The sequence below is a fragment of the Rhodanobacter spathiphylli B39 genome, assembly GCF_000264295.1.
GTDB lineage: Bacteria > Pseudomonadota > Gammaproteobacteria > Xanthomonadales > Rhodanobacteraceae > Rhodanobacter > Rhodanobacter spathiphylli.
In genome coordinates this window covers 1-55,550 of sequence record NZ_AJXT01000033.1, presented here as the reverse complement: position 1 = coordinate 55,550, position 55,550 = coordinate 1, and the positions used below count along the sequence as shown (strand labels likewise).

The window sequence follows — 55,550 nt, the reverse complement described above, 5'->3', positions numbered from 1 at the left end:
TGTCGATGGATACGCGGCCATCGGCATGCAGCTCCACGCCCACCGTGCCCACCGGCGTGTCCAGCGCGTGCCGGCCGGGGCCGATCCGGCCCAGGTGCAGCAGGGTGCGGATCACGCCGATGCTGCCGTGGCCGCACATGCCGAGGTAGCCGACGTTGTTGAAGAAGATCACGCCGGTGCAGGAGCCCGGCCGGCTTGGCGGTCGCAGCAGCGCGCCGACCATCGTGTCCGAGCCGCGCGGCTCGCAGGCGATCGCGCTGCGCCAGCGATCGTGGTGCTGCTGGAAGCGCTGGCGCTGTTCGGCCAGTGAGCCGCCGCCGAGGTCGGGCATGCCGCCGATGACGACGCGGGTCGGCTCGCCGCCGGTGTGTGAGTCGATGACGTGGATGGTGTGCATCGGATCATGGTCGTGGCGGATGCCCGGAGGCGTCTAGGCGAGCCTGTGATGCTTCGATGCGGAAATCGGCACAGTGTCCCCACGAGGCCTTGCGGCTTGCTACTGTCCAGCCCGGTTGTTCCGTTGCATCAGGGAGCCGGGGAGAATCCGATGGACATGAAGATTTCGGCATGTCAGCTGCAAGGCCTGTTCGATGCCTTGCCGGATGTGGTGTTCTTCGTCAAAGACTGTTCGGGACGTTATACCCACGCCAACCTGACCCTGGTCAGGCGGCTGGGCATGAAGCGTCGCGAAGAGGTGGTGGGGCGCCATGTCGCCGACGTGTTCCCGCGCACGCTGGGCGTGTCCTATGCCTCGCAGGATCGGCGGGCGCTGACCGGCGAGACCATCGAGAACCAGCTCGAAGTGCACATCCTGCCCAACCGCGCACCGGGATGGTGCCTCACCTGCAAGTATCCGCTGCGGCAACGCGGCGACATATGCGGGGTGATCGGCATATCGCGCGACTTGCGCAAGCCCGACGGTCGCCATCCGACCTACCCGCGGCTGATCCGGGTGATCGAATACATGCAGGCGCATTTCGCCGAAAGCCTGCGCGTGCACACGCTCGCCGCGCTGGCCGAGCTTTCGGTGGCGCAACTCGAACGGCATTTTCGCCACGTGTTCCAGCTCAGCCCGCAACAGGTGCTGACGAAGTTGCGCATCGAGTCGGCGATGCGGCTGCTGCAGGGAGCCGGCAGCGTTGCCGACATCGGACTGGCCTGCGGCTTCACCGACCAGAGCGCGTTCGCCCGCCAGTTCAAGGCCACCGTGGGCATGACGCCACGGGATTTCCGCAGCCTGCAGGTCAGCGCCGCGCCCTGACATCACCTGGGACACGCAGCGGCGCCGCATGCCTAGCGCTGTGCGGATTTCCGCGCCGGCGTCGCGGTGAATCCACAAGACGCCTGCCGGCGATCTCCCCCACGCTCTGTTCCGTTGTGCGACACGAGTCGCCGCGTGCGGGGACGGCGCGTCAGCGAACGTGGGCGAGCACGACGGCGTGCAGCGGGCCGATCGGGGCAGGTCCATGCAACGCGATGGCGGCGCCAGCACTTCCTCCCCGGCCATGCCGCGCTCGCCGATGCATGCACGACGCGGCTCGATCCGATCCGAATCGCTTCTGGAGAGAACCATCCATGAACAGTCTTTCCCCCGTGCGGGGCGCGCAACTTCGTCGGAACATGCTCGTGCTCGCCCTTGCATCGGGCCTCGGCCTGGTCGGCGCGGCCCACGGTCAGGCCACCACGGGCAGCATCTTCGGCCAGGTGCCGAATGCCGTCGGCGCCACCGTGGTGGCAAGCAGTGCATCCGGCGTGACGCGCCAGGCCACGGTCGATGCGCAGGGTCGCTATGCACTCAACTCGCTGCCACTGGGCACCTACACGGTCAACCTGGTGCGTGACGGCCAGGTGCTGGACTCGCGCACCCAGGTGAGCCTGCGTATCGGCTCGGGTACCGAGGTGTCGTTTGCGCCGGCCGCTGGCGGGAAGGCCAGGGACCTGGCGGCGGTGTCGGTCACCGCCAGCGCACTGCCGGCGATCGACGTCACCTCGGTCGACTCCCGCACCGTGATCACTTCCGAACAGCTGGCGCGCCTGCCGCTGGCCCGCAGCGCCGAGGCGATTGCCCTGCTGGCACCCGGAGTGGTGGCCGGCAGCAGCTACTTCGGTGGTCCGACCGGCAACCCGCTGGTCTCCTTCGGTGGCTCGTCGGTGACCGAGAACGCGTATTACATCAACGGATTCAACACCACCGATCCGCTCAGCGGCTTTGGCGGGTTTGCGTTGCCGTACGGCTCGATCGACCAGCAGGAAATCCTCAGCGGCGGCTACAGCGCTGCCTACGGGCGCTCCGACGGCGGGGTGATCAACCAGGTGGGCAAGCGCGGCACGGACGCGTGGCATTTCGGTGCGCAGCTGTCGTGGACGCCGGCGTTCTCGCGTGGCGAGCAACGCGACATCGACTACGTCAGCGGCCCGGACAAGGGCACGCTGTACAACCGCAACGCCGACGAGAAATCGTGGACGACCGTGGGCAGCGTGTATGCCGGCGGACCGCTGGTCAGGGACAGGCTGTTCCTGTTCGCGTCGGTCGAGGCCGAACGTCGCCAGGGCAACAGCACCAGCTCCACCGATTCAAACCTCAGCACGCGCTACCGCAACGACTATCCGAAGTGGTACGCCAAGCTGGACTGGAACATCAACGACAGCAACATCCTGGAAATTGCCGGCGCCTCGACCAGGCAGGCGTATGCCGCCGACGTCTACAACTACGACTATGCCAGCGGCAAGACCGTCAGCTTCAACAGCCACGCCGTGTCCAGCAAGGTCGGCGCGGACCTGTACACGGGCAAGTTCACCAGCTACATCACCGACGACCTGACGCTTGCGGCGTTGTACGGGCGCATGGATGGCACCTACTACAACGAGATCATCGGCTACGATCCGACCTATCCGCGCCTGTATTCCCCGTACAACCAGAACCCGGCGCTCAATGGCGGCACCGTCATCGCCAGCCCGGGCACTATCGGCGCGGTGAACGACCCGGCACACACGACGCAGAACACCAACCTGCGCATAGACCTCAGCTACCACCTGGGCGACCACACGCTCACCGGCGGCATCGACAACCAGTCGGTCAAGGACCTGCACGACGGCAACAAGATGGCCGGCCAGGGCTTTGCGTGGGAATACGACAAGGGCGCACCGGGCAATCCGATCATCGGGGCGCCGGGCGACGATCCCTATGTCGCCGCGCCGAACGGCTATGCCGGTGGCGAGACGGGTTACTACGTGGCGAAATACAAGCGCTACGGCGGCGGCTCGGTGCGCGTGGAGCAGCGCGCCCAGTACCTCGAAGACGCCTGGCAGATTGACGACCGCTGGCTGGTCAAGCTGGGTATCCGCAATGACCAGTTCACCAACTACAACCCCAACGGCGTGGCCTACCTGCGCCTGACCAAGCCGCAATGGGCGCCCCGCGTCGGCTTCAGCTGGGACGTGCTGGGCGACTCCAGTTTCAAGGTGTACGGCAACGCCGGCCGCTACTTCCTGGCGATGCCGGCCACGGTGGCGATGCGCCAGGCCGGTGCGCCGCTGTATACCCGCGAATACTTCACCTATACCGGCATCGATGCCCATGGCCAGCCGACCGGGCTGACCCCGATCGACACCAGCCGCGGGCCCGGCGCGCCGATCTCGGCCAACCGCGAATACGGCCAGTCGAAGGACCCGAACACGGTCGCGGCCACCAACCTGAAGTCCGAGTACCAGGACGAATTCATCGCCGGCTTCGACAGGAAGCTGGGCGATGCCTGGGTCTACGGTGCGAAAGCCACCTATCGCAACCTGCGCACGGCGATCGACGACTACAGCGATTCGGCATCGGTGGCGGCGAAGATGGATCGCATGGGCATCGACCCGGGGACCTACGATGCCAGCCGGATTTCCGGCGCCTACCTGTTCAACCCGGGCCGCACCAACATCCTGAAGGTCGCCAGGCTGGACGGCAGTGGCTACTACGCGGTGCCGATGACCACCGCCGACTTCGGCTTCGCTTCCGGCATCAAGCGCCATTACTACGGCATGGACGTCTATCTGGAGCATCCCTTCGACGGCAAGTGGTTCGGCAGGATCGACTACCTGTTCTCGCGCAGCTACGGCAACAGCGAAGGCCAGGTGCGCACCGACATCGGCCAGACCGACGTGTCGGCCACGGTCGACTGGGACTTTGCCTCGCTGATGGAATACTCCAACGGCGAGCTGTCGAACAGTCGTCGCCACCAGCTCAAGGCGTATGGCTCCTACCAGCTGGCGGCGGAGTGGCTGGTGTCGGGCAACCTGGCGGTCATCTCCGGCGCGCCGCGCAGCTGCCTCGGCAAGTTCGGTCCCGCGGAAACCAACCCGACCGGCTACGGCGACTACTACCACTGGTGCGGTGGCGTGGCGTCGCGCCCGGGTGATGCGGGACACAACCCGTGGCAGATCACGCTGAGCCTGAGCACGGAATATCGCCCGGCGTGGGCGGACAAGCAGCTGGCCTTCAACGTGATGGTCTACAACGTGCTGGACAACCGCGTCACCACCCAGACCTCGCCGTTCTATGGCGAAACTGGTGCGCTCGATCCCACCTACGGCATGGCGGTATCCCAGTCGCAGCCGCGCTATGTGCGGTTTGGCCTCACCTACGACTTCTGACGTGCACGGGCGGCGGCAACCCGGCGACGGGTTGCTGCGCCCGCCAGATCCGGACCCGTTTCCCCGCTTGAGCCGCCGGCGTCGCCGACGGCTCCCTTTTCGCTGGCACCATCACGGAGGGTCCGCGCCGACGCCGGCGTTTCGGGCAAGGATCGCCGGGCCCACGGGATTTCAGCCGTCCAGCAACCGGTCGGCCAGCTGACGTGCCTGCTGGCGGATTTCCGGCATCGCGGTGGATTCCCACAGGGTGCCGCGCAACAGGCTGCCGATCGCGAACAGATGGGGCCAGGGCTGGCCTGCGTGATGCAGGTGGCCGTTGCGGTCGGCGATCACGCCCAGGCCCAGCGGATCGGCCTCGATGTGGGCGTTGGTGAGCAACTGGCTGATCAGTCGATGATCGCTGCGTCGCAGGTCCGTCTCCAGCCCGACCGTCTGGATCACCAGGTCGGCGTCCAGCGTCTCGACGACGCCGGCGTGGGCCAGGGTCAGTCGCAGCGAGGCGCCATCGACCTCCACCGCGCGCAGCCGCCCGCATCGACGCTGCAGCCGGCCGCTGCGCTCCAGGGCATCAACCGCGTCGTGGACTGCCGGCGCCATGCGATGACGCGCGCGCTCCCACGCCCACCGGGCGTGCCGCATGAAACGCGAGCGCTGCTCCAGCGGAAGTTCGGCCCACAGGCCGGAGAGGTGCGGGCGCAGGCTGTCCACCACGGCCCGCCATTCGATGCCGGGCTGGCCGATGGCCTCGCGCAGCAGGCGTGTCCACTGGCGGATTTCCGGCGCATCGCGCATCGCCTCGACCAGCCCGGCACCATCGTCGACGGGCAATGCCGCGTTGCGCAGGTGAGCTTCGGGAAAGCGGCCGTGCCGGGACAGGCCGACGAACCCGGCCTGCGGCCAGCGCGCGGACAGTTCCAGCACCACATCGACGGCGGTCAGCCCCAGTCCCACCAGCACCACCTTGCGCGGCGGCTGTATCTGCTCGGCGGCGGCCAGCAGGCGCCATGGATCGACGACGTAGCGCCCGCTGGCCAGCGCCGCTTCGCCCACCACGCCCAGCGGCTGCGGCGGCAGCGCGCCAATGGCCAGCACGGCCGCGTCGACGTGATGGCTTTCCTCGCCATGGATCACGGTGACGCCATCGGTTTCCGGCACCAGCGCATCCACCGCGATGGGAATCAGGTTGACGTGATGGCCGCGTGCCCGGCCCTGCTTCAGCGCCCTCGCCACCTCGGCCTCGAGGTAGTCACCGTACAGTCGGCGCGGCAGGAAGTCGGTGCCGTTGACGGCCGGATCGCTGCGCTGCACGAAGTCGAGGAAACCGCGCGGCTTGCCGGCGAACATGCTCATCGATGCCGCCCGCACGTTCAGCAGGTGCTGCTCGGACGTGGTGGCGTACGCCACGCCGCGGGCGGGATGGCCACCGCCGGTGAACCAGTCCAGTTGCAAGGGCGGGGTGGCGTCGCGTTCCAGCAGTTCGCTGAGCAAACTGGCGGCCGCGGCACCACCGCCGATGATGGCAAGGCGTCGAAACATGGCGCTTCTTTCGTCGGGTTGCAGATCAGCCGTGCATGCGGCTGGCGGTGATGCGGCGTGGCGCGACCATCAGCTGCCCGGCCGGCCCGACCCGCCCGGCCGTGGCGTAGTCGGCCATGTCATCGCCGTAGACGTGTAGCGAAAGGGCTGTCTCGTAGCGCGACAGGTTGCGGCAGCGGCGCAGCTGGCGGGCCTCGCCGTCGAACCAGGCGCCGTCACCCGGGCCAAGCCATTGGCGATCCTGCACCGTCAGTTCGTTCGAGGCGGCTTCGCGCCGGCAGGATTGCACTTCCAGTGCGCCGACCAGGGCCATCTCCAGCCCCCACGCGCCATGTTCGCGCAGCGGGGAAACGTGGTTCGCCGGCCAGGCGACGATCCACAGGCTCAGTGGCGGCTTGTTGCGCCGGGTCAGCAGGATCTGCTCGAAGCCGCGCTGCCGCCGCCGCAGCGAGGCCAGCCGGGTGGCGATGGACGAGGCGTCCTGGTGCACCACGCGGCCCAGTTCGCGGGCCATCGAGGCAAGGTCGGGTTGGGCGGAGCCGGCGTGTTCGATCGCGATGCTGCGCAGGGTTTTCAGGAGGTGTCGATGCGTGCCCATGCGTGGAACCTGGCAGGGTGAATGGACGCAAGTGGATCATGCGCATCGTTAACAGGTTGTTGAGCTGGACAGCCGTGACGACGGCGCCCGGCGTGCCGCCGGAACGGCCCGGGCGCCGTGTCGCGGCGCCCTTCATTCGCGCAGATTGAACGTCACCGGCACCCGCGCCAGCGCACGCACCGCCCGTCCGTCGACCATGGCGGGCTGGAAGCGCCAGCCGTCCAGCACCTGCTGGATGGCGCTGCGATCCAGCAGCAGGTAACCACTGCCGCGCTCCACCGTCACCTGCACCGGTTTGCCGGTCTCATCCACCAGCACGCGCAGCAGCACGGTGCCGTGCATGCGTTGCTGCAACGCGCGGGTGGGGAAGTGCAGCGGGGCCGAACGATAGGCCAGGCTGGCTTCGACCGGTGCGGTGTCCACCGCGGGTCCGGTGGTCGTGCCCGCCGGCAGCAGGGTGGGCGTGGTGACCGGCGCCACCGGCACGTTGCCGTCGGCGACGGGTGTCGCCACCGGCGGGCTGATCGGCGTCAGGTGGTGGACCACCGGTGGCGCCACGGGTGGATGCGGCAGCGGCAGCACCTCGACCGGTGGTGGCGGTATCACCGGCTCCGGTGGCGGAATGAAGCTGATCGTGGGTATCGGGTTGAGCCGCTGGATCGCGTGGAAGAACGCCGGGCCCGAAGGCCTCGTCGCGATCATGATCACCGCCAGGTTGAGTGCGATGGCGGCGCTGATGGCCGCGATGCGCGCGGGGTCGGGATGGGTACGGTGAGCAACAGCCAGGCTTGCGGGAGACATGGTCAACCTCCTGACATCGGTGGGGATGTTGCGGCGGTCACGCTGCGTGAGCAGGGGGATCGTGCTGCCGCGACCCGAGCCTATGCCGCCAAACCGCACTTGCGCAACAGGACGTCTGGATGGCCAAATGCGGGTTTGCCGGGTGCGGTCGTCCGCCGGGGATTTTTTCTGCGGCTGCGCCCCCGACCATCAGTCCCCGCCGCCGTGCGGACACTGGCGCTCGCGAAGCGCGCAGCTGTCCTGCAACAATCAGGCGACGGCAACCGGCCGGCAGGCGACGAGGCAACAGGATGAACGTGATCAAATGGGCGGGCGTGGTCGTGCTGGCGTGCAGCGGACTGATGCTGGGTGCGCCGGCGCGGGCGGGCGACATTTCGTGCAAGATGACTTTCCAGCTGTCCGGCTGGTCGGTGTTCTACAAGACCGCCAAGGGCACCGGCACGGTCCGCTGCAGCAACGGCCAGAGCCTCAACGTGAAGCTGCGGGCCAAGGGCGGTGGCCTGACCTTCGGCAAGACGAAGATCAGCAACGGCATCGGCAAGTTCAGCGGCGTGACCGGCGTGCGCGACGTGCTGGGCAGCTATGCCGATGCCGAGGCACATGCGGGCGCGTCGAAATCCGCCGCTGCGCAGGTGCTGACCAAGGGCAGCGTCTCGCTGGCGCTCAGCGGCAAGGGCGAGGGCTGGAACCTGGGCGTGGCCTTCGGTGCCTTCATCATCGAATAGTGTGACGGCGCGACCATGCGCCGCGGTATGCACAAGGCGGGCGCGCGGTTAAGGTAGAGCTGCGCGTCCCCGCGTTCCCCGGAGAAACCCATGACCGCCTTGTCCGGCACCGCCATGCCGAGCTACAGCTTCGGCGACGAACTTGCCAGCAGCATCATCCACGGCCTGGGCATCGTGCTGAGCATCGCCGGCCTGGCGACCCTGGTGGCCTTCGCGGCCCTGCATGGCAATGCGTTGACGGTGGTGGCCTGCGCGGTGTTCGGCACCTCGCTGGTGCTGCTCTACACCGCCTCCACGCTGTATCACTCGATCCCCCTGGTCGCCGCCAAGCCGACGCTGCGCGCGCTCGATCACATCGCGATCTATGTGCTGATCGCCGGCACCTACACCCCGTTCACCCTGATCGCGCTGCCCGGGGTGTGGGGCTGGAGCCTGTTTGCCGCGGTGTGGACGCTGGCCCTGGCGGGCAGCGCGCTCGAGCTCGGCTTGCTCAAGCGCTACCACAAGCTGGCGGTGTTGCTGTACGTGGGGATGGGCTGGATCGGCATGGTGGCTTTCGAGCCGCTCAGCAAGCACCTGCAGGGCGGCGGCACCGCGCTGCTGCTGGCCGGCGGCCTGGCCTATACCCTGGGCGTGCCGTTCTACCTGTGGCGACGACTGCCGTATCACCACGCGCTGTGGCATGTGTTCGTGCTGGCCGGCAGCGTGCTGCACTTCCTCGCCGTGCTGCTGTACGTGATTCCCGACGGGCCCGTGTGAGTCCGCCGCGTCGCCGAGCGGTTCAGCCGAACAGCATCGCCAGGCCGAACAGGCCCACCATCAGGAACGACAGCACCAGCTTGAACAGGGTGCCCAGCAACAGTCCAAGCCACGTCGCCGCACCCACGTGCGCCGAACGCAGCACGCTGGTGCCGGAGGCGAGCTCGCCGACCAGCGCGCCCGCGAACGGCCCGAGCAGCAGGCCCGGGATGCCGAAGAACATGCCGACAAAGGTGCCGATGGTGGCGCCCCACAACGCGCGTTGGCTGGCGCCGACCCGTTTGGCGCCCAGCGTGCCGGCGATGAAGTCGACGATGACGCCGAGCGTGCCCAGCGCCCCGATGATCAGCAGCCACCACAGGCCCAGGTGCCGGTAATCGTCCACGGCGGCGACCAGCCAGATCCCGCCGAAAACCATCGGGATGCCCGGCAGGGCCGGCAGCACCGACCCGGCGAGGCCGCCGACGATCAGCAGGGCGGCGAGCACGTACAGGGCGATATCCATCGGCTGGTGTTTCCCGCGTGGCGATGCCTGCATTGAAGCAGAAACAAGGCGGCGCGGCGGGAACACCACCGCTCGCCCGCCCGGCTACTTCTCCACGAAGGCCCGCTCGATCACGTAGTCGCCCGGCGCACGGGTGCGCGGCGAGGCCTGGAAGCCGCGGCCGTCGAGCAGGGCGCACAGGTCGTCCAGCATCGCCGGACTGCCGCACAGCATCACGCGGTCGGTGACCGGGTTCAGCGGCGGCAGGCCGACCGCCTCGCTCATCACGCCATCGACGATCGCGTCGGTGATGCGGCCGCGGTGACGGAACGGTTCGCGGGTCACGGTGGGGTAGTAGATCAGTTTCTCGCGCACCAGCTCGCCCAGGTATTCGTGCTGCGGCAGCTCGTGTTCGAGATAGTGCGCGTAGGCAAGGTCCTCGATCCGGCGCACGCCGTGGGCCAGCACGATCCGGTCGAAGCGCTCATAGGTGTCGGGGTCGCGGATGATGCTCATGAACGGCGCCAGCCCGGTGCCGGTGCCCAGCAGGTACAGGTTCTTCCCGGGCTTGAGGTCGGTCAGCACCAGGGTGCCGGTGGGTTTGCGCGTGACGATCAGCGGATCGCCGGGCTTCAGGTGCTGCAGGCGCGAGGTCAGTGGGCCGTCGGCGACCTTGATCGAGAAGAACTCCAGGTGCTCCTCCCAGCTGGCGCTGGCGATCGAGTACGCGCGCATCAGCGGACGGCCGTCCGTTTCCAGGCCGATCATCACGAACTGGCCGCTGTCGAAGCGGAAGCCGGGATCGCGCGTGGTGCGGAACGAGAACAGGCTGTCGTTCCAGTGCTGCACGTCGATCACGTGCTCGGTTGCCATTGCCACCATGTCGGTTGTCTCGCGTCGTCGCTGGTTCGGGGAGTCGCGCGCCGGGCCCTCCGGCGAGGCGGAGCTGGGGACTCGCGGGGAGGGTGCCAGTGTGGCCACGGTGCCTTGCGAGCGCCGGAATGAGCGCGGCGACGTGGCTGCCAAGGATACGCGATCCACCGCCTGCCTGTCGCAGACCCGCGCGGTGATCTGCGGCATCATGCGGCATTCGGCCACAGGCGAACGAAGGGGAAGGAGACGATGGATCATCGCGTCACGCAGGCGGTTTCGGATCATCACGTCGGCCAGCGTCACCTGGACCGACTGGTCATGCTTTCCGATGGCGTGTTCGCCATCGCCATCACGCTGTCGGCGATCGAGATCAAGCCCGAGGCGTTGCCGGGTAGAACGCTGTGGGAGGCCTGGGCGACGCCCCTGCTGATCTATTTCCTGAGCTTCTTCCTGATCGGCACGGTGTGGGCCTTCCATCGGCGCATCGTGGCCCATCTGCGCGACATCGACCCGGTGGGCACGGCGATCAACCTGCTGCTGCTCAGCCTGGTGGCGCTGATGCCGGTGGTGATCCGCTTCGTGTTCGAGGGCTTTCAGCAGGGCCAGGGCCTGCTGGTCTACGGGATAGCGCTGGGCGCTACCTACGCCTGCATGGCGGTGCTGTGGCTGCATGTCGCATTCCTTGCCGGGCTGGCGCCCGATCTGCCCCGGCAGAAGGCACGCCAGTGGCTGCTGGAACTGTTCGCCGGGGCGCTGATTTTCGCTGCGCTTGCCCTGCACGAGGCACATCTGCGCTGGGCGTCGGTGGTGGTGACCCTGCTGGCGCTGGCGCTGCTGTCGGCCAAGCGGTTGCGGGTTTTGCGTGGGCGCGATCGGAGCTGACGCCGGCCGCGCTGAACACCCGACACGGCAAGGACAGCGGCGGTTTGCCGGGGCCAGGCCGGAACAAGGCGATGTACTACAGCGTCCAGGGCGCAGGTACTACAGACAACGGCCTCCCGGGACGGCAGCGGCAACGGCCCGCTTGTCGCATCGTCGCCGCTGGTCGTGGGCCAGGGCCGGACCATGATGGATACCAGGGGGATTTCGCGGCATGCCGGCATGGCGTGCCAGGGTTCTTTTGGGTGAATGCGGGGGCGGGTGATGCCGGTGATGCTCGGCCAATCCATGGCAATCCAGGCCGTGCGGGCGCAGCTGCAGCGTTACGCCGGCTGCGACGTGCAGGTGTTGATCGAGGGCGAGACCGGCACCGGCAAGGAGCTGGCGGCTCGTGAAATCCACTATGCCGGTGCCCGCCGCGACCACCCCTTCGTGCCGGTCAACTGCGGCGCGATCCCCGACAGCCTGATCGAGAACGAACTGTTCGGGCATGGTCGCGGCGCTTTCACCGACGCCAAGCAGGCCCAGCCCGGGCTGGTCGATCACGCGCGTGGCGGCACCCTGTTCCTGGACGAGGTCGACGCGCTGTCGGACAAGGGCCAGGTGACCCTGCTGCGCTTCCTGCAGGACAACGAATACCGTCCGGTCGGCGGTGGCGCGGCGCGCGTCTCCGATGCGCGCATCATCGCCGCCACCAACGCCAGCCTGGAACGGCAGGTGGCAGCCGGACGCTTCCGCCGCGACCTGCATTACCGGCTCAACGCGCTGTACCTGCGGCTGCCTCCCCTGCGCGAGCGTGGCGACGATGTCGCCCTGCTGGCCCGGCATTTCCTCGACGCCGTGGCGCGGCGGCTGCAGGGCCCGGCCAGGCGCTGGGGCGACGACGCCATCGAGGCAATGATGGCGCATGCGTGGCCGGGCAATGTGCGCGAACTGGACCACGTGGCGCTGCGAGCCTACCTGGGCAGCGAAGAGGCGGTCATCGGACTGGCCCGGTTGCGCGCGGTCGAACCGGCATTCGCGGGTATCGCGGCCGCCCCGCGCCGGCGTGCCCATGAACCGGACCTGGCATTCGCCGCGGCCAAGCTGCATGCCATCCGCCAGTTCGAACTGGACTACCTCACCCGGTTGATGCAGCAGGCCTGCGGCAACATCAGTGCCGCCGCCCGCCTGTCCGGCACCGAGCGTCGCCAGCTCGGCAAGCTGCTGCTGAAGAACGGCATCGAGACCAGGCAGTTCCGCCCGGACTGAGCGGCACGCGCGGCGCGCACCTTCGCATTCCTGCCCGGGTCAAGTTTTCCCCAGGTGCGTTGTCGAAACGGGTTCATCCCGACCCGGTCGTCCCGGCACGACGGCTCCGATCCGTTGCGGCAGCCCGTTTGGCGACCTCCTGCCATTGGCATGTTCGTTGCGTAGCTTCCCCTCGAGCACGGAACCGGCGGCGAAACAGCCGGTGTTCCGACGCGAACCTGCCATCCGGAACGAAAGGAGATCGTCATGGCCACCCCCGCCACCCCGTTGACCAAGTACAAGGACATTCCCTGCTGCCCGAACCTCGACACCCAGCCGGTGTGCGACGTGATGGACATGCGTCGTCGCCTGCTGTTTCCCACCACGATACGCACGCGCAGCGGCCAGCAGGTCAACGTCGAAGTCATCCTGCATACGCGCTTCAAGCGCTGTTCCGGGCCCATGGCCCTGGGCGATGTCGTCTACACCACCACCTTGCTCCCGGGCGAGAAGGTAAGGCTGGCCACCACCGACCGGCGCAGTCGCTTCAGCTTCGACAGCGAGTCGAACCTCAGCTACCGCAGCGAGCAGATGTCGGAGGAGCAATACCGCATGTCTTCGCTGCGCTCGTTCATGTCGGACCAGAACAGCCAGGACAATGGTTCGACGCGCAACACCGACCAGGGATCGTGGGATTTCCACGGCGACGCCAGCGGCTCGATCGGCTTCATGTCCGCCAGCGCCGATGCCAACGCCCACGGCAGCCACAACGCCGAATCGACCTTCGAATATCTCCAGCAGCATTCGGCGCAGGCCCGCATGGCCGACAACCTGTCGGTGGAATCCACGCGCAAGGCGCACTCGATGTCCGTGGGCGAGGTGTCCACGCGCGCCCATCAGCAGGGCGAGACGGAGGACCAGTACGAGGCCTCGTCGCGCGAGTTCGCCAATCCCAATGCCTGCCACGCGCTGACCTTCCTGTTCTACCGCATCAACAAGATCGAGACGCTGTCGTTCGAGCTGGTGGCGATCGAGCGTCGGGTGCTTGATCCGGTGGCGCCGGCGCCGTTGCTGGCCAACCCCATCCGCGCCAGGGGTGCGGTGGCGGTGATGCCGCAGGAAGTGCCGGCGATGAATGCCAAGCGACTCGATATCGAGAGCCGCGGGCTGCAAAGCGAGGCGTTGCAAGCGCAGGCCGGCGCTGCCCCGGCGACGCTGCAGTCGCGCTTCAACCTGGTGGCACTTTCGGTGCCGGTGAATGTGCAGACCCCCTTGCCGGACGATGTGCGCAAGGCCGCGCTGGCCGAGGTGGACAAGCAACTGGTCGAACGCAAGCTGCTCGATCCCAGGACCGGCGGGTTCGCCGCCGATGCGCGCACGCAGTTCGAGTACACGCGTGACACCTCGTTGCCGACCGCCGGCGTCATCGTCAAGGGCTGCTTCGACGACTGCAACATCTGCGAGCCCGAGCTGCAGAAGAAGACCCAGCTCGAAATCGTCCGGCTCGACCTGCAGAACCAGTTGCTCCAGCGGCAGATCGAGTTGCTGGACAAGGCGCAGGAATACCGCTGCTGTCCGGTTGCCGAAAGCGGCACCGCGTAATCACGAAACGGTTCTTCGGGCCAGCTTCCAACGCCCGCTGTCGCAACGGACAACCACCCCAGTCGCAACACGCACCCCGCCGGCATCCGCTTGCATGGCAGCCGGGCGTGCGTGCCGGAGCGGTGGTTCGTCGCGGATATCGACCATCAAGCCACCCCTCAATTCAGGAGTCTTGCCATGAAATCAGAAAAGTCCGCCCGCCTGCAGATCAAGGTCGAATTCAGCGACCAGGGCGAAGTGCCCGCGCTGCAGGCCTATGCCTTCAACCGCCAGGGAGTCGCGCTGGGCCAGGCGCCGTTGAACGATGGCGCTGCCGTGATTGAGCTGCCCGCCGCAATGGACGGCCAGATGGTCGAGCTGATCCTCGGTCCACCCACGGAGAAAGGCCAGCCGGTGCCGACCGCGGCGGCCCTGAAGCGGATGGGCGGTTACGCCAAGGCCACGCGCCTGCTGCTGGACAAGCCGGTGCTGCAGCTGAAGCTGCCGACCTACATCTTTCCGCACTGGTGCCTGTGCTACGTGCGGGGCCGGCTGGTCAAGCGCTTCAACCTGCCCGACGGCAGCGCCAGGGAATTGCCGGTCTGTCACGCGCGCGTGCATGTCTGCGAGGTCGATCGCATCCGGCTGGTGATCGAGAAGCTGCCCGACCTGGACATCCTGCGCCTGCGCGACGACCTGCTGCACAAGCTGCAGTTGCGACCGCTGCCGTTTCCGCCGATCCCCGATCCCGGCCCGCTGGCCGGGCCGATCATGACGCGCAGTGCCATGTTGCCCGCCGCCGCGGAATCGCCGCTGCCGCAGGCGCCGGCATCGACCGGCGCGGAGACCCTGGCCCTGCACGCGGCGGCACTGACCGCAGCACAGTCGGCCGGACAGGCCCGCCGTCAGCTGCTCGGGCTGGCCAGCATCATCGCCATCCACCTGTGCGACCTCACCTACCTGTGGGGCTACTTCCGGGTCGATGCGCTGACCACGATCGATGCCGACAGCGACGGGCGCTTTGCGGCGCTGATCTTCCACGACTGTGCCGACCAGCCCGACCTGTACTTCTGGGTCGAGCAGTTCCAGGGCGGTGTCTGGACCACGGTGTACCGCCCGTCGATCGGTTGCGGCACGCACTGGAATTATCCCTGCGGCTCGGAAGTCGTGATCAACCTGCCGGGCGCCGTGGCCTGCGAGGAACCGCCGTATGACGTTCCACCCGGGGTCACCCTGTTCATGCTGCCGTACGCGATCGCCAACGCGCCGATCTGGGGCATTCCGCCCGGCGCGCCGCCGGCGCCGGCCGGATGGGTGCGGCCCGACGGCATGCTCGACTACCAGACCGGGACCTCGCTGGGCTGGCTCTACAACGCTCCGTTCGGCGGCACGCTGAACTTCATCCACGACGACTCGTACTTCATTCCGTCCAGCGGGATCAGGTACTACCGCTATTCGTGGCGTCACCTCGGTGCCTCGCCAAACACCGGTGCGGACGATCCGAGCTGGACGCCGATCAGCGCACCGCTGGCGCGCGGCTACCGGATGGAATATTCGGACCGGCTGCCGACCTACGAAAGCTATCCCGTCGGTCCGGTGACGGTGGGCAGTCACAGCGGCCTGTTCGAGTTCAAGCCGCAGACGCCGCCGGCGCGCGGCACCGATCCGGCCACCGTGCTGGTGCGCGAATGGACCGAGGGCAACCTGGGCGAGGTGGGGGCGGGGTGGAACACGATGCTGGCCGCGCCGCCGTTGTCCCCGGACAACCTCACCGACGATGCCGGTGTCTTCGAGGTGAAGATCGAGGTGTTCGATCCCGCCGGCCATCAGGTCATGCCGGGCGCGGGCAGCTTCCGCTTCCTGGCGCGCAATGCCGACGGCAGCACGACCCGCCTGTCCACGGCCGCCGAGGAAGCCGGCGGCGCCTATGTCATGCGCGTGCATGTGGACAACAACCGGGTGCAGGCGGATCTGCCGCAGCCGAGCATCGGCGGCGTGTCGGCCAGCGACGACTGCGGTTTCCTGCGCTATCACCCCGGTGACCTGGTGCGCCTGCGCTATCTCGCGGCGCATCCCAACCAGCATGCGGTGTTCGACTTCGACGTCACGCGTGGATCGCACGTACTGCCGGAGGGCTCCACGCTGACGCCGTACGTCGAGGTGGCGGCATCCAGCGCGGCGACGGTTTCCGCGCCCTATGTGAAGGTGGCCGGCTACTACCAGCGGGACTTCACGCCCGCGAGTCTGGTCGGCAGTTGCGTCAATGCGGCCTTCGCCGGATCGCTGCGGGTCTATGGCAAGGCCACCGACGGCTACCAGCGCCTGGGCATCGACGACAGCCGGCTGATCGCCTTTGCGCTCGCCGAGCGTGGCGTCGTGCACCCGTGATCCGCCGGTTCCCGGTGAGCCGGTCGGCCACCGGGATGCGGCTGGCGAATGAATCGCGACGCGGATGCGTCGGCAACCACTGAAAGGAGAGGGACATGGCCACGTCAAGAACTTCCACAGCGAAAACATCGAGCCCGAAATCGTCGGCGCCGAAACCGGCGGCCGCGAAGGACGCCGCATCACGGGCAGCTGCGTCGACGGGAGCGCAGGGCCAGAACTGCGCGGTGATCAATCCGTATGCGCTGGCCGACCTGGTTTCCGGCCAGCCGATTCCTTGGAATGCCGTACCCGACCCCGCCAGCGTGCTGGAGCAGGTGCTGGCCACGCCGTACGAGGAGCTGTTCGATCCCAAGTACGGCGGCCCGCTCTACGTGGGCGTGGCGTTGGACAAGCAGCTCAACCTGGTGCGCGAGCGCTCGCCGCTGCTCGATGTGCAGCTGCCCCGGGACGGCAGCGACGCCGAGGCGGGCGGGCTGGCCAGCCTCGACCAGTACACGACCCTGGCCGAGATGGCGCGGGTGCCCGAGCTCAAGTCCATCCTCGACTGGCCGATCCTGTGCGGCGACCTGTCACGCTATTCGCGCCTGCGCGTTTCGCTGAGCCTGCCGCCGGCAATGCGCGCGCTGGTGCTGGGACGCTCCCTGTCGGCGGACGTCGTCCGCTCGATCACCTTCGATCCGAAAATCGTGCTCAACGCGATCCAGGGCTGGACGCCACCGGGTGCGCACTGGGCCACCTCGGGCGAGTTCTTCCACGAGACCGCCGAGTTCTTCGACCCGGTCCAGGGTGCGGTGGCCAACTGCTATTACATCGCGGCGCTTTCGGCGATCGCCTGGGCAACGCCGTTCCGGATCGCGCACCTGACCCGGGCAACCGGAACCAGCCAGACCCAGTTCAATGACCAGATCAACTTCTGCAAGCCCGACTCGGGCGGTGCGCCGGACAAGTCGATCGAGGTCACCGAGGCGGTGCCGCTGACCGCGTCCGGCTACCCGATCTACTGCCGTTCCAGGGAAGCGGGCGAGTCATGGCCGGCCGTCTACGAGAAGGCCTACGCCAAGCTGAAGACGGGGACCTCCAGCGACATGCCCGACATCACGCAGACCGCCTGGGGCGACTGCGTGTGGGCCACCGCCCAGCTCAATGGCGGCGCCCGCCATTACTACGACACGGCCAGCCGCAGCGCCGACGACCTGTGGCACCTGCTGCGCTCCAACTGCCTGTCGTATCGCACCTTCAATCCGATGACGGCGTGGACCTACTCGACCGGCGATGCCGCCCCCGACCACGTGGACTATTCCAGCGCGCACATCGTCGGCTCGCACTGCTACACGGTGCTGGGCTGGGCCTATCGCGACTGCCGGCGCTGGATCGTGCTGCGCAATCCCTGGGGCAATACCGAGGCGACCAGCAGCGTGCTGGACGCCACGATTTCCATGTACGACGTGAGCTGGTGGCGACCGATCACGCTGAAGGACAACGACGGCGTGTTCGCGATGGAGATCGGGGCGTTCAAGAAATACTTCGCCGGTTTCGGCACGGCACATTGAACGGCGATGCCGGACGATGCCGAGGTGAGGCGCGAGGTACTCGCCTACCTGCGTTCACACCCGCAGGCGGCGGATACCCTGCGCGGCATCGTCAGCTGGTGGCTGCCGCGGCAACGGCTGGAAACCGGCCACCAGCGCATCGGGCAGGTGCTCGATGCGCTGGTGAGCGAGGGACTGCTGCGCCGCGATCCCCTGCCCGACGGCGAGGCGCTGTACGGCCTCGAACGACGGGCCGGTACTTCGCGCCAGCGCTGACGCCAGGCAGGCGACGTGCCGGCCACGCCGGGCCGGCCGTCGCCAGCACGTACACTAGGCGCATGAATGACCCTGCTTTTGCCCTGCCATGGCGCCTCTGCGTGGCGCCGATGATGGACTGGACCGATCGGCACTGCCGCTATTTCCACCGGCTGCTGTCGCCGCGTTCGCGGCTGTATACCGAGATGGTGACCAGCGCGGCGCTGGTCCGTGGCCGCCAGTTGCGCCTGCTGGAGCACAGCCAGCAGGAGCACCCGGTGGCCCTGCAGCTGGGTGGCAGCGATCCCGGGGAGCTGGCGCAGGCCGCCCGCTTCGGCGCCGAGGCGGGCTACGACGAGATCAACCTCAACGTCGGTTGTCCCTCGGACCGGGTGCAGTCCGGCCGCTTCGGCGCCTGTCTGATGTACGAACCGGCGCTGGTCGCCGATTGCGTCAGGGCGATGCGTGATGCGGTCGGCATTCCGGTGACGGTGAAGTGCCGCATCGGGGTGGACGACCAGGACGACTACGCCGGCCTGCAGCACTTCACCGAACAGATGCTGGGCGCCGGCGTCGAGGTGCTGGTGGTGCATGCGCGCAAGGCCTGGCTGAAAGGCCTGTCGCCGAAGGAAAACCGCGAGATACCGCCGCTGGACTACGAGCGGGTGTATCGGCTCAAGCGCGAGTTCCCCCAGCTGGTGGTGGTGATCAACGGCGGCATCACCAGCGTGGCGCAGGTGCGCGGACACCTGGCGCAGCTGGACGGGGTGATGCTGGGCCGGGCTGCCTATCACGACCCCTACCTGCTGGCGCAGATCGAGCACGAGCTGCACGGCGAGCCCTTGCCCAGCCGCGAGAGCGTGCTGGAGCACCTGCGTCCCTACGTCGAGGCCGAGCTGGCCCGGGGCACCGCGTTGAAGCACATCAGCCGGCACCTGCTCGGCCTGTATCAGGGGGAGCCTGGCGCGCGCGCGTTCCGTCGCACGATCAGCGAAGGCGCCCATCTGCCGGGTGCGGGCTGGGAACTGCTGGAGCGCGCTGCGCTGCCGTGTGCGGCGGCGTGACAGTCGCCGTCCATCCGGTCAGTATTCAGCCCTGATTGCCTAGTCTGGGCGTCCAGGCAGCAACCAGACGGGAATTTCGCGCATGACGGGGCACAAAAACTTCATCATCGCTCTGCTGATATCGCTGTGCGTGGGTGCGGCCGGTGTGGCTGCGGCCCAGTCGGCGGCGGTGACGCTGGATCAGGCGGTGCTCAAGGTGCAACAGGATACGGGTGGCAAGATCCTGTCGGCCGAGCAGCGCGGGGTCGGGCGTCGTCAGGAGTACCGGATCAAGGTGCTCACGCCGCAGGGACACGTCAAGGTGGTGGTGGTCTCGTCCGAATCGGGCAAGAATCCCCCATCGGCCCAGTCAATCAAGAATCCGCCCGCCAAGAATGCGGGTCGCAAGGAGAAACGCTGATATGCGCATCCTGTTGGTAGAGGACGAGGCGCCGTTGCGCGAAACGCTGGCGGCACGCCTGAAGCGGGACGGTTTTGCCGTCGATGCGGCGCAGGATGGCGAGGAGGGCATCTACCTCGGCCGCGAGGTGCCGTTTGATCTGGCGATCATCGACCTGGGCCTGCCCAAGATGTCCGGCATGGACCTGGTCAAGGCGCTGCGCGAACACGGCCAGCGCTATCCGATCCTGATCCTGACCGCGCGGGGCAGCTGGCAGGACAAGGTCGAGGGGCTCAAGCACGGTGCCGACGATTACCTGGTCAAGCCGTTCCACGTCGAGGAGCTGCTGGCGCGCATCAACGCGCTGGTGCGTCGTGCCAGCGGCTGGTCCAAGCCGATCCTGGCCTGCGGCATGATCAAGCTGGACACCACCGCGCAGACGGTAACCGTGGAAGGCAAGCTGGTCGACCTCACCAGCTACGAATACAAGGTGCTGGAATATCTGATGCTGCATGCAGGCGAGCTGGTCTCCAAGGCCGACCTCACCGAGCACATCTACCAGCAGGACTTCGACCGCGACTCCAACGTGCTCGAAGTGTTCATCGGCCGGCTGCGGCGCAAGCTCGATCCGGAAGGCACCCTCAAACCCATCGAGACGGTACGTGGACGCGGATACCGCTTTGCCATCCCGCGCACCGACGGCGACGACGAATGAGCGTGGGTCGTCGCACGGGCCGCTGTCACTGGCAGCACGTGCGGCGATCGCCACCAGTTTCGTGCTGGCCGGCTTCCTCGGTCTGGTCGGGCTGACCCTGACCCAGACCACTAAGGCGCGCGCGCTGCGTGGCCTGCAGGATCGGCTCGAGAATTTCGCGATTGCCTACATCACCAATACCGACGTCAACCGGTACGGCAAGCTGTTGCCGCCGGAAACCGCACCCAATCCCAATTTCTCCCGGCCGGGTTCGGGACTGTATGCGGTGGCGCTGGGCGACAACGGCTACCACTGGGAATCCTCCTCGGCGATCGGACGGGACTTCAACTTCCTGAAGCCGCTGGAGCCCGGGCAGAGCGTGTTCGTCGGTCCGATCGATACCCGCATGGGGCGGCTGTATTACTACAGCTACGGCGTGGCATTCGACACGCTGGACAAGAAATCGGTGCGGCTCACCGTGATGGTGGCGCAGACCGAAGACCAGCTGGAAGGCGAGAACGCGGTGTTCCGCCACACCCTGGTGATCTGGCTGTCGATCCTGGGCGTGATGCTGATCGTGCTGCAGTTGCTGCTGCTGCGCTGGAGCCTCACCCCGCTGCGCAAGGTGGCCAGCGACATGAGCCGGGTCGAGCGCGGCGACAGCGAGCAGCTGGACAGCCAGTACCCGCTGGAGCTGACCGGCCTGACCGAGCGCATCAACGCGTTCATCACCAACGAGCGCGAACAGCGCACGCGCTATCGCCACACCTTGGCCGACCTGGCGCACAGCCTGAAGACGCCGCTGGCGGTGATCCGATCGCAACTGGAATCGGCCAACGGCGAGGACGATGCGGCACGGCGCAACAGCGTGCTCGACCAGGTGCGGCGGATGAACGAGCTGGTCGCCTACCAGCTGTCGCGCGCGGCCACCTCGGGCCGGCAGACCTTCGCCAGTGCGGTGCCGATCGCCGGCCACGCCGAGGATCTGGTGCAGGGTCTGGAGAAGGTCTACGCAGCGAAAAATGTCCTGTGCGAATTCGACATCGAGGACGGAGCGGTGTTCTACGGCGAGCAGGGCGACCTGCTGGAGCTGATGGGCAACCTGCTGGAAAACGCATTCAAGTGGGCCGGCCATCGCGTGTTGCTGGTGGTCAGGATGCGCCACGAGGCGGGACGGCAGCGCTCGGGCCTGCTGCTCAGCGTGGAAGACGACGGTCCCGGCATCGCCGCGGACAACATCGAGAAGGTGCTCCAGCGCGGCGTGCGGGGCGACGAACGGGTGCAGGGCCACGGTATCGGCTTGTCCATCGTGCAGGACATCGTCCATGCCTATCAGGGCGAGCTGGTGGTCGATCGTTCGCCGGAGTTCGGCGGTGCCCGTTTCAGCGTGAGCCTGGCCGCGACCTGAGCGGCCCGGTTCAGCGTCCGCTGCCTTCGGCGGGCGAGCGGCCGTAGTAGGCCTGCAGCAGTTCGGCGATCGCGGGTTCGGCTTCGCGCAGCAGGGCCGGGCGCGAGTAGTGCATCTCGCTGACCACGGCGAAATATTCGGCGACGCTTTCGGTTGCGTAGTGGTCGATCGGGCTGTCGCAACTGTCCGGCGGCATGGCGACCAGGCGATCGTAGGCCAGCTGGAATTGCTGGATCCAGCGCCGCCGGGGAATCTCCACCAGCGGGGGGACGCCATCGGGCGGCCCGTCCAGCATGTCCAGCTTGTGCGCCATCTCGTGCACGACGACGTTGTAGCCGTCCCAGGGTTGCTCCAGGTCCAGCTGCACGTCGGCCAGCGACAGCACCAGCGGGCCACGTTCCCAAGCTTCGCCGGCATGGGCCTCGCCGCCGTTGCCGGCGATCCCGTTGCGATCGTCGTGGTGATTCCGGCGCACCTTGAACTCGCCGGGATAGATCAGCACTTCGCGCCAGCCGCGCAGGCTGCCTGTTCCCTGCTGCAGGGCAGGCAGGCAAGCCTGCATGGCAATCAGCAGGCGCCAGTAATCGTCCAGCACCGCTCCCGCCAGGGCATGGAACCGCTTGCGCGCAAGGAACAGGGTGGACAGCTGGCGCAGCCTTTGCTGCCGTTCCGGATCAAGTCCACGGGCCAGCGGGCAGCCACTCAATCCGCGTCGCCACAGCGGATCTGCGATCGGAGCGGGCTCGAAACGCGCCCACAGTGTCTGCAGCCAATGTCCCGGCATGACGCCGAGCGCTTACTGGATCGACCCAGGCAGCAGCGATTGCCAGCCCAGATGCGGCCGGCGGGAGGGTGTCGGCGCTGACGATGAGCCGCCGGAACGCCCATTGCCGGACGCCGGTTCGGCATTGTCGCTGCTGCTCGTCGAGGGGCAGTCGTGGTTCAGGCCCGCCGCATCGCCGCCACTGGCGGCATTGCCATCGTGTGCGGAGGCGCTGTCGACCAGGGTGCGCGAGGAACTGTCGAGGTCCTGGGAATCCATACTCGCCGCACTGGCACCGCCGATCCCGGCAATGCACAAGGCGCAACCAACCAACCAGTGAACGGCACGCATGGCGATCAAACTCCCTGACTCGCAGCGAAGACCCCGGATCGTCTCAGAAACGCTGCGCCCGTGCCAGTGCTGTGGATCGCTCGACGGCGGCCGGCTGGCCGGCGGGCCCGTACGGCGGTCCGCCCGGGCTAGAATCCGCCGATGCCAAACCTGTTCCGCCGCCTGTCCCGCCATACCCGTCCCCGACGCATCACCCTCTTTGCAGGGGTGCGCTGATGCAGCCTGCGCAACTGCTGGCCCTGCTTGCCGCCGGGGAGCCGCTGTCCGGCGAAGCGCTGGCCGTGACGGCCGGCGTCACCCGTGCGGCGATCTGGAAGCAGGTGGAGGCCTTGCGTCGTCGCGGCGTTCCGGTCGAGGCGCGTGGCGCCGCGGGGTATTGCCTGCCCTGGCCGCTGCAGATGCTGGATGCGGCGCGCATCCGGACCCTGCTGCCCGCGAGCGCCGCGTCGGCGCTGACTGCGCTGGACGTGTATTGGGAGCTCGATTCCACCTCCAGCGAGCTGCAACGCCGCGGTGCGGCGGCGGGGGACTTCAGCGTGGTGCTGGCCGAGACCCAGCACGCCGGTCGGGGTCGGCGCGGCCGGGAGTGGCTCTCCCCGCCGGGCATGAACATCTACCTGTCCTGCCTCAAGCGTTTCGACGCAGGTTTTGCCGCGCTCACCGGGCTGTCGCTGGCCGTCGGCGTGATCGCGCTGCGCGCGCTGGAAGTACTCGGCATCGACGGCGCCGGCCTGAAATGGCCCAATGACCTGCTGGTGGCTCCTGCCAGGCGCCACGACGGGCCTGGCGGCAAGCTGGGCGGCATCCTGATCGAGCTCAGTGGCGAATACCAGGGGCCTTGCGCGGCGATCATCGGGATCGGCCTCAACTTGCGCCTGACACCGGCCCTGCGCGAGCAGGCCGGCCAGCCAGTGGCGGACCTGGCCGGGCTCGGCGGCGGCGCGCCGCCGGATCGCAACCTGCTGGTGGCGACCCTGATCACGGCCCTGGTCGAGGGCCTGCGGGAATTCGAGCGCGACGGCTTCGCCGCGTTCGGGGCGGACTATGCGCGATACGACCTGCTGCGCGACCAGCCGCTGCAACTCAGCGGCGCGCTGGAGGCGTTTCGTGGCGTCGGTGCGGGCGTGGACTCACGCGGCGCACTGCAGGTTCGCCTCGAAGACGGCAGCATGAGGCGGGTCGACAGCGCCGATGTCACGGTGCGTCGCGCATGACGCTGCTGCTGGATCTGGGCAATACGCGGCTGAAATGGGCGTGGCAGGCTCCGTCTGGCGAGTGGCTGGCGGAGGGCGCCGTGGACTGGCGCGCGGATGTCGCCGCCACCCTGATGAAGGCGTGGGCGTCGCTGCCCGCGCCGAGCCAGGTGGTCGGCGCCTCGGTGGTCGACGCTTCCCGCGAGGAACAGGTGGCTGCGGTGATCCGGCGGCTGTCTGGGCTTTCCGTGAACTGGATGCGCACGCCGTCCCTGGCCTGCGGTGTACGCAACGCGTACGCCGAACCGCAACGCCTGGGGGTGGATCGCTTCCTGGTGATGGTGGCCGCGCGCGGGGCGGGTCACGGGCCGCATGTACTGGCCAGCGTGGGTACCGCACTGACGCTGGATGCGCTCGACGCCGAGGGGCAGCATCTGGGTGGCCTGATCGCGCCGGGTCCGCAACTGATGCAGCAATCGCTGTTCGAGGCCACTGCACGGATCAGGCCGGAGCATCCCGGCGCCATCGTCGAGCTGGCCGACAATACCGCCGACGCGGTCGCCTCCGGTTGCTGGCAGGCTGCCGCTGCGCTGGTGGAACGGTTTGCTTCGCGCGCGACGGCGCGGCTTGGTACCGTACCCGAACTTGTCCTGGGCGGCGGGGACGCGCCGATCCTGCTGCCGCTGCTGTCGCTGCCGGCCCGGCTCAGCCAGGATGGCGTGCTGCGCGGGCTGGCGATCTGGGCTGCTGCGCAACAATGAACCGGGCCGTGTCGGGTTGCCGGTGATGGAGGCTGGATGTTCCTGCGATTGCTGTTCGTACTGCTGACCGCGCTCAATATCGCGGTGGGCGCCTGGTTGCTGCTGGGGCAGCCGTATGCCCGGGGTGGCCTGCCGGCCGAGCCAGGCGTGACCGAGTTGCGTCTGTTGTCGGAAATGCCCGCCACCGTACCCATGGTGACGCCGGCGACCGCGGCCCCTGGCGGCGCGCCGCCCTCCCGGAATCTCAGCTACAGCTGCGTGGCGCTGGGTCCGTTCGCGACCCCCCAGGATCTGCGCAATGCGCGCCAGGCGCTGGCTGACCAGGCAACGCGCATGCGTTCCCGCCAGGAGCAGGCCAGCCAGACCAGTGGCTGGTGGGTCTACCTGCCGGCAGCCGGCAGCCGTGCCCAGGCGTTGGCGGTGGCGCGACAGCTGTCCGCCCGCAACATCAATGACTACTTCGTGGTCAGCTCCGGCGACCAGCCCAATACCATCTCGCTGGGCCTGTTCAAGGACCCGGCGAATGCCCGCAAGCGTCGCGACGAAGTCACCGCGGCCGGTTTCTCGCCGCGCATGACCGAGCGCAGCGAAAGCGTGCCGGAATACTGGCTGGACCTGGTCGTTGCCGATGGCGGCCGCTTCGACTGGCGCAGCCGGGTCACCGCCAGTGGCATCGCCTCGCACAGCACTGGCTGTTTCTGAACGCGCCACGCGGCGCAGCCTGCTAGAATCTTGCGCTTCGCCGGCATAGCTCAGTTGGTAGAGCAACTGATTTGTAATCAGTAGGTCGCGGGTTCGACTCCTGCTGCCGGCACCACGCAATGAACAGGGCCACTCCTTCGGGGCGGCCCTGTTCATTGCGACCTGCCCATGCCTCGGCAAGGCAGGTCGCAGTCCCGCCTTCCGCTTCGGCCATTGCCCAGCGGGCGGCCTGCCGAATCTTCCACATCGGCTTGACGCGATCATCGCGATTCCTCCACCCGCCCTTCCCCACGCTGCACGCTCGAGGAGCATGCGAGGACAGCACAATGGGAATGCTTTATGTGGTGCAGGGCTATCACGACGCCAGTGGCGAAATCGTGGCAGACAAGCCGATTCTCCACGGACTGCAGCAACTGGCGCTGAGCCGTGGCGAACAGCTGGCCGGCGAATGTGAAGGCGTCCTCGTCTATGCGCAGAGTGCCGATGTCGATCGGGGCGAATATTCCGAGCCGGTGATCCTTGCCAGCTATGGTCGCGTTCCCGTGGCGGAGGAAGAGGGTCTGCGTGCGTCCGGGTGATGCGGCGATCGGCGCTGTTCCGGCGCGTCGGCGGCGCACACCGTCCGTAGGCCGGCGCCGACATCTTGCCCCTGGCAACTTGCCCACACTGGTCGCCTGCCGGAAGCACATCACCACTGTCGCGGGGGAGACAGTGACTGCGCTGAGCCGGCCTGGCGGGAGGGTGAGGCGATGCGGACCGTATTGACGATCAGGGAGGCCAGCCATGGCCTGTGGCGCATTTGCAGCGGCGAGGCGGTGCTCTACGACAGGTTGCGTCTGGCGCACGCGATTCGGCTGGCGCGGGGGCTGGCCAGGGAGAAGCACGCCAACTCCGGGCAGCCGGCAAGCGTGGAGATGGCCTGCTCCGAATTCACCATCTCGCTGGTCCATTACGCTCGCCCGAAGGCATTGCAGCAGGCGGCCTGATCGACAAGGCGATCGCGGCGAATCCGACGGGCACGGCATATGCTTGGCGTCATGATTTCAGGCACGTTTCGTGCCAATTTCCGGATAGAAATCAGCGTTCATTCGATTGTGCGCGCAGCGTGAAATCTTGCTAGGATCTGACCCGAGGCTGCACAGGGGCAGTCCAGGACAATCAAATGCAAACGCTGATCGTACATTCCGCCTTCTGGCGTGGAGTGTCGCTGTTTGCAGGGATGCTGATGGGGAAAGTCGTGCACGATTCCCGCCACCGGGTTCTGGTGGCGCGTGAGGGTGCAGACCTGGTGTGCTGGTGCTCATCGGCGCGGTCACGTCGCGAAGATGAACTGGCGCGCAGCCGCCAAGCCCAGGCGGGCTGATCCGACATTCGTTCCAGGCTTGGCTGGACTCGAAGGGTGGTAACGGGTTGTTCGTCGTGAAGGGTACGGAAACCGGCCTTGCGCTGGCCGACGCGTCGAGCGCCATGTGACCACAACGAACATGACGGCATCCATTGTCGTAGTGCGTCTCTTCATCCCTTGCCGGAGAATTCCGATGTCGACTTTTCCGATGCTGCGGTTCGCTGCCCTTTGCGTGTTCTGCGTGATTGCCCCGACGACGGCGGCCCAGTCCGACTCCGGCAACATGATGAAGATGAGCATCACCATGAAGATGCAGATGGCCGGCCTGGGCGACATGCCGGCCCGCACGGTCAACCAGAATGTATGCACGTCGAAGGATCACGACATGCGCTCGATGCTCCAGCAGCAGAAGGACTGCGTCGTGAGCAACTACCGCCAGCAGGGCAACGTGATCAGCTATCACGTGGCCTGCGGCGGCAATCCGCCACGGATGACCGGTGACGCGCAATTCGAGCTGCTGCCCGGTGGCGACATCAAGGGCAGCATGCACGCCGACAGCAACATGAACGGTCAAGCCATGGTCATGGACATGACCTATGCCGGTCAGCGCACCGGCAGTTGCGATTACACCGCGAGCCGGCAGAAGCACTGAGCCGGGTTCCTGCGCCTCGCCGCCAGGCGGCTGCGTCATCAAGCAAGGCCACGGCGTGCTGCCGTGACGGCGTATGCGTCTTCGCAGGTCGCTTCGCGGCCCGGGCGGCGACGCCGCTCCACCCATTCCGGTAAACTTCGCCGGACAGGTGGAGTCTTAATCGCCGCGAAAGTCCTGCACGCAGGATGCCGGCGGCACATCCGGGACGGCTGCTGCAGGCCCGTCCGTTCTCCGCCTCACCCACATCAATGGCGTGTGCCGGGACAACGGCGCAGTGGCCCCCAGGCATGCAGGAGCAGGCGAACGTGGACAAGCAGACCGTTTCATTGATTGGCGTGCCGACCGACATCGGCGCCGGCCATCGCGGTGCCGGAATGGGACCCGAAGCGCTGCGTGTGGCCAATCTGGCCAGCCGGCTGGAACGTCGCGGGCTGAAGGTCATCGATCGCGGCAACTTGCAGGGGCCAATCAACCCATGGCTTCCGCCCGAGCAGGGCTATCGCCATCTGGACGAAGTGGTGGCCTGGAATACGGCCGTCCATACGGCCGTTCATCAGGAACTGCAGGCGGGCCGCCTGCCGATCATGCTCGGCGGCGACCATTGCTTGGCGATCGGTTCGATCTCGGCCGTGGCGCGTCACTGCCATGACGAAGGCAAGCAGTTGCGGGTGCTGTGGCTGGATGCGCACACCGACTTCAACACTGCCGAAGCCACCCCCACCGGCAACATCCACGGCATGCCGGTGGCCTGCCTGTGCGGCACCGGCCCGGCCGAGCTGACCGGCCTGGGCGGAGTCGTGCCGTCGACCACGCCGGACGTGTTCCGCTACATCGGCATCCGTTCGGTCGATGAAGGCGAGAAGCGGCTGGTGCGCGGTGCCAACATGCAGGTCCACGACATGCGGCACATCGATGAAGTGGGCATGAAGCGGGTGATGGAGGAAGCCCTGTCCGGCATGGACGAAAACACCCATCTCCACGTCAGCTTCGACGTCGACTTCCTCGACCCCAGCATCGCGCCCGGCGTCGGCACCACCGTACGCGGCGGGCCGGACTACCGCGAGGCGCAGCTGTGCATGGAGATGATCGCCGACACCGGGCGGATGGCGTCGCTGGACATCGTCGAACTGAACCCCGCGTTCGACAAGCGCAACGCCACCGCCAAGCTGGCCGTGGACCTGGTCGAATCGCTGTTCGGCAAGTCCACGCTGATCCGCTGATCCTGCTGCTGGCGGCAGGATCGTTCGTTCGAATGCGGCGGAACGCGAAGCCATGGACGAGGTCCGGTACGGGCGTGCGGAGGCTGGCAGAATGTCGCGGAACCGATGATCGATCGGACAACCAGCGACGCGGAGCAGGCACGCAGAACATGGAATTTCGTACGTACAAAATCAACGTGCCCGACATCCGGTCGCTGTGTTGGGTCGGCGACACCTTGGTCGACTGGGTGGCGGGTGGCACCGTCATCCGGCTCGACGGCTCGATCGAAGCGTCACATGTCAGGTACGCCTATCGCTTCGATGCCGCCATCGCGTCGCCATGTGGCGACTACGCGATCATTTACGAAAGGCTCGGCACCACCGGCCTCGTCCTGCACAAGGGCGAAATCCTGCGGCAGATCCAGCGGGACTTCTATCACGCTGACGACTACGAGTATCCGATAGCCATCTTCCGCAGCCGCACGGGTCGAACGGTGCTGGCGCATTGTCCGCAGGCGTATTGCCAGCTCGAGCTGGAAGACATCGAGACGGGCGAGCGCCTGGGCGGCACCAACGCACGGGAGCCCGGGGATTTCTTCCATTCCCGCTTGCGCGTCAGTCCGGACGGGCGCTGGCTCGCCAGCGCAGGGTGGGTCTGGCATCCGCTGGATACGTTGGCTGTCTACGACCTTGAAGCCGCCTTGCAGGATGCCTCCGCGCTCGACAAGCCCATCGACTTCGAAGGTTTCAACCCCTACGACAGGGAGACCGTTGCTGCAGACTTTCTGCCCGATGGCCGGCTGTTGGTCGTCCTTGGCCCGGGATGGGACGACACTACGGAAGCCGCCATCGAATCGGATGCACTGGCTATCCTCGATCCGGTGCGGCGGGCATTGACCGCCAGCGTCGAAACCGTGGCGCCCACCGGTACCTTGATGCCGCTGGACGCCCGGTCCACGGTGGCGTTCTGCGTGCATCCCAAGGTGTTGTCCCTGCTGGACGGCTCCACGCTGGCCGCCTGGGAACAGATCGACTCGGGGCGCCAAGGCAGTGCCCTCACCAGGCACGAGTACCTGCCGCCACCCATCGCGCTGGATCATGCGCGAGCGCGGTTCGCGGTAGCCGGCGCGAACGGCGTGACGGTGATCGAACGATTGACGCCGACGTCTCCCCCGCAGGACAGCGTCGACGCCACCGCGCACGGCGGGCCGGACCACTCCACGCTGACCTGCTGATGCGGCGTTGCCGGAAATCGGTGCGACTTGCGAAGAGCCACGCCGACAGGGCGAATTTTCCGCTCATCGGTTGGGTCCCCTGCGTGGTGGTGTCCGATGGAACTGGGCCGGCGGTTGTGATTTTTTGACAAGGCGGCGATCGGTCGGTCGAGCCGTTCTACCGGATGTCGTAGACTGGCGTTTTACTTGCGCGACGCAGCATGAATACCCGAGTCCTTACCGGCATCACCACCAGCGGCACGCCGCATCTCGGCAATTACGTGGGGGCGATCCGCCCCGCGGTGGCGGCCAGCCGGCGCGATGATGTGGATGCGTTCTACTTCATGGCCGACTACCACGCGCTGATCAAGAGCGACGATGCGGGGCGGATCGAGCGTTCGCGGCTGGAGATCGCCGCGACATGGCTGGCGGCGGGGCTCGACCCGGCGCGGGTCACCTTCTATCGCCAGTCGGACATCCCGGAAATCCCCGAGCTGACCTGGTTCCTCACCTGCATCGCCTCCAAGGGCATGCTCAATCGCGCGCATGCCTACAAGGCCGCGGTGGACAAGAACACGGCCGCGGGCGAGGACGTCGACGCGGGTGTCACCGCGGGCCTGTACATGTATCCCGTGCTGATGGCGGCGGACATCCTGGCGTTCGACGCGAACCAGGTGCCGGTGGGCCGCGACCAGATCCAGCACATCGAGATGGCGCGCGATCTGGGCCAGCGTTTCAACCATCTGCACGGGCACGAATTCTTCGTGCTGCCCGAGGCGCTGATCGAGGAACAGGTGGCGACCTTGCCGGGCCTGGATGGCCGCAAGATGTCGAAGAGCTATGACAACACGATCCCGCTGTTCGCCGGCGGCAAGAAGCAGCTGCGCGAGGCGATCATGCGCATCGTCACTGACTCGCGATTGCCCGGCGAACCGAAGGACCCGGACGACTGCGCGCTGTTCACCATCTTCCGCGCGTTCGCCAGCGACGCCGAAACCGCAGCCTTCCGCCAGGCCCTGCTCGACGGCATCGGCTGGGGCGAGGCAAAGCAGGTGCTGTACGAGCGCATCGAAACCGACGTGGCGCCGATGCGCGAACGCTACGAGGCGCTGATGGCCGACCCGTCCGCGATCGAGACGATCCTGCAGCAGGGTGCGCAGAAGGCGCGGGCGATCGCCACGCCGAAACTGGCTGCACTGCGCGAGGTGCTGGGCCTGCGCGCCATGACCACCGCACCGGCACCGGCAGCCGGGTCGAAAGCCGCGCCGAAACAGGGGAAAATGCCGCGCTTCGCCAGTTTCCGCGATGCCGATGGCAGCTTCCGTTTCCGCCTGTTTTCCGCCGAAGGCGAGGAACTGCTGCTATCGAAATCGTTTGCCGATCCGAAGGCGGGCGGTGCGCTGCAGAAGCAGATAAGGACGCTCGGCGCCGGTGCGGCCGTGCTGCAGGTCCGTCCGCTGGGCGTGGACCTGAAACTGGACGGCGAGACGGTGGCCAGCACGCCGGATTACCGCGATGAGCAGGCGCGTGATGCCGCACTGGCGCCTTTGCGTGAGGCGCTGAACCAGCTCGCCACGCAGGACTGAGGCGCGGCCATCCACGCCCACGGAGTGATCGAACCATGCGTTATCTCGCCATCCTGCTGTTGGCCCCGTGGCTGCTGATCCTGTGCTGGGGTTACTGGGCGTATCCGAAGAGTCTGCCGCGTGTCGCCGCCCGACGCTTCTTCGATGTCGCGGCCGTCGTGCTGGCGCTGATCGCCGCGGCGCAATGCGCGGTGATCGGTTTCGATCGGGTGGAACTGCCCACGGTCGACGGCTTCGGTCGCGCCAGTGGTGCGATCTGGCAACAGGTGCTGCCGGCGCTGTATGGCTACGCTGCATTCACCGTCGTGCTGCTGCTGGCGATGCTGTTGCGGCACGTGCTGTGGGGACGCCGGCGCTGATTCACGGCGGACGACCTGCCACAAGTCATGCAATGACCAATGGCCGTCGACCCGTTTAAACGCTGACGGCAAGCTGTGCATCTATCCCCGGGTGACGAGTGCCTCGTTCGCCCAGGCGCGATCCTGCGCCAGACCTCATGGAAGTTCCCACATGCGCGTGGCATGCCTGTTGCTGTTTTCGCTGGCCGCGGTTTCCGCGCCGGCACTGGCCGTCGATATCGATGGGCATATCCAGCCGGAAGAGTGGAAAGGTGCGCGGCACATCACCGATTTCCGCCAGGTGCAGCCGCTCAGCGGCAAGCCCGGTGCACTGCACACCGAGGCCTGGATACTGGCCACGCCGAAGGGCCTGGCGGTGGCCTTCCGCTGCGACCAGCCGGCTGGCGTGCCACGCACGCATCAGCGCGTGCAGCGCGACTTCGAGGATCAGGTCGATCGGGTCAACGTGATGGTCGACTTCAACGGTGACGGGCGCACCGGCTACGACTTCGTGGTCAGTTCCACCGACGGCATCAATGACGCAGTGATCACCAACGAAACCCAGTTCAACAAGGACTGGGACGGCAACTGGAAACATGCGGTGAGCGAAGATGCCGCCGGCTGGAGCGTCGAGATCCTGATCCCGTGGTACACCGCGCCGATGCACGCGGCGACAGACGGCCAGCGCGCGCTGGGCATCTACCTGGATCGGGTGACCGGCTCGACCGGCGAACGCGATGCCTGGCCGGTGGCCAGCTTCACGCTGCCGCGCTTCCTGTCCGAATTCAGGCGCATCGAGGTGCCGCACTACAGCCAGTCGCTGTTCGCCGTCACGCCGTATGTGTCCGGGCTGTACGACAACGTCCGCGGCCGCAGTCATTTCCAGGAAGGCGCGGACATCCTGTGGAAGCCGAGCGGCCAGTTCCAGCTCACCGCGGCGCTGAATCCGGACTTCGGCCAGGTCGAGAGCGACGACCTGGTGGTCAACTTCGGCGCCACCGAAACCTATGTCAGCGACAAGCGGCCGTTCTTCACCGAGAACCAGGGCATCTTCGACTTCAGCCTGCTCGACGACAACAGCCAGCTGGTCTACACGCGCCGCGTGGGCGGTCCGTCGGATGACGGCCACGGCGCGGCCGACATCAATGCGGCGGTCAAGCTCAACGGCAGTTTCGGCTCCACCAGCTACGGCGTGCTGGCCGCCGACGAGGATGGCGAGGCGGGGCGCTTCTTCGGCGCCGCGCGGCTCACCCACGATTTTGGCGAGCAGAGCCTGGGCATGCTGCTGACCCGGGTCGATAGGCCGTGGCTGGATCGCGAGGCCACCGTGCTGGGTGTCGATCATCACTGGCGCCCCACGCCGCAACTGACCATCGCCACCAATGTGGTCGGCAGCGACATCCTGCAGTCGGGCACGCATACCCGCGACAGCGGCGGCACCCTCATCGCCGACTACGAGATGGGCGACGGCTGGCGCCAGCAGTGGCTGGGCATGCACTTCGGCGACCAGTTGCAGATCAACGATTTCGGCTACCTCGACCGCAACAACTTCAACTACGCCCATTGGGAAGTGCGCAAGCGCTACACGGCCCTGCCGGCCGACTCGGCATACAGCTCCAAGGAATGGCGCTACCGCATCGACGCACTGGACAACGATCACGGCCTGCGCCTGCGTCGCCAGTTCCGCGTCAGCCGCAACAGCAACCTGCGCAACGGCGCCACCGAAGTGGTGCAGCTCAACGTCAACAGCGCGGGCTGGGACGACCTGCTGACGCGGGGCCATGGCGCGCTGTTCCTGCCGCCCAGCATCGATCTGGCCTATGAGCGGATCAGCCCGCGCCACGGCGACTGGGCGTTCAAGCTGGACGCGGAGGTGGTCAGTGGCGGCCTTGGCGGCAACCGCCAGTTCGGCTACGACATCAAGTTCATTCCCACCTACTTCATCAGCGACGCGTTCAGCGTCTACGCCGGCCCCTACTACGAGCATCTGCCGGACTGGCTGGTGTGGCAGCACGACAACCTGATCGGCCGGTTCGACGAACACACGCTGCAGCTCGATGCCGGTTTCGACTGGGCCATCAATCCGCGCCAGGAATTGCGCGTGAAGCTGCAGGCGATCGGCCTGGATGCACGCCTGCGCGGCGGCTATCGCGTCGGCGCCAACGGCCGCGCGGTGGCCAGCGACGAGCCGGTCGACGATTTCAGCGTGCGCAACCTCGGCCTGCAGATCCGTTACCGCTACGAGCTGGCCCCGCTGTCGTACCTGTACGTGGTCTATGGCCGTGGCGGCTACGCGCTGGACGGCTACGCCCGCAACACCGCCGACGCGTTCGGCAACAGCTTCGCCTTGCGCGACGACGAACAGCTGCTGGTCAAGCTGAGCTACCGCTTCGACATGTAGCAGCCGCTCAGTCCCAGCGGTTGAGGTGCGGCCCGAACGTTTCGCGCTGCGGCTTCACCACGCAGAAGCGGTGGCCGCCGGGCGCCTCCATCACCCACCAGCGCTCGCGCACGAAGGCGATGCGGCGGGCGCCCAGGCGCTCCAGCCGGGCCACTTCGGCGTCGAGGTCGTCGGTTTCGATGTCCAGGTGCACGCGGCTGGCGTGCTCCACCTTCTGCAGCAGGATGATCGGCTCGTCCGCGGCCGTGCGCAGTTCCGCGTACCTGCCGTCGCCGTCCTGATCGGGGCTGGCGACCGGCTTGCCCAGGGCTTTGCTCCAGAACGCGGTGGCGGTGGCCAGGTCGTCGACCTGGCAGTCGATGACGAGGGTGCTGAGTCGGCTGTGGTGCATGGATCGTCTCCGCTGGACGGCGCGCGGTGCGGCGCAGTGCGAGAATACGCGGCATGGCGCCGCTCAAGTACCTCCAGGCTTATCCCGTCACCTTGCAGGACAAGGTGCGCGAACTGATCGCGCAGGAGCGCCTGGGCGAGCACCTGGCGAAGCGTTATCCCGATCGCCACGAGGTGCAGAGCGACAAGGCGCTGTATGCGTACGTGGCCGCGCTGAAACAGCAGCACCTGAAGAACGCGCCGGGCATCGACAAGGTGCTGTACGACGCCAGGCTCGACGTGTTGCGCAATGCGCTGGGCCTGCACACCGCGATCTCGCGCGTGCAGGGCGGCCGGCTGAAGGCGAAGAAGGAGATCCGCGTGGCCAGCCTGTTCAAGGCCGCCGCGCCGGAATTCCTGCAGATGATCGTGGTGCACGAACTGGCGCACCTGAAGGAGCTGGACCACAACAAGGCGTTCTACCAGCTGTGCACCTACATGCTGCCGGACTACCACCAGCTGGAGTTCGACCTGCGCGTGTACCTGACCTGGCGCGAATTGCCCTCGACCGACCACACCGACATGCGGGAACGATGATGGATAGTGCAGCACTGCAGAAATACCTGCTCCGCCTGTTCGAGCGGCACGACGTCGACCTCGAGGCCGATGAAGACGGCTGGCTGGTCACCGACGGCGACTTCCCCGCGATCCGCGCCGATTGGCACGAGGGCGCGGCGGGCGAACCGGGCCGGCTCGATGTCGACGTGGTGCTGGGCGAGGAACGGTGCATCGAGGAGAGCTTCGCCGGCATCGGTGGCGGCGAGGCGGGCTGTCGCGATGCGCTGAAGACCTTCGAGCAGAACGTGTTCCACCTGCTGCTGGCCGCCTGCTGGTACGTCACCGACGACCGCCGCATGCAGATCACCGCGTGGGAGATCGGCGTGCGCAGCTGGGACGTCTTCATCGGGCCGTTCAATGTGCGTGGTGCGGCGGTCGCCGACATGCCGCTCGACGCACTGGCATCGATCGAGGCTGCTTTGAAACGCGAGGCGCTGAGTCCCGAACTGCACTGGTTGCGGCTGGTGCACAGCCACGCCGAAGACGGCGACTCGCGCTGCGAGGCCCTGCTCGACAACGAACTGTGGACGGCCGGCACGCTGGCCCTCAACGAAGTGGCCTGGCCTCGCGGCGGCGATTACAGCGCCCGCTGCTTCATGCTGCTGGACGTGCGCGATTACTGAGCGCGAACGCCGCGCCGGCAGGTGACTCGTCGATCGGGTGGCAGCGGTCGGCAAGTTCAAGGTGGAGCGCACTCGCTGCCCGCTTGATCAATGGCGACGCGGTTTCCTCGTCAGGTCGGCGGGCGTGGCGTGGATGTTCCAGGATGTGCCCACGGGAAGAGTGCAGTGCTGGATAGCCAAGGGGAGGATGTGTGTCATGGCAGATCTCAAGTCGTTTGTTCCGATGACAGGGCGTGGCGCCTTTGACGTCACCCATGTGGATGGAACCGGTTTCATGACCATCACGGTCAAGGTCTTCGCGAACTACGAAAATCGCCCCGTCGAGGGCGTGTCCTGGAACCGGCAGGACATCATGCGGTTTGAAGCGGGAGCCAAGGCGGCGGTCAGGGAGCACTGGGACGGGAAGTTCTTTCTTGTCAATCGCAAGAAGAATCCCACCCCACGTGTCTCGGTCCTGTTCAACGTGCATTTCGTGACGACCAGAGCGAGGCGACCGTCATCATGAATGTACCGCGCTACTCGTCGGCTTACGGCCCGGGAGGGCTGGCGCGTTGTGATTCCTATGTGGGCCTGAGCCAGATCGACACCGGTAACATTGCCGCGCAATCGAGCGCCATGGTCCACAGCGAATCGACTGGCCTGATCAACGTCAAGTTGACCGAGGCCGGCAACGTGTCGCGCGACGAGCGCTGCCGGATCAGCGCGCTGTTCCTGCCGCTGGGCCTCAATGCGATCGCGCTGGACCCGTACGGCACCCTGACACCGCAGCTGAAGGTGGCGCTGGCCAACCTGAGCCTGCGCATCAAGACCGGGACACCGTCGCGTCCACTGGTGCCGCTGATCGTGAAGGCGCGCTACAACACCGGCATGGGCGCGTCGGCAGGAAAGGTGGTCAAGCAGATGCGCGCCGTGCGCGATCAGTTGATCGCCTTCGGCGTGCGCAACCCGGTCAGCGTCGATCCATTGCCAGTCAATGATCTGGGCTTGCCCAATGCCGGATTCATCGAACTGGAGTGCGACCTGACCTTCGAAACCCGCTTCGATGACGACATGTGGATGAATATCTTCGCCCACGAATATGGCCACATGCTGGGCCTGCCGGATGAATATGACGCGCCGCCGGCTCCCACGGACCGCTCCTCCAAGGCCATCGCCATCAATCGGTTTTGCGCGATGTGCGATGTGCACAAGGCGGCAAAACCTCCGATGGGCATGATGACCACCAGCATCATGTGCAAGGGGCGCGACATCCTGCCCTGCCACATGCTGCCCGCGCTCGAAGCCATCATTCGCATCACCAACGAGGAAGGCTGGACTGTCGGTTGACGCGAGCCGGCACGTCGGGCGGGAACCTGCGCCTCCATCGCCACGCCTGGAGCCGGTGGAGTGCCTGTCCCGGGCACGAACAAACAGGGCGCCCGAGGGCGCCCTGTTTGTTTGACGATGATCCGCCTGCTCAGTTCGGCAAGGACAGATCGTCCAGCATCGCCTTGAGGAAGCGCGCGGCTTCGCCGCCGGTGGCGGCGCGGTGGTCGAAGGTCAGCGACAGCGGCATGCGGCGGTGCACTTCGATGCCGCCGATCACCGCGACCACGTCGTGGCTGAGCTTGCCGGCGCCGACGATGGCGACCGTGGGTGGCACCACCACGGGCGTGGCGTAGCGGCCGGCGAACATGCCGAAATTGCTGAGGCTGATGGTGTAGCCGGACAGCTCCGAGGCGGGAATGGTGCGGTCCTCGACCTGCGTGCGCAGGCGCTTGATCGCGGTGCGGATGCCGGCGCCGTCGAGCATGTCGGCGTTGCGCAGGGCCGGCACGAACAGGCCGTCGTCGGTGTCGACCGCGATGCCGATGTCGACCTGCGGGTGCAGCGTGCGGGTGAGGTTCTTGCCGTCGAACCAGGCGTTCAATGCCGGCACCGTCTTGCAGGCGGACACGATGGCGCGGATCAGGCGCGCGGTGATGTCCTGCTTGCCGATCCAGGCGTGCAGGTCGGCGTCATCCACGAGCGTGGTCGGCACGACCTGGGCGTGGGCGTCGGCCATCACGCGGGCCATGTTGCGGCGTACGCCCTTCAACTGTTCCGGCTGGCCGCTGGCGGCCTGCGACGGCGGCGCGGTGCGCACCGGCTTGCCGGCCAGCGAGACCGGGCCGCGCTGCGGCTCCGGCTGCGGCAGCTCGGGCGCCAGGTGACGGCCGGCCGACGCGGGCACCGCGCGGGCGGGGGCGGCGCCGAGTGCGGCCGAACCGTTCGCGGCGGCGTCCTTGACGTCCTTCATGGTGACCACGCCGTCCGCACCGCTGGGGCGCACGCGGGCGAGGTCGACCTTGAGCTTCTTCGCCAGCGCACGCACGGCCGGCACGGCCTTGACGCCGCCGATGCTGGCGGCCTGTTCGACGTGGACGGTGTTGCCGCTGACCATGGCACCGACCACGGTGCCTTCGTCCTCGCGATCCTTGCCGCCGGTCTCGACTTCGCCACCCTCGTCGGAGACGACGACCTTGCTGCTGTCATCCGCGGCCGGGCTGCCGACACTCTTCTTCGGGCCATGCTGGTGGCCGGTGTCCTGCGACTCGGCGCGCTGCTTGGCGTTCGGGTCGGGTTCGAACTCGGCCAGTGCGGCACCGGTTTCGATGATGTCGCCGGGCGCGCCATGCAGCCTGGTGACCTTGCCGGTGTACGGCGAGGGCACGTCGACGACCGCCTTGGCGGTTTCCATCGAGCACAGCGGGGCGTCCAGCTTGATGGTGTCGCCCACCTTCACGTGCCACTCGACCACGGTCGCGTCGGGCAGGCCTTCGCCGAGGTCGGGGAGGTAGAACGTCTTGATGTCAGCCATGAGCGGATTTCCAGGTATGAGTTTTCCGGTTTGCTCCCTCCCCTGCTTGCAGGGGGGGTTGGGGTGGGGTGCTCTTGATCCGGGCTTCAGATCAAGAGCTTTACCCCCTCCCAGCCTCCCCCTGCAAGCAGGGGGAGGAGCAAGGGCGTCAGCTTGCCGCCAACGTACGCTTCGCCGCGTCGACGACGCGTTCCACGTTCGGCAGGTATTTCATTTCCAGGCGGAACAGCGGGATGTGGGTGTCGAAGCCGGTGACGCGTTCGACCGGGGCGAGCAGGTCGTACATGCATTCCTCGGCCAGGCGGGCGGCGATCTCGGCGCCGAAGCCGGCGGTCTTCGGAGCTTCGTGCACGATCACGCAACGGCCGGTCTTCTGCACCGATTCGGCGATGGTGTCGAAGTCCAGCGGGGTCAGCGTGGCCACGTCGATCACTTCGGCGCTGATGCCTTCGGCGGCCAGTGCGTCGGCCGCTTCCAGCGCTTCCTTCACCTGTGCGCCCCAGCTCACCAGGGTCACGTCGGTGCCGTCGCGCAGCACGAAGCACACGTCCAGCGGCAGCGCCTCGCCGTCGTCCGGCACTTCTTCCTTGTACTGGCGATAGATGCGCTTGGGCTCGAAGAACATCACCGGATCGGGATCGCGGATCGCCGCCAGCAGCAGGCCGTAGGCACGCGCGGGCGAGGACGGCATCACCACGCGCAGCCCGGGGATGTTGGTGAACAGGTGCTCGTTCGCTTCGGAGTGATGCTCCGGTGCGCGGATGCCGCCGCCCCACGGCGCGCGCCACACGGCCGGCACGGTCAGGCGGCCGCGGGTGCGGTTGCGCATGCGCGCGGCATGGCAGGCGATCTGCTCCATCATCGGGTAGATGAAGCCTTCGAACTGCGCCTCGGCGACCGGCTTCATGCCGGCCACGGCGAGGCCGACGGTGACGCCGGCGATGGTGGTTTCGTCCAGCGGCGTGTCCAGCACGCGCAGTTCGCCGAACTTCTCCTGCAGGCCCTGGGTGGCGCGGAACACGCCGCCGTTGACGCCGACGTCTTCGCCCAGCACCACGACGGAATCGTCGTGCGCCATTTCATAGGCGAGCGCCTGGGTGACGGCTTCGATGAGAGTGATTTGTGCCATGACTCAATGACCCTTGTTTTCAAGCGACAGGACGTAATCGCGCTGCTTGGCGAGATCGGCGGGGATTTCGGCGAAGATGTAGTCGAACATCGCCGAGACCGGCTGGGTTTTGGTCTCGAGGTAGGCATTCACCTCGTTGTCCATCCAGTCGTCGCACTCGGCCTTCCAGGCTTCTTCCTTCGCGTCGTCCCACACGCCCTTGGCCACCAGCCAGTGGCGCAGGCGCTTCATCGGCTCCTTTTCCCAGCCGTCCTTCACTTCCTGCTCGCCGCGATAGCGACGGGCGTCGTCGGCGGTGGTGTGGTCGCCCAGACGATAGGTGACCAGTTCCAGCACGCTGCCGCCTTCGCCGTTGCGTGCGCGCTCCAGCGCGTCTTCCATCGCCTTGCGCACCGCGATGATGTCGTTGCCGTCGACCTGGATCGAGAACAGGCCCGCGGCGATGCCCTTCTGCGCCAGCGTCGGCGCGCCGGACTGGATCTTGCGCGGCACCGAGATCGCCCACTGGTTGTTGACGATCACCGCGACCAGCGGCAGGTTCTGCGCGCCGGCGATGTTGATGGCGCCGTAGAAGTCGCCCTTGGACGAACCGCCGTCGCCGATGGTGCACACCGCCACGCGCTTCTCGCCGCGGATCTTGAACGCCAGCGCGGTGCCGGCCGCATGCAGGCACTGCGTGGCGATCGGCACCGACCAGGCGAAGTCGTGCCGCGCCGGTTCCTGCTGGTAATCGTTGCCGCGCTCGTCGCCGCCCCAGTACATGTAGACCTCGCGCGGCTGCACGCCGCGATACAGCTGCGCGCCGTACTCGCGGTAGCTCGGCGCGTAGACGTCCTCGGGACGCATCGCGCTGCCGATGCCGACGTGCGCCGCTTCATGGCCCAGGCAGCTGGCGTAGGTGCCCAGCTTGCCGGTGCGCTGCAGCGCGATCGACTTGGCGTCGAACACGCGGGTCGACAGCATCAGCTTGTACAGCTTGACCATGTGCTCGAGGTCCTTGGCGAACTCGGGCAGATCGTCACGGACCTGCTTGCCCTCGGCGTCGAGGTATTGCAGGTATTCGATTTCAAACTTGGCGGCGATGGTCACGACTCGCTCCGGGGTGAGGAAGAGAGGGAAAAACCTGGTTGATGGCGTGCCCTCGACGCATCCTCGGGCACACAAACGACCGAACAAGACCGCGCTTGATAACAGGCGGGCATGTTGCGCTGCAAGGTACAGCGCAGCATTCGTGGGCGTACGGACGGGCTTGTCGCGCGGCTTCCCGGAACGTCAAACGCGCCGTAAAGCGGGTCCCCCGCGACTGTTGCCAAGTATTCGAGGTGTCCAGGACGCGCCCCATGTCCCGGGTCAGGGACTGACCGGGCGGCAGCCGTTACCATGGCCATTTTCCGGAAACGTGACGGAACACCATGACCGACAACCAGCGCGATCTCGAAGCCGGCATCCAGACCGATCTCAACGGACAGATCACCTACGGCGGCTATCTGCATCTGGACACCTTGCTGTCGGCACAGCAGCCGCTGAGCCAGCCGCCGCATCACGACGAGATGCTGTTCATCGTGCAGCACCACGTCTCCGAGTTGTGGATGAAGCTGCTGATCCACGAGCTGAAGGCAGCGGTGCTGCACCTGCAGGCCGATGACATCGATGCCTGCCTGAAGATCCTGGCGCGGGTGAAGCAGGTGCAGCGCCAGCTGTTCGAGCAGTGGGCGGTGCTGGAGACGCTGACGCCGGCGGAGTACCTGGAGTTCCGCGGCGTGCTGGGCCCGTCGTCCGGGTTCCAGTCGTTGCAGTATCGCCAGATCGAATTCCTGCTGGGCAACAAGAACGCCGACATGCTCAAGGTGTTCGCGCACGATCCGGCTGCGCAGGCAGAGTTGCGCGCGGTACTGGAGGCGCCCGGCCTGTATGACGAATTCCTGCGCTACCTGGCGCGGCGTGGCCACGCGGTGCCGGCCGAGTTGCTGGAGCGCGACTGGACGCGGGCGTACCGTCGCAACGAGGCGCTGCTGCCGGTGCTCAAGCGCATCTACGAGGACCGCGCGGAGTTCTGGCCCGAATACCACATGTGCGAACAGCTGGTGGACGTGGAGGAGAGCTTCCAGCTCTGGCGTTTCCGCCACATGAAGACGGTGGAGCGCATCATCGGCCATCGCCGCGGCACCGGCGGTTCGTCCGGGGTGAGCTTCCTGAAGAAGGCGCTCGATCTGGAATTCTTCCCGGAACTGCTGGACGTGCGTACCGTGCTGGGCAGCTGAGCGAATCGCCTGCCGCTTGCGCAGCCCGGCCTGAATCCCGTCATGATGTGCCACCTGAAATCCGGGAGCACCCATGAACGAAGCCGTCCAGCCCAGCGCCACACCCGAGTACCCGCAGACGCTGGGGCATCCGCGCCCGCTGTGGATGCTGTTCATGACCGAGTTCTGGGAGCGCTTCGCGTTCTACAGCGTGAGCTGGGCGCTGGCGTTGTACATCGTGGCGCACTTCTACCACGGCGATGCCTCCGGCCAGGCGTGGGCCGCCAGCATCTTCGGTGCATACACGGCGCTGATCTACGCCTCCAGCATCTTCGGCGGCTACGTGGCGGATCGGGTGATCGGCTATCAGCGCTCGATCCTGCTGGGCGCGCTGATGATGGCGCTGGGCCTGTTCGTGGTGATGCTGCCCAGCCGCGGTGTCTTCCTGCTCGGCCTGGCGATGGTGATCGTGGGCAACGGGCTGTTCAAGCCGAACATCTCCACCATGGTCGGGCAGTTGTACGGGCGCGACGATCCGCGCCGCGATCGCGGCTTCACCCTGTTCTACATGGGCATCAACGGCGGCGCGCTGCTGGCGCCGCTGCTGACCGGCTGGATGGCCGGCCATTTCACCGACACGCCGATGCAGCAGAACTACCGCATCGTGTTCGGCGCGGCCGGCGTGGGCATGCTGCTCAGCCTGCTGTGGTTCTGGTTCGGTCGGCGCGGCCTGAAGGGCGTGGGCCGACCCGCGCCGGAAGCGGCCGGCCGCATGCGCGTGGTGTGGGTGCTGCTGGGCATGGTCGTCGCGGTGCCGCTGGTGTACCTGCTGCTGGCCTTCGTCACCACCGGCCTGTCCTGGATGCTCGGCGCATTGTTCGTCGCGGTGGCGGTGATGCTGCTGGTCGAGGCGGTCAGGCACGACCGGGTGCAGGTCGACCGGGTGGTGGCGATGCTGATCATCTTCGCCTTCAACATCCTGTTCTGGATGTTCTACTTCCAGCTGGGCACCTCGTTCAATTTCCTCGCCGAGAACCTGGTCGACCGGCAGATGTTCGGTGGCTGGATCTTCCCGGTGGGCTGGTTCCAATCGGTCAGTCCGCTGGCGATCATCGTGCTGGCGCCCGTGGTCACCGTGGTCTGGGCTTTCCTGGCGTCGCGCAGGAGCGAGCCGTCGATCCCGCGCAAGTTCGGCCTGGGCCTGATCTTCAACGGCCTGGGTTTTGCGGTGCTGATGTACGCGCTGTCGCGCCTGCTCGATGTGCAGGGGCTGATTCCGTTCTGGCCGCTGGTGCTGTGCTACGTGCTGCAGACGGTGGGCGAGCTGTGCCTGTCGCCGATCGGCCTGTCGATGGTGACCAAGCTGGCGCCGCCGCGACTGGTCGGCCTGGCGATGGGCGGCTGGTTCCTGTCGCTGGCGGTGGGCGGCAACCTGTCCGGCCTGCTGGCCGGCAGGATCAGCGGCGACAACGGGATGACCGCCGCCTCCGCACTGGGCGGCTTCACCTTCAGCTTCTGGCTGCTGGCCGGTGCCGGCGTGTTGTTGCTGCTGATTTCGCCCTTGATCAACCGGCTGATGCACGGCGTGCGCTGAAGCCGTCCGGCCCCGGCGGCTCGCGGTTTTCCCCGGGCCGCGTGCTGCAGCGCATTTGACGGATGCGGAGCCGCCGGTTACATCTGGCCGTTCGCAATAACCTGCGAACCACCGATGGGCACAGGGGCAAGGCATGAGCAACAGCACACTCGCCGGCGACGCGAAGCCGGTACCCGACTATCCGCAAATGCTGGGGCACCCGCGTCCGTTGTGGATGCTGTTCATGTCGGAGTTCTGGGAGCGCTTCGCGTTCTACGGCATGCGCTGGGCGCTCACGCTGTACATCGTGGCGCAGTTCTTCAACGGCGACGAAGCCGGCCAGGCTTCGGCCAGCCGCACCTATGGCGCCTACCTGGCGCTGGTCTATGCCACCGCGGTGTTCGGCGGCTACGTGGCGGACAAGATCATTGGCTACCAGCGCTCGATCCTGCTGGGTGCGGTGGTGATGGCTGCGGGCCTGTTCATGGTGATGGTGCCCCAGCACGAGATCTTCATGCTGGGCCTGGCTACCGTCATCGTGGGCAACGGCCTGTTCAAGCCGAACATCTCCTCGATGGTGGGCCAGCTGTACGCCACCGGTGACTCGCGCCGCGACCGCGGCTTCACGCTGTTCTACATGGGCATCAACGCGGGTGCGCTGATTGCGCCGATCCTGACCAGCTACCTGGCCGAACGCGTCTTCGGCACGCCGCAACACGACAACTACCACGTGGTCTTCGCCGCGTCGGGCGTGGGCATGCTGATCAGCCTGGTGTGGTTCTGGTTCGGTCGTCGCCAGCTCGGCCCGGTCGGCCAGCCGGCACCGGAAATCGCCAACCCGATGCGCGTGGTGTACGTGGCCCTCGGCGTGCTGGTGGCCATTCCGCTGGTCTACCTGCTGATGGACCGGGCCGGTGCGGTGGCGATCCAGTGGCTGCTGACCGCGCTGTTCGTCGGCGTGGGCGTGATGCTGGTGATCGAGGCGATCCGCACCGGACGCGTGCAGATCCAGCGGGTGATCGCGATGCTGATCATCTTCACCTTCAACGTGCTGTTCTGGATGTTCTTCGAACAGGCCGGCAGTTCGTTCAACTTCCTGGCCCAGCACATCGTGGATCGCAACCTGGCGGGCTGGGAGTTCCCGGTCGGCTGGTTCCAGTCGGTGAACCCGGTGGCGATCGTGCTGCTGGCGCCGCTGGTGGCGATGACGTGGGGCTGGCTGGACAAGCGGCGCATTGAACCCTCGATCCCGCGCAAGTTCGGGCTGGGGTTGATCGGCAACGCGCTGGGCTTCGCGGTGCTGATGTATGCGCTGTCGCGGCTGGTCGGTGGCGACGGCATGATCCCGCTGTGGACCCTGGTGCTGTGCTACGTGCTGCAGACGGCCGGCGAGCTGTGCCTGTCGCCGATCGGCCTGTCGATGGTGACCAAGCTGGCGCCGGTGCGCCTGGTCGGGCTGGGCATGGGCGGCTGGTTCCTGTCCACCGCGATCGGCAACAACCTGGCCGGCCTGTTCGCCGCCCACGTCAGCGGCGACAGCGGCATGACCGTGGACTCGGCGTTGTCCGGCTACACCTCCGGCTTCTGGATCTTGCTGGGCGGCGGCGTGCTGCTGTTCCTGATCGCCCCGCTGATCAACAAGCTGATGCACGGGGTGAGGTAGGGCGAAAGCGGGAACGGGGAACAGCAAGAGCTTCGCGCGTCGGGGCCCGGCTTTTCAGCTCCCGTTCCCCGCGCCCCGTTCCCCGTTCCCCGCCTCCTGCAGCTTGTCCAGTATCCGGGTCAGCCAGCGCTGCTCCTCGACATCGAGCTTCGCCAGCACCTCGCGTTCGCGGGCACGTGCCATCGGCGCCACTTCGTCGTGCATGGCCCAGCCCGCTTCGGTGAGGCTCAGCACCGAGCGGCGCTTGTCGTTGTCGTGGGTGGCCCGGTCGACCCGGCCGGCCTCGACCAGCCGGGCCAGCGCACGGCTTACCGCCACCTTGTCCATCGCCGTGCGCTCGGCCACCTCGCGTGCCGACAAACCCTCGAAGCGCGCCAGCACCGCCATCACCCGCCACTCCGTCACCGAGATGTCGTAGCGACGCTGGTAGTCGTCGGCGATCGCCTGGCTGATCGTGTTGGACAGGATCGACAGCCGGTACGGCAGGAAATGCTCCAGCTGCAGCGGGGCGTGCTCGGCGGTGGCAGGGGCTGACTTGCGTTTGACGGGCATGCGGCGACAATCCTTGCAAATGGTTACACATGAAACTATAACGTGGGGTTACCGACGATGGTGGCACGCTCACGCGCTGCCATCGTGCACCGACACACAGGAGAGCGCCATGAACGCCCAGCCGAACCTTGGCATGCAGGTCACCACGTTCGAAAACCCGATGGGTATCGACGGTTTCGAATTCGTCGAATTCGCCGCCCCGGCCGGTCGCGCCGACGAACTGCACGACCTGTTCAAGCGGATGGGTTTCAGCGCCGCGCTGAAGCACAAGTCGCGGCCGATCACCGTGTACCGCCAGAACGGCGTGAACTTCCTGGTCAACGAAGACCCCGATTCGTTCGCTGCCGACTTCGCCGACAAGCACGGCCCCAGCGCATGCGGCTTCGCGATCCGTTTCAGGAAGCCCGCGGCCGAAGTGCTCGCCACGGTGCTCGGCAACGGCGGCGAGGCGGTGACCGACAAGGTCGACAGCAGGGCGGTCGGCGCGCCGGTGATCAAGGGCATCGGCGACTGCATGCTGTACCTGGTCGATCGCTACGGCAGCGCCGGCAGCATCTACGACGCCGACTACGAGCCGATTGCCGGTGCCGAACAGAACCCGGCCGGCTTCGGACTCACCTTCATCGACCACCTGACCCACAACCTGTACTTCGGCAACATGCAGAAGTGGTCGGACTACTACGAGCGCCTGTTCAACTTCCGCGAGATCCGCTACTTCGACATCAAGGGCGCGAAGACCGGCCTGGTGTCCAAGGCGATGACCGCGCCGGACGGCATCGTGCGCATTCCGCTCAACGAGTCGAATGACCCGAAGAGCCAGATCAACGAATACCTCGACGCCTACCACGGCGAAGGCATCCAGCACATCGCCTGCTTCACCGACGACATCTACGACACGGTGGAAAAGATGCGCGCCGCCGGCGTGGAATTCCTCGACACCCCGGACTCCTACTTCGAGGTGATCGACGTGCGCGTGCCGAACCATGGCGAAGACGTGGCGCGGCTGGCGAAGAACAAGATCCTGATCGACGCCGACATGGAAACCAAGCAGCGCAAGCTGCTGCAGATCTTCACCCAGAACAACATCGGCCCGATCTTCTTCGAGATCATCCAGCGCAAGGGCAACGAGGGTTTCGGCGAAGGCAATTTCCAGGCGCTGTTCGAGAGCATCGAGCGCGACCAGATGAAGCGCGGTTTCCTCTAAGGGTCTCTCCTCATGGCGATCGATGTCAGCAAGGGCTACCAGTCGGGTTTCGGCAACGAGTTTGCCAGCGAGGCGATCGCCGGCACCTTGCCGGTCGGCCAGAATTCGCCGCAGCGCGTGGCCCACGGCCTGTACGCGGAGCAGTTGTCGGGCACCGCGTTCACCGCGCCGCGTCATAGCAACCGGCGCAGCTGGCTGTACCGGATTCGCCCGGCGGCGGTGCACGAGCCGTTCCAGCCGCTGGCGCATGCCACCTTCCACAATCGTTTCGACGAGGCGCCGGCCACGCCGAACCAGTTGCGCTGGGACCCGCTGCCGCTGCCGACGCAGCCGACGGATTTCATCGATGGCCTGGTGACCCTGGCCGGCAATGGCGGCCCGGCCGAGCAGGGTGGCATCGGTATCCACGTCTATACGGCCAATCGCTCGATGCAGGGGCGCTTCTTCTACGACGCCGACGGCGAGCTGCTGATCGTGCCGCAGCAGGGCCGGTTGCGGCTGGCCACCGAGCTGGGCGTGATCGAGCTGGAGCCGCAGGAGATCGCGGTGATTCCGCGCGGCGTGCGTTTCCGCGTCGACCTGCCCGACGGCGACGCCGACGCACATGGAAGTGCGAGTGCCACGGGCGCAGGAAGCGCAGGAGTGGCCCGCGGTTATGTCTGCGAGAACTTCGGCGCCCTGTTACGCCTGCCGGATCTGGGCCCGATCGGCTCGAACTGCCTGGCCAATGCCCGCGATTTCCTCACCCCGGAGGCGGCGTACGAGGACATCGAGGGCGCATTCGAGCTGGTGGCGAAATTCCAGGGCGGGCTGTGGTCGGCAAAGATCGGTCATTCGCCGCTGGACGTGGTCGGTTGGCACGGCAACTACGCGCCGTACAAGTACGACCTGCGCCGCTTCAACACGATCGGCTCGATCAGCGTCGACCATCCCGATCCATCGATCTTCACCGTGCTGACCTCGCCCAGCGACACCGTCGGCACGGCGAACATCGACTTCGCGATCTTTCCGCCGCGCTGGTTGGTGGCGCAGCACACGTTCCGTCCGCCCTGGTTCCATCGCAACGTGGCCAGCGAGTTCATGGGCCTGATCACCGGCGTGTACGACGCCAAGGCCGAGGGCTTCGTGCCGGGCGGCGCCTCGCTGCACAACTGCATGAGCGGGCACGGCCCGGATGCGGCCACGTTCGAGAAGGCCTCGAACGCCGACCTGTCCAGGCCCGACGTGATCGGCGGCACCATGGCCTTCATGTTCGAGACGCGCAAGGTGATCCGTCCCACGCAACAGGCGCTGGACGCGCCGCAATTGCAGAAGAATTACCACGAGTGCTGGCAGGGCATCGCGAAACACTTCGATGCAGGCTGCAAGGCGTGAAATGCCATGCGCTGACCGTGGCCGCGGTGCTGGCGCTGGCCGGGTGCGGCCAGGCGGACCCGGCGGCGCCGTCGACAGCGGAGGCCCCGCCTGTCGCCGCGTCGAGCGTCCGCCCGGCCATTGCCACGAGCGTGCCGGCAACGAGCGCCGCCGAAACGATGGCCCGCTACGACGGTTACGGCGACCTGCGTTTCGGCATGGACGAGGCCAGCTTCGACAAGGCCAGCTCCAATAAGGCCAGCTCGAATACCGCTTGGGGCGGTGAGCTGAAAGGTGTGCAGGAGCAGGGTTCAACGTGCTTCTACAAGACCCCGACCGGGGCGAAGTCGCCGCGGGATGTTGCCTTCATGTTCGAAGCCGGCCATTTCGTGCGCTACGACGTCGGCAGCGCGAAAGAGCTCGCGCCCGGCGGTGGCAAGGTCGGCATGGACGAGGCGCAGATCCGCGCGCTGTACGGAACGCATGTCGCGGCGCAGCCGCACAAGTATGTCGATGGCGCAAAGTACCTGCGCATCGCCGCGCCGCAAGGTGACGGCGTGTTGCTGTTTGAAACCGACGAACATGGCAAGGTGACGCGATGGCGCGTGGGTGTGCCGCCGCAGGTCGATTACGTGGAAGGCTGTAGTTGATATTGACTGGTGCCGTCCTCCTTGACGGCAAAGAACAAAACCGCCATCCATGGCGGACTCTTCAGAAGAGCGGAATAACCCATGAAACTCGCAAGTCTCAAGGAAGGCGGCCGCGACGGCACGCTGATCGTGGTCAGTCGCGACCTCGCCCGCGCCGTGAAGGCAAGCGCCATCGCGCCGACGCTGCAGGCGGCGCTGGACGACTGGTCGAACGCCGCGCCGCGGCTCAATGCGCTGTCGGAGGATCTGAACGCCGGCAACGCCGCCGATGCCTTCGCGCTGGACATGCACGCGCTGGCCTCGCCGCTGCCGCGCGCCTATGAATTCGTCGACGGCTCGGCCTACCTGCCGCATGTCGAGCGCGTGCGCCGCGCCCGCGGCGCCGAGGTGCCGAAGTCGTTCTACACCGACCCGCTGATGTACCAGGCGACCAGCGCCGGCTTCCTGGGTCCGCGCGATCCGGTGGTGGTGCCCAGCGAGGATTTCGGCATCGATCTGGAAGCCGAGGTGGTGGTGGTCACCGATGACGTGCCCATGGCGGCCACGCCGGCGCAGGCGTCGGAGCACATCCAGCTGGTCGGCCTGATCAACGATGTCAGCCTGCGCGGACTGATCCCGGGCGAGCTGGCCAAGGGCTTCGGTTTCCTGCAGAGCAAGCCGCGCTCGGCGCTGTCGCCGGTGCTGGTGACGCCCGACGAGCTGGGCGACGCATGGCAGGGCGACAAGCTGCACCTGCCGATGCGCACGTGGTTGAACGGCGCATGGTTCGGCGAGGCCGAGTGCGGCGTGGACATGCAGTTCAGCTTCGCCGAGCTGGTCGCCCACGTGGCGAAGACGCGGCCGCTGACCGCCGGCACCATCGTGGGCTCCGGCACCATCGCCAACGAGGACACCGGCAAGGGTGCGTCGTGCCTGGCCGAACAGCGCACGGTGGAAACCCTGCGCGACGGCCATCCCAGCACGCCGTTCCTGAAGTTCGGCGACCGCCTGAAGATCGACGTCACCGATGCGGGCGGCGCCTCGATCTTCGGCTCGATCGAACAGCAGGTCGAACCGCACAAGGCGTGAGTTGTCGGGCAGCGCTGGCGGCTGCGGCGTGGCGTCGCGGCCGATGGCGCAATTGATCCGGATCAAGGCAGCCGGATGGGCGCGGGGACAGACTCGCTCCATGGCCATTCCCATAAGCACTCCCGAATTCGACCCGGCGCTGATCGCCCGTTACGACATGGCCGGTCCGCGCTACACCAGCTACCCGACCGCGCCGCAGTTCAAGCCCGACTTCGACGAAACGGTGTTGCGCGGCGTGATCCGTGCCTCCAACGAGGAGCCGATCCCGCGGCCGCTGTCGCTTTACGTGCACGTGCCGTTCTGCATGAGTCCGTGCTTCTACTGCGGTTGCAACCGGGTGATCACCCGCGACGTGACCCAGGCCGATCGCTACCTCGAACGGCTGTATCGCGAGATCGAGCTGATCGCGCCGCTGTTCGACCGCGACCGCCCGGTTCGCCAGCTGCACTTCGGAGGCGGTACGCCGAACTTCCTCGATACCGCGCACATGAGCGAGCTGCTGGAGTCGCTGGCGCGGCATTTCAGCTTCAGCCACGAGGCGGACCGCGAGTACGGCATCGAAATCGATCCGCGCTTCGCCGACGGTGACTACATCCGCAACCTGGGCCAGCTGGGCTTCAACCGGATCTCGGTCGGCATCCAGGATTTCGACCCGGTGGTGCAGCAGGCGGTCAACCGCATCCAGAGTTTCGAGCAGACCCGCGAGGTGCTGGACGCCGCGCGCGAATCGTCGTTCCGCTCGTCCAGCGTCGACCTGATCTACGGCCTGCCGTTCCAGACCGTGGCCGGCTTCAGCCGCACGCTGGACCAGATCGTGGCGCTCAACCCCGACCGGGTGGCGGTCTACGGCTACGCGCACCTGCCGGAGATGTTCAAGGCGCAGCGGCAGATCGACGCCGCCGACCTGCCCGATGCCGCGACCCGGCTGGCGCTGTTCGGCCGCGCGCTGGAGCACCTGTCCGCCGCCGGCTACGTCTACGTCGGCATGGACCACTTCGCCAAGGCCAGCGACGAGCTGGTGCTGGCGCAGCGCGCGGGCACCCTGCAGCGCAATTTCCAGGGCTACTCCACCCACGGCGACTGCGACATCGTGGGCCTGGGCGTCAGTGCGATCGGTCGCATCGGCGACAGCTACACGCAGAACGCGCGTGATCTGGTCGGCTACTACGCGGCGCTGGATGCGGGCCGCCTGCCGCTGATGCGCGGCCTGCAACTGGACGAGGACGACCTGATCCGCCGCGAGCTGATCAACGAACTGATGTGCCACGGCGTGCTGGACAAGCACGGCTTCGGGGCGCGTCACCGGCTGGTGTTCGACGAATATTTCATGCGTGAACGCCAGCGGCTGCAGGCGCTGGTCGCCGATGGCCTGGTGCTGGAAAGTGACCGCGAGATTCGGGTCACCTCGCGGGGAAGGTTGCTGTTGCGTATCATCGCCATGTGCTTCGACGCCTATCTGGACGAAGCGGCACAGGCACCGCGTTTCTCGCGCGTGATCTGATCGACGACGACGCAGCCCCAACCCGGCCTCATCACAATCATGCAATTCAAGCCCACGCCAGGCCGGCCAGGTCGCCTGCCCGAGCCGCGTAGCCCGATTGCCGACGACGGCGATGAAACGCGCTTCTGCGGTACCTGCGCGTTTTCCAGCGCGTGCATCGCCGCCGGCTACGACAAGCCCGAGTTGGCCGAGCTGCAATGCCTGGTCGAGCACGTCGGGCCGTTCCGCGTCGGCGAGCACATCTTCCGTACCGGCGATCCGTTCCGGGCGATCTTCGCGGTGCGTTCGGGCACGGTGAAGACGCGCATGGTCGACAAGGAAGGCCGCGAGCAGGTGCTGGGCTTCTATCTGCCGGGGGAGGTGATCGGCCTCAACGCGATCTATCCCGAGCATTTCCCCTGTGACGCGGTGGCGCTGGACACGGCGTATTTCTGCCGTTTCTCGTTCCCCGCGATGAGCGCGCTGGCCTCGCGCGTGCCGGCCGTGCAGCAGCACCTGTTCCGCATGCTGAGCAAGGAACTGGGCACGGCCAGCCTGCTGGCCGGCGACCACAGCGCCGACGAGCGCGTCGCCGCTTTCCTGCTCGACCTGGGCAACCGCTACGCGGTGCGGGGTTTCTCCGGCGCCCAGTTCCACTTGAGCATGTCGCGTGGCGACATCGCCAACTACCTGCGGCTGGCAGCGGAAACCGTCAGCCGCGTGCTGAGCCGCTTCCGCGCGCAGAAGCTGATCGCGATCGAGGGACGCGAGCTGGAGCTGCTGAATGTGGCGGCGCTGCGCAAGATCGGCGAAGCCCTGTTGCCGGATTGAGCTGGGGCGGGATGCCGTCCGGGCATGGCCCGACCCGATGATTCGCTGAAGCGCCGGCCATGCCGCGGGGCGTGGTTGATGCATGTCATGGTTGCCGGCGAAGGCGCTGTGGCAGCATGGGGAATCATTCGCATTCGTGTGGACACGCCATGTCTGATTCGCCATCTGCCGGCAACACGCCGCCGGCGTTCGCCGAGGCCGCCCGCCTGCTGGCCACCGCGCCGCATCGGCCGCTGTTCCTGGCCGGCACGGTCGCGGTGCTGCTGAGCATGGCGTGGTGGGCGGTGGAGCTGACCTGGATGCGCTTCGGCCTGGCCGGCTGGCCGCAGCCCACGATCCCGCCGGGCTGGGCGCACGCGATGCTGATCCAGTACGGCCTGTTTCCGCTGTTCATGTTCGGCTTCCTGATGACCACGTTTCCCAAGTGGCTGGGCCGCCCCGATCTGCCGCGCACGCGCTTCCTGCCGGTCGCCGGCGCGGTCTTCGGCGGTTACGTGCTGGCGAATGCGGGCCTGCTCGACCTGGGATGGCTGCTCAAGCTGGGCATCGCGGTGATGCTGGCGGGCTATCTGCTCGGCGTCGTGACGCTGGCCGGCGTGTTGCGTGCTTCGGTGGCCGAGCGCAAGGGCCACGCGCGCTCCTGCCTCGCGGCGCTGTGCCTGGGCACGCTGGGGCTGGCGATCTTCCTGGCGTATCTGTTCGGCGCACCGGCCGAATGCGCGCTGCTGGCGATCAAGCTGGGCACCTTCGGCCTGCTGCTGCCGATCTATTTCTCGGTGATGCACCGCATGCTGCCGTTCTTCACCGGCAACATGGTGAAGGGATATGACGTGATCCGGCCGGACTGGAGCATGCCGGTGGTGTGGGTGCTGTTGCTGGCCCACCTGCTGCTGGACTGGCGTGGCGTGCTGGACTGGCTGTGGGTGGTCGACATTCCGCTGGCGCTGGTGTTTGCCTGGCACTCGCTGCGTTGGCGGCCATGGAAGGCGATGCACCCGGGCATTCTCGCGGTGTTGCACCTGGCGTTTGCCTGGTTGCCGGTGGCGTTCGCGCTGTTCGCCATCCAGGACGTGGTGCACGCCCTGAGCGGGCAGCTGATCCTGGGTCGCGCCCCGCTGCATGCGCTGGGCATCGGTTTCTTCGGCTCGATGCTGGTGGCGATGGTCACCCGGGTCACCCAGGGCCACTCCGGTCGACCGATGCAGATGGGCAAGGTCGCGTGGCTGTGCTTCGCCTTGTTGCAGGTGGTGACCCTGCTGCGCATTCGTGCCGAACTGGGTGGCGACGTCTACCTGTGGCTGGTGATGGCCGCCTACGGCTGGCTGCTGGCCTTCCTGCCGTGGGTGCTGCGTTCGGCGTGGATCTACCTGACGCCGCGGGCGGACGGCAAGCCCGGTTGAGCGCGCTCGCCTGGCAGGCTGGCCTGGGCGGGCCAGGCTCCGCCGTGGCGGGGTGACGCAGTCGGGTCGAGAAGACCCGACAATTGACTCACGTCACATGGGCGTCCGTCAGATAGCCTAGGCTTGCAATCGCAAGAACCAACGGAGAGCGTCCATGTCACGTCCAGGTCTATTCCTTCTCGCCACGGCGGCGCTGTTCACGCTGGCGGCCTGCTCCGGCAAGCCGCAGGCCACCGCCGGTGCTGCTCCGGCCGCTGCGGCCCCTGCCGCCTCGATTCACGGCGACTTCGGTCCGCCCCAGGGCGAGCCGATCCACGCGGTGCTGACCAGCCCGCCGCACGTGCCGCCACCGATCCATCGCAACCATCCGGCGAAAGTCATCGTCGAGCTGGAAGTGGTCGAGAAGGAGATGCCGATTTCCGAAGGCGTCAGCTACACCTTCTGGACCTTCGGTGGCACCGTGCCGGGCAGCTTCATCCGGGTGCGCCAGGGCGATACGGTGGAGTTCCACTTGAAGAACGCGCCGGACAGCAAGATGCCGCACAACATCGACCTGCACGGGGTGACCGGTCCGGGCGGCGGTGCGGCCTCCAGCTTCACCGCGCCGGGCCACGAATCGCAGTTCACCTTCAAGGCGCTGAACCAGGGCATCTTCGTCTACCACTGCGCCACCGCGCCGGTGGGCATGCACATCGCCAACGGCATGTACGGCCTGATCCTGGTCGAGCCGCCGGAGGGCCTGAGCCCGGTCGACCACGAGTATTACGTGATGCAGGGCGACTTCTATACCACCGGCAAGTACCGGCAGAAGGGCCTGCAGCCGTTCGACATGGAGAAGGCGATCGACGAGAACCCGACCTATGTGCTGTTCAACGGCAAGGAAGGCGCGCTCACCGGCGACAACGCGCTGACCGCCAAGACCAACGAGACGGTGCGCCTGTTCGTGGGCAACGGCGGTCCGAACCTGGTGTCGAGCTTCCACGTGATCGGCGAGATCTTCGACAAGGTGCAGCCCGAAGGCGGCACGGTGGCGCAGCACAACGTGCAGACCACGCTGATCCCGTCCGGCGGCGCGGCGATCGTGGAATTCCACACCGACGTGCCGGGCAGCTACGTGCTGGTCGACCACTCGATCTTCCGCGCCTTCAACAAGGGCGCGCTGGGCATCCTCAAGGTGGATGGCCCGGAAGACAAGTCGATCTACTCGGGCAAGGAAGTGGACTCGGTCTACCTGGGCGACCGCTCGGAGCCGAACCTGAAGGCGGTGACCACGGCAGCCAAGGCGCATGCGGCCGGCACGCTGACCAAGGAAGAGCAGATCGCCGCGGGCAAGCAGCTGTTCACCGGCACCTGCTCGGTCTGCCACCAGGCCAACGGCGAAGGCTTGGCCAACGTGTTCCCGCCGCTGGCGAAGTCGGACTTCCTGGCGGCCGATCCGAAGCGGGCGATGACCATCGTCACCCACGGCCTGACCGGCAAGGTCACGGTGAACGGGCACGAGTACGACTCGGTGATGCCGCCGATGAGCCAGCTCAACGACGACGAGGTGGCGAACATCCTGACCTACGTGCTGAACAGCTGGGGCAACCCGGGTGGCCAGATCAGCAAGGAAGAGGTGGCCAAGGCACGTGCCGC

General features: G+C 66.9%; 54 protein-coding genes and 1 tRNA gene (1 of these 55 running past the window's edge). 42 read left to right on the top strand and 13 right to left on the bottom strand.

Features of this window, described 5'->3' with window-relative positions; genetic code table 11:
- Positions 1 to 397, bottom strand: the 5' portion of a protein-coding gene (locus UU7_RS11135) for a proline racemase family protein (protein ID WP_007808287.1). Its footprint begins 545 nt before the window's first position; 397 of the gene's 942 nt are visible here — the first part of the coding sequence; the start codon lies at positions 395 to 397; its stop codon lies off the left edge, out of view.
- Between the two features lie 150 nt (positions 398 to 547).
- Here UU7_RS11135 and UU7_RS11130 point away from each other — a divergent pair, with 150 nt between their 5' ends.
- Together UU7_RS11130 and UU7_RS11125 are read left to right on the top strand one after the other, a co-directional pair.
- Positions 548 to 1,261 carry an AraC family transcriptional regulator gene (locus UU7_RS11130; RefSeq protein ID WP_007808286.1) on the top strand — a complete coding sequence of 238 codons (714 nt, stop codon included), beginning with the start codon at positions 548 to 550 and terminating at the stop codon, positions 1,259 to 1,261.
- Positions 1,262 to 1,620: 359 nt separating this feature from the next.
- The gene (locus UU7_RS11125; protein ID WP_007808285.1) at positions 1,621 to 4,635 is read left to right on the top strand and encodes a TonB-dependent receptor; all 3,015 of its coding nucleotides are present in this window, start codon (positions 1,621 to 1,623) and stop codon (positions 4,633 to 4,635) included.
- A 171-nt stretch (positions 4,636 to 4,806) separates the two neighbouring features.
- On the opposite strand, the gene UU7_RS11120 is transcribed toward UU7_RS11125, so the two are convergent.
- From UU7_RS11120 to UU7_RS11110, 3 genes are all read right to left on the bottom strand, one after another.
- Positions 4,807 to 6,171 carry an FAD/NAD(P)-binding protein gene (locus tag UU7_RS11120; protein WP_007808284.1) on the bottom strand — a complete coding sequence of 455 codons (1,365 nt, stop codon included), beginning with the start codon at positions 6,169 to 6,171 and terminating at the stop codon, positions 4,807 to 4,809.
- Between the two features lie 25 nt (positions 6,172 to 6,196).
- Complete coding sequence (locus tag UU7_RS11115; protein ID WP_007808283.1) at positions 6,197 to 6,769, bottom strand: cupin domain-containing protein; 573 nt, start codon at positions 6,767 to 6,769, stop codon at positions 6,197 to 6,199.
- Positions 6,770 to 6,901: 132 nt separating this feature from the next.
- Positions 6,902 to 7,570, bottom strand: coding sequence for an energy transducer TonB (locus UU7_RS11110; protein ID WP_007808282.1), 669 nt, complete (start codon positions 7,568 to 7,570; stop codon positions 6,902 to 6,904).
- 290 nt (positions 7,571 to 7,860) lie between these two features.
- Between UU7_RS11110 and UU7_RS11105 the strand changes: the two genes are divergently transcribed.
- The gene (locus UU7_RS11105; RefSeq protein WP_007808281.1) at positions 7,861 to 8,295 is read left to right on the top strand and encodes a hypothetical protein; all 435 of its coding nucleotides are present in this window, start codon (positions 7,861 to 7,863) and stop codon (positions 8,293 to 8,295) included.
- Between the two features lie 90 nt (positions 8,296 to 8,385).
- Complete coding sequence (gene trhA / locus UU7_RS11100) at positions 8,386 to 9,054, top strand: PAQR family membrane homeostasis protein TrhA (RefSeq protein ID WP_007808280.1); 669 nt, start codon at positions 8,386 to 8,388, stop codon at positions 9,052 to 9,054.
- 22 nt (positions 9,055 to 9,076) lie between these two features.
- Here trhA and UU7_RS11095 read toward each other — a convergent pair whose 3' ends face one another.
- A complete protein-coding gene (locus UU7_RS11095; RefSeq protein WP_007808279.1) occupies positions 9,077 to 9,559 on the bottom strand; it encodes a DUF456 domain-containing protein in 483 nt (160 codons plus the stop codon).
- A gap of 84 nt (positions 9,560 to 9,643) precedes the next feature.
- Complete coding sequence (locus tag UU7_RS11090; protein WP_007808278.1) at positions 9,644 to 10,420, bottom strand: ferredoxin--NADP reductase; 777 nt, start codon at positions 10,418 to 10,420, stop codon at positions 9,644 to 9,646.
- A gap of 240 nt (positions 10,421 to 10,660) precedes the next feature.
- On the opposite strand from UU7_RS11090, the gene UU7_RS11085 reads away from it, so the two are divergent.
- From UU7_RS11085 to UU7_RS11040, 10 genes are all read left to right on the top strand, one after another.
- On the top strand, positions 10,661 to 11,293 hold the full coding sequence (locus tag UU7_RS11085) for a TMEM175 family protein (RefSeq protein WP_007808277.1): 633 nt from the start codon (positions 10,661 to 10,663) through the stop codon (positions 11,291 to 11,293).
- Positions 11,294 to 11,563: 270 nt separating this feature from the next.
- Positions 11,564 to 12,541 carry a sigma 54-interacting transcriptional regulator gene (locus UU7_RS11080; protein ID WP_157582168.1) on the top strand — a complete coding sequence of 326 codons (978 nt, stop codon included), beginning with the start codon at positions 11,564 to 11,566 and terminating at the stop codon, positions 12,539 to 12,541.
- 246 nt (positions 12,542 to 12,787) lie between these two features.
- Positions 12,788 to 14,122: a hypothetical protein gene (locus tag UU7_RS11075; protein ID WP_007808275.1), complete on the top strand. Its 1,335-nt coding sequence runs from the start codon at positions 12,788 to 12,790 to the stop codon at positions 14,120 to 14,122.
- Between the two features lie 177 nt (positions 14,123 to 14,299).
- A complete protein-coding gene (locus tag UU7_RS11070) occupies positions 14,300 to 16,489 on the top strand; it encodes a hypothetical protein (RefSeq protein WP_007808274.1) in 2,190 nt (729 codons plus the stop codon).
- Between the two features lie 224 nt (positions 16,490 to 16,713).
- The gene (locus tag UU7_RS11065; protein WP_007808273.1) at positions 16,714 to 18,039 is read left to right on the top strand and encodes a C2 family cysteine protease; all 1,326 of its coding nucleotides are present in this window, start codon (positions 16,714 to 16,716) and stop codon (positions 18,037 to 18,039) included.
- Positions 18,040 to 18,045: 6 nt separating this feature from the next.
- Positions 18,046 to 18,294, top strand: a complete 249-nt coding sequence (locus UU7_RS11060) for a hypothetical protein (protein ID WP_007808272.1) — start codon at positions 18,046 to 18,048, stop codon at positions 18,292 to 18,294.
- Positions 18,295 to 18,356: 62 nt separating this feature from the next.
- Positions 18,357 to 19,337, top strand: a complete 981-nt coding sequence (gene dusA, locus UU7_RS11055; RefSeq protein ID WP_040673307.1) for a tRNA dihydrouridine(20/20a) synthase DusA — start codon at positions 18,357 to 18,359, stop codon at positions 19,335 to 19,337.
- 82 nt (positions 19,338 to 19,419) lie between these two features.
- A complete protein-coding gene (locus UU7_RS11050) occupies positions 19,420 to 19,737 on the top strand; it encodes a PepSY domain-containing protein (protein WP_007808268.1) in 318 nt (105 codons plus the stop codon).
- Between the two features lies 1 nt (position 19,738).
- Positions 19,739 to 20,431, top strand: coding sequence for a response regulator transcription factor (locus UU7_RS11045; RefSeq protein WP_007808267.1), 693 nt, complete (start codon positions 19,739 to 19,741; stop codon positions 20,429 to 20,431).
- A complete protein-coding gene (locus UU7_RS11040; RefSeq protein WP_007808265.1) occupies positions 20,397 to 21,818 on the top strand; it encodes an ATP-binding protein in 1,422 nt (473 codons plus the stop codon). Before UU7_RS11045 ends, UU7_RS11040 begins: the two co-directional genes overlap by 35 nt.
- Before the next feature lie 10 nt (positions 21,819 to 21,828).
- Here UU7_RS11040 and UU7_RS11035 read toward each other — a convergent pair whose 3' ends face one another.
- The gene (locus tag UU7_RS11035) at positions 21,829 to 22,602 is read right to left on the bottom strand and encodes a M90 family metallopeptidase (RefSeq protein WP_007808264.1); all 774 of its coding nucleotides are present in this window, start codon (positions 22,600 to 22,602) and stop codon (positions 21,829 to 21,831) included.
- A gap of 12 nt (positions 22,603 to 22,614) precedes the next feature.
- On the bottom strand, positions 22,615 to 22,932 hold the full coding sequence (locus tag UU7_RS11030) for a hypothetical protein (RefSeq protein ID WP_040673306.1): 318 nt from the start codon (positions 22,930 to 22,932) through the stop codon (positions 22,615 to 22,617).
- 215 nt (positions 22,933 to 23,147) lie between these two features.
- Here UU7_RS11030 and UU7_RS11025 point away from each other — a divergent pair, with 215 nt between their 5' ends.
- The 13 genes from UU7_RS11025 to UU7_RS10970 all read left to right on the top strand — a co-directional run bounded on the left by UU7_RS11025 (position 23,148) and on the right by UU7_RS10970 (position 34,323).
- Positions 23,148 to 24,146 (top strand): biotin--[acetyl-CoA-carboxylase] ligase, encoded by a 999-nt coding sequence (locus tag UU7_RS11025; protein ID WP_007808262.1) that lies wholly within the window; start codon positions 23,148 to 23,150, stop codon positions 24,144 to 24,146.
- On the top strand, positions 24,143 to 24,886 hold the full coding sequence (locus tag UU7_RS11020; protein WP_007808261.1) for a type III pantothenate kinase: 744 nt from the start codon (positions 24,143 to 24,145) through the stop codon (positions 24,884 to 24,886). Before UU7_RS11025 ends, UU7_RS11020 begins: the two co-directional genes overlap by 4 nt.
- Positions 24,887 to 24,922: 36 nt before the next feature.
- Complete coding sequence (locus UU7_RS11015; RefSeq protein ID WP_007808260.1) at positions 24,923 to 25,588, top strand: SPOR domain-containing protein; 666 nt, start codon at positions 24,923 to 24,925, stop codon at positions 25,586 to 25,588.
- 39 nt (positions 25,589 to 25,627) lie between these two features.
- A tRNA-Thr gene (locus tag UU7_RS11010) sits at positions 25,628 to 25,703 on the top strand.
- 211 nt (positions 25,704 to 25,914) lie between these two features.
- Positions 25,915 to 26,166: a hypothetical protein gene (locus UU7_RS11005; RefSeq protein WP_040673304.1), complete on the top strand. Its 252-nt coding sequence runs from the start codon at positions 25,915 to 25,917 to the stop codon at positions 26,164 to 26,166.
- A 171-nt stretch (positions 26,167 to 26,337) separates the two neighbouring features.
- Positions 26,338 to 26,574, top strand: coding sequence for a hypothetical protein (locus UU7_RS11000; RefSeq protein WP_007808250.1), 237 nt, complete (start codon positions 26,338 to 26,340; stop codon positions 26,572 to 26,574).
- Between the two features lie 176 nt (positions 26,575 to 26,750).
- Positions 26,751 to 26,951, top strand: a complete 201-nt coding sequence (locus UU7_RS18410; protein ID WP_157582165.1) for a hypothetical protein — start codon at positions 26,751 to 26,753, stop codon at positions 26,949 to 26,951.
- 175 nt (positions 26,952 to 27,126) lie between these two features.
- Positions 27,127 to 27,585, top strand: a complete 459-nt coding sequence (locus UU7_RS10995) for a DUF3617 domain-containing protein (RefSeq protein WP_007808249.1) — start codon at positions 27,127 to 27,129, stop codon at positions 27,583 to 27,585.
- 287 nt (positions 27,586 to 27,872) lie between these two features.
- Positions 27,873 to 28,805 (top strand): arginase, encoded by a 933-nt coding sequence (rocF, locus tag UU7_RS10990; protein ID WP_007808248.1) that lies wholly within the window; start codon positions 27,873 to 27,875, stop codon positions 28,803 to 28,805.
- A gap of 149 nt (positions 28,806 to 28,954) precedes the next feature.
- Positions 28,955 to 30,019 carry a hypothetical protein gene (locus UU7_RS10985; protein ID WP_007808247.1) on the top strand — a complete coding sequence of 355 codons (1,065 nt, stop codon included), beginning with the start codon at positions 28,955 to 28,957 and terminating at the stop codon, positions 30,017 to 30,019.
- 200 nt (positions 30,020 to 30,219) lie between these two features.
- Positions 30,220 to 31,584, top strand: a complete 1,365-nt coding sequence (locus tag UU7_RS10980; protein WP_007808246.1) for a tryptophan--tRNA ligase — start codon at positions 30,220 to 30,222, stop codon at positions 31,582 to 31,584.
- Between the two features lie 35 nt (positions 31,585 to 31,619).
- Positions 31,620 to 31,943, top strand: a complete 324-nt coding sequence (locus UU7_RS10975) for a hypothetical protein (RefSeq protein ID WP_007808245.1) — start codon at positions 31,620 to 31,622, stop codon at positions 31,941 to 31,943.
- A 151-nt stretch (positions 31,944 to 32,094) separates the two neighbouring features.
- Positions 32,095 to 34,323: a DUF5916 domain-containing protein gene (locus UU7_RS10970; protein WP_007808244.1), complete on the top strand. Its 2,229-nt coding sequence runs from the start codon at positions 32,095 to 32,097 to the stop codon at positions 34,321 to 34,323.
- A gap of 7 nt (positions 34,324 to 34,330) precedes the next feature.
- On the opposite strand, the gene UU7_RS10965 is transcribed toward UU7_RS10970, so the two are convergent.
- Positions 34,331 to 34,714 carry a VOC family protein gene (locus UU7_RS10965; RefSeq protein ID WP_007808243.1) on the bottom strand — a complete coding sequence of 128 codons (384 nt, stop codon included), beginning with the start codon at positions 34,712 to 34,714 and terminating at the stop codon, positions 34,331 to 34,333.
- Between the two features lie 53 nt (positions 34,715 to 34,767).
- Here UU7_RS10965 and UU7_RS10960 point away from each other — a divergent pair, with 53 nt between their 5' ends.
- The 4 genes from UU7_RS10960 to UU7_RS10945 all read left to right on the top strand — a co-directional run bounded on the left by UU7_RS10960 (position 34,768) and on the right by UU7_RS10945 (position 37,259).
- A complete protein-coding gene (locus UU7_RS10960) occupies positions 34,768 to 35,289 on the top strand; it encodes a M48 metallopeptidase family protein (protein ID WP_007808242.1) in 522 nt (173 codons plus the stop codon).
- Complete coding sequence (locus tag UU7_RS10955) at positions 35,289 to 35,933, top strand: DUF6348 family protein (protein WP_007808240.1); 645 nt, start codon at positions 35,289 to 35,291, stop codon at positions 35,931 to 35,933. Before UU7_RS10960 ends, UU7_RS10955 begins: the two co-directional genes overlap by 1 nt.
- Before the next feature lie 196 nt (positions 35,934 to 36,129).
- Positions 36,130 to 36,438: a hypothetical protein gene (locus UU7_RS10950; protein ID WP_157582159.1), complete on the top strand. Its 309-nt coding sequence runs from the start codon at positions 36,130 to 36,132 to the stop codon at positions 36,436 to 36,438.
- Positions 36,439 to 36,497: 59 nt separating this feature from the next.
- Positions 36,498 to 37,259, top strand: a complete 762-nt coding sequence (locus UU7_RS10945; RefSeq protein WP_007808237.1) for an immune inhibitor A domain-containing protein — start codon at positions 36,498 to 36,500, stop codon at positions 37,257 to 37,259.
- Positions 37,260 to 37,389: 130 nt separating this feature from the next.
- On the opposite strand, the gene UU7_RS10940 is transcribed toward UU7_RS10945, so the two are convergent.
- From UU7_RS10940 to pdhA, 3 genes are all read right to left on the bottom strand, one after another.
- Positions 37,390 to 38,772, bottom strand: a complete 1,383-nt coding sequence (locus UU7_RS10940; RefSeq protein WP_007808235.1) for a dihydrolipoamide acetyltransferase family protein — start codon at positions 38,770 to 38,772, stop codon at positions 37,390 to 37,392.
- 148 nt (positions 38,773 to 38,920) lie between these two features.
- A complete protein-coding gene (locus UU7_RS10935) occupies positions 38,921 to 39,901 on the bottom strand; it encodes an alpha-ketoacid dehydrogenase subunit beta (protein ID WP_007808233.1) in 981 nt (326 codons plus the stop codon).
- A 3-nt stretch (positions 39,902 to 39,904) separates the two neighbouring features.
- The gene (pdhA, locus tag UU7_RS10930) at positions 39,905 to 40,990 is read right to left on the bottom strand and encodes a pyruvate dehydrogenase (acetyl-transferring) E1 component subunit alpha (protein ID WP_007808232.1); all 1,086 of its coding nucleotides are present in this window, start codon (positions 40,988 to 40,990) and stop codon (positions 39,905 to 39,907) included.
- A 323-nt stretch (positions 40,991 to 41,313) separates the two neighbouring features.
- On the opposite strand from pdhA, the gene UU7_RS10925 reads away from it, so the two are divergent.
- The 3 genes from UU7_RS10925 to UU7_RS10915 all read left to right on the top strand — a co-directional run bounded on the left by UU7_RS10925 (position 41,314) and on the right by UU7_RS10915 (position 45,377).
- Positions 41,314 to 42,162, top strand: coding sequence for a tryptophan 2,3-dioxygenase (locus UU7_RS10925; RefSeq protein WP_007808229.1), 849 nt, complete (start codon positions 41,314 to 41,316; stop codon positions 42,160 to 42,162).
- 73 nt (positions 42,163 to 42,235) lie between these two features.
- Entirely contained in the window at positions 42,236 to 43,735 is a 1,500-nt protein-coding gene (locus UU7_RS10920; protein ID WP_007808228.1) for a peptide MFS transporter, read from the top strand.
- 133 nt (positions 43,736 to 43,868) lie between these two features.
- A complete protein-coding gene (locus tag UU7_RS10915; protein WP_007808227.1) occupies positions 43,869 to 45,377 on the top strand; it encodes a peptide MFS transporter in 1,509 nt (502 codons plus the stop codon).
- Between the two features lie 54 nt (positions 45,378 to 45,431).
- Here UU7_RS10915 and UU7_RS10910 read toward each other — a convergent pair whose 3' ends face one another.
- Entirely contained in the window at positions 45,432 to 45,929 is a 498-nt protein-coding gene (locus UU7_RS10910) for a MarR family winged helix-turn-helix transcriptional regulator (RefSeq protein ID WP_007808226.1), read from the bottom strand.
- Positions 45,930 to 46,038: 109 nt separating this feature from the next.
- Here UU7_RS10910 and hppD point away from each other — a divergent pair, with 109 nt between their 5' ends.
- From hppD to nirK, 8 genes are all read left to right on the top strand, one after another.
- Entirely contained in the window at positions 46,039 to 47,133 is a 1,095-nt protein-coding gene (hppD, locus tag UU7_RS10905; RefSeq protein WP_040673301.1) for a 4-hydroxyphenylpyruvate dioxygenase, read from the top strand.
- Positions 47,134 to 47,145: 12 nt separating this feature from the next.
- Entirely contained in the window at positions 47,146 to 48,507 is a 1,362-nt protein-coding gene (gene hmgA, locus UU7_RS10900; RefSeq protein WP_007808218.1) for a homogentisate 1,2-dioxygenase, read from the top strand.
- Positions 48,508 to 48,524: 17 nt separating this feature from the next.
- Positions 48,525 to 49,136: a hypothetical protein gene (locus tag UU7_RS10895; protein ID WP_040673314.1), complete on the top strand. Its 612-nt coding sequence runs from the start codon at positions 48,525 to 48,527 to the stop codon at positions 49,134 to 49,136.
- Between the two features lie 81 nt (positions 49,137 to 49,217).
- Complete coding sequence (locus tag UU7_RS10890) at positions 49,218 to 50,204, top strand: fumarylacetoacetate hydrolase family protein (RefSeq protein WP_007808211.1); 987 nt, start codon at positions 49,218 to 49,220, stop codon at positions 50,202 to 50,204.
- A 100-nt stretch (positions 50,205 to 50,304) separates the two neighbouring features.
- The gene (hemN, locus tag UU7_RS10885) at positions 50,305 to 51,705 is read left to right on the top strand and encodes an oxygen-independent coproporphyrinogen III oxidase (RefSeq protein ID WP_007808210.1); all 1,401 of its coding nucleotides are present in this window, start codon (positions 50,305 to 50,307) and stop codon (positions 51,703 to 51,705) included.
- A gap of 39 nt (positions 51,706 to 51,744) precedes the next feature.
- Complete coding sequence (locus UU7_RS10880; RefSeq protein WP_007808209.1) at positions 51,745 to 52,515, top strand: helix-turn-helix domain-containing protein; 771 nt, start codon at positions 51,745 to 51,747, stop codon at positions 52,513 to 52,515.
- Positions 52,516 to 52,664: 149 nt separating this feature from the next.
- Positions 52,665 to 53,915, top strand: a complete 1,251-nt coding sequence (locus UU7_RS10875; RefSeq protein WP_007808208.1) for an NnrS family protein — start codon at positions 52,665 to 52,667, stop codon at positions 53,913 to 53,915.
- A 154-nt stretch (positions 53,916 to 54,069) separates the two neighbouring features.
- Positions 54,070 to 55,550: copper-containing nitrite reductase (gene nirK / locus UU7_RS10870; protein ID WP_007808207.1), on the top strand; the 1,481-nt coding region annotated here is incomplete at its 3' end.

What these genes read in the sequence shown, in the direction of transcription:
- UU7_RS11130 (WP_007808286.1), top strand. Translation starts at nt 548, where the DNA reads ATGGACATGAAGATTTCGGCATGTCAGCTGCAAGGCCTGTTCGATGCC.
- UU7_RS11125 (WP_007808285.1), top strand. Translation starts at nt 1,621, where the DNA reads ATGCTCGTGCTCGCCCTTGCATCGGGCCTCGGCCTGGTCGGCGCGGCC.
- UU7_RS11120 (WP_007808284.1), bottom strand. Translation starts at nt 6,171, where the DNA reads ATGTTTCGACGCCTTGCCATCATCGGCGGTGGTGCCGCGGCCGCCAGT.
- UU7_RS11115 (WP_007808283.1), bottom strand. Translation starts at nt 6,769, where the DNA reads ATGGGCACGCATCGACACCTCCTGAAAACCCTGCGCAGCATCGCGATC.
- UU7_RS11110 (WP_007808282.1), bottom strand. Translation starts at nt 7,570, where the DNA reads ATGTCTCCCGCAAGCCTGGCTGTTGCTCACCGTACCCATCCCGACCCC.
- UU7_RS11105 (WP_007808281.1), top strand. Translation starts at nt 7,861, where the DNA reads ATGAACGTGATCAAATGGGCGGGCGTGGTCGTGCTGGCGTGCAGCGGA.
- trhA (WP_007808280.1), top strand. Translation starts at nt 8,386, where the DNA reads ATGACCGCCTTGTCCGGCACCGCCATGCCGAGCTACAGCTTCGGCGAC.
- UU7_RS11095 (WP_007808279.1), bottom strand. Translation starts at nt 9,559, where the DNA reads ATGGATATCGCCCTGTACGTGCTCGCCGCCCTGCTGATCGTCGGCGGC.
- UU7_RS11090 (WP_007808278.1), bottom strand. Translation starts at nt 10,420, where the DNA reads ATGGTGGCAATGGCAACCGAGCACGTGATCGACGTGCAGCACTGGAAC.
- UU7_RS11085 (WP_007808277.1), top strand. Translation starts at nt 10,661, where the DNA reads ATGGATCATCGCGTCACGCAGGCGGTTTCGGATCATCACGTCGGCCAG.
- UU7_RS11080 (WP_157582168.1), top strand. Translation starts at nt 11,564, where the DNA reads ATGCTCGGCCAATCCATGGCAATCCAGGCCGTGCGGGCGCAGCTGCAG.
- UU7_RS11075 (WP_007808275.1), top strand. Translation starts at nt 12,788, where the DNA reads ATGGCCACCCCCGCCACCCCGTTGACCAAGTACAAGGACATTCCCTGC.
- UU7_RS11070 (WP_007808274.1), top strand. Translation starts at nt 14,300, where the DNA reads ATGAAATCAGAAAAGTCCGCCCGCCTGCAGATCAAGGTCGAATTCAGC.
- UU7_RS11060 (WP_007808272.1), top strand. Translation starts at nt 18,046, where the DNA reads ATGCCGGACGATGCCGAGGTGAGGCGCGAGGTACTCGCCTACCTGCGT.
- dusA (WP_040673307.1), top strand. Translation starts at nt 18,357, where the DNA reads ATGAATGACCCTGCTTTTGCCCTGCCATGGCGCCTCTGCGTGGCGCCG.
- UU7_RS11050 (WP_007808268.1), top strand. Translation starts at nt 19,420, where the DNA reads ATGACGGGGCACAAAAACTTCATCATCGCTCTGCTGATATCGCTGTGC.
- UU7_RS11045 (WP_007808267.1), top strand. Translation starts at nt 19,739, where the DNA reads ATGCGCATCCTGTTGGTAGAGGACGAGGCGCCGTTGCGCGAAACGCTG.
- UU7_RS11035 (WP_007808264.1), bottom strand. Translation starts at nt 22,602, where the DNA reads ATGCCGGGACATTGGCTGCAGACACTGTGGGCGCGTTTCGAGCCCGCT.
- UU7_RS11030 (WP_040673306.1), bottom strand. Translation starts at nt 22,932, where the DNA reads ATGCGTGCCGTTCACTGGTTGGTTGGTTGCGCCTTGTGCATTGCCGGG.
- UU7_RS11025 (WP_007808262.1), top strand. Translation starts at nt 23,148, where the DNA reads ATGCAGCCTGCGCAACTGCTGGCCCTGCTTGCCGCCGGGGAGCCGCTG.
- UU7_RS11020 (WP_007808261.1), top strand. Translation starts at nt 24,143, where the DNA reads ATGACGCTGCTGCTGGATCTGGGCAATACGCGGCTGAAATGGGCGTGG.
- UU7_RS11015 (WP_007808260.1), top strand. Translation starts at nt 24,923, where the DNA reads ATGTTCCTGCGATTGCTGTTCGTACTGCTGACCGCGCTCAATATCGCG.
- UU7_RS11005 (WP_040673304.1), top strand. Translation starts at nt 25,915, where the DNA reads ATGGGAATGCTTTATGTGGTGCAGGGCTATCACGACGCCAGTGGCGAA.
- UU7_RS11000 (WP_007808250.1), top strand. Translation starts at nt 26,338, where the DNA reads ATGCGGACCGTATTGACGATCAGGGAGGCCAGCCATGGCCTGTGGCGC.
- UU7_RS18410 (WP_157582165.1), top strand. Translation starts at nt 26,751, where the DNA reads ATGCAAACGCTGATCGTACATTCCGCCTTCTGGCGTGGAGTGTCGCTG.
- UU7_RS10995 (WP_007808249.1), top strand. Translation starts at nt 27,127, where the DNA reads ATGTCGACTTTTCCGATGCTGCGGTTCGCTGCCCTTTGCGTGTTCTGC.
- rocF (WP_007808248.1), top strand. Translation starts at nt 27,873, where the DNA reads ATGCAGGAGCAGGCGAACGTGGACAAGCAGACCGTTTCATTGATTGGC.
- UU7_RS10985 (WP_007808247.1), top strand. Translation starts at nt 28,955, where the DNA reads ATGGAATTTCGTACGTACAAAATCAACGTGCCCGACATCCGGTCGCTG.
- UU7_RS10980 (WP_007808246.1), top strand. Translation starts at nt 30,220, where the DNA reads ATGAATACCCGAGTCCTTACCGGCATCACCACCAGCGGCACGCCGCAT.
- UU7_RS10975 (WP_007808245.1), top strand. Translation starts at nt 31,620, where the DNA reads ATGCGTTATCTCGCCATCCTGCTGTTGGCCCCGTGGCTGCTGATCCTG.
- UU7_RS10970 (WP_007808244.1), top strand. Translation starts at nt 32,095, where the DNA reads ATGCGCGTGGCATGCCTGTTGCTGTTTTCGCTGGCCGCGGTTTCCGCG.
- UU7_RS10965 (WP_007808243.1), bottom strand. Translation starts at nt 34,714, where the DNA reads ATGCACCACAGCCGACTCAGCACCCTCGTCATCGACTGCCAGGTCGAC.
- UU7_RS10960 (WP_007808242.1), top strand. Translation starts at nt 34,768, where the DNA reads ATGGCGCCGCTCAAGTACCTCCAGGCTTATCCCGTCACCTTGCAGGAC.
- UU7_RS10955 (WP_007808240.1), top strand. Translation starts at nt 35,289, where the DNA reads ATGGATAGTGCAGCACTGCAGAAATACCTGCTCCGCCTGTTCGAGCGG.
- UU7_RS10950 (WP_157582159.1), top strand. Translation starts at nt 36,130, where the DNA reads ATGGCAGATCTCAAGTCGTTTGTTCCGATGACAGGGCGTGGCGCCTTT.
- UU7_RS10940 (WP_007808235.1), bottom strand. Translation starts at nt 38,772, where the DNA reads ATGGCTGACATCAAGACGTTCTACCTCCCCGACCTCGGCGAAGGCCTG.
- UU7_RS10935 (WP_007808233.1), bottom strand. Translation starts at nt 39,901, where the DNA reads ATGGCACAAATCACTCTCATCGAAGCCGTCACCCAGGCGCTCGCCTAT.
- UU7_RS10925 (WP_007808229.1), top strand. Translation starts at nt 41,314, where the DNA reads ATGACCGACAACCAGCGCGATCTCGAAGCCGGCATCCAGACCGATCTC.
- UU7_RS10920 (WP_007808228.1), top strand. Translation starts at nt 42,236, where the DNA reads ATGAACGAAGCCGTCCAGCCCAGCGCCACACCCGAGTACCCGCAGACG.
- UU7_RS10915 (WP_007808227.1), top strand. Translation starts at nt 43,869, where the DNA reads ATGAGCAACAGCACACTCGCCGGCGACGCGAAGCCGGTACCCGACTAT.
- UU7_RS10910 (WP_007808226.1), bottom strand. Translation starts at nt 45,929, where the DNA reads ATGCCCGTCAAACGCAAGTCAGCCCCTGCCACCGCCGAGCACGCCCCG.
- hppD (WP_040673301.1), top strand. Translation starts at nt 46,039, where the DNA reads ATGAACGCCCAGCCGAACCTTGGCATGCAGGTCACCACGTTCGAAAAC.
- hmgA (WP_007808218.1), top strand. Translation starts at nt 47,146, where the DNA reads ATGGCGATCGATGTCAGCAAGGGCTACCAGTCGGGTTTCGGCAACGAG.
- UU7_RS10890 (WP_007808211.1), top strand. Translation starts at nt 49,218, where the DNA reads ATGAAACTCGCAAGTCTCAAGGAAGGCGGCCGCGACGGCACGCTGATC.
- hemN (WP_007808210.1), top strand. Translation starts at nt 50,305, where the DNA reads ATGGCCATTCCCATAAGCACTCCCGAATTCGACCCGGCGCTGATCGCC.
- UU7_RS10880 (WP_007808209.1), top strand. Translation starts at nt 51,745, where the DNA reads ATGCAATTCAAGCCCACGCCAGGCCGGCCAGGTCGCCTGCCCGAGCCG.
- UU7_RS10875 (WP_007808208.1), top strand. Translation starts at nt 52,665, where the DNA reads ATGTCTGATTCGCCATCTGCCGGCAACACGCCGCCGGCGTTCGCCGAG.